This window comes from Streptomyces lothianensis (assembly GCF_047779955.1).
Classification (GTDB): Bacteria; Actinomycetota; Actinomycetes; order Streptomycetales; family Streptomycetaceae; genus Streptomyces.
In genome coordinates, this window is record NZ_JBLMKT010000068.1 from 1 (window position 1) to 56,356 (window position 56,356).

Annotated in this window: 52 protein-coding genes and 4 pseudogenes (1 of these 56 cut by a window edge); 32 read left to right on the forward strand and 24 right to left on the reverse strand. The window is 71.3% G+C overall.

What is annotated here, in order from left to right; translation table 11 throughout:
• Positions 1–97 precede the first annotated feature (97 nt).
• Positions 98–523, forward strand: a complete 426-nt coding sequence (locus ACLF6P_RS23555) for a DUF4259 domain-containing protein (protein ID WP_415952682.1) — start codon at positions 98–100, stop codon at positions 521–523.
• Positions 524–559: 36 nt separating this feature from the next.
• Entirely contained in the window at positions 560–964 is a 405-nt protein-coding gene (locus ACLF6P_RS23560) for a hypothetical protein (protein ID WP_415952683.1), read from the forward strand.
• 438 nt (positions 965–1,402) lie between these two features.
• Here the strand turns inward: ACLF6P_RS23560 and ACLF6P_RS23565 are convergent, their stop codons facing one another.
• Entirely contained in the window at positions 1,403–2,284 is an 882-nt protein-coding gene (locus ACLF6P_RS23565; RefSeq protein WP_415952684.1) for a hypothetical protein, read from the reverse strand.
• Between the two features lie 238 nt (positions 2,285–2,522).
• On the opposite strand from ACLF6P_RS23565, the gene ACLF6P_RS23570 reads away from it, so the two are divergent.
• The 4 genes and pseudogenes from ACLF6P_RS23570 to ACLF6P_RS23585 all read left to right on the forward strand — a co-directional run bounded on the left by ACLF6P_RS23570 (position 2,523) and on the right by ACLF6P_RS23585 (position 5,060).
• The gene (locus ACLF6P_RS23570) at positions 2,523–3,371 is read left to right on the forward strand and encodes a LysR family transcriptional regulator (RefSeq protein WP_415952686.1); all 849 of its coding nucleotides are present in this window, start codon (positions 2,523–2,525) and stop codon (positions 3,369–3,371) included.
• A 24-nt stretch (positions 3,372–3,395) separates the two neighbouring features.
• Positions 3,396–3,810, forward strand: a pseudogene (locus tag ACLF6P_RS23575) (MarR family winged helix-turn-helix transcriptional regulator); the annotation flags it as partial.
• Entirely contained in the window at positions 3,807–3,944 is a 138-nt protein-coding gene (locus ACLF6P_RS23580) for a hypothetical protein (RefSeq protein WP_415952688.1), read from the forward strand. The pseudogene ACLF6P_RS23575 and the gene ACLF6P_RS23580, both read left to right, overlap by 4 nt.
• 75 nt (positions 3,945–4,019) lie before the next feature.
• The gene (locus tag ACLF6P_RS23585; protein WP_415952689.1) at positions 4,020–5,060 is read left to right on the forward strand and encodes a mechanosensitive ion channel family protein; all 1,041 of its coding nucleotides are present in this window, start codon (positions 4,020–4,022) and stop codon (positions 5,058–5,060) included.
• A gap of 193 nt (positions 5,061–5,253) precedes the next feature.
• On the opposite strand, the gene ACLF6P_RS23590 is transcribed toward ACLF6P_RS23585, so the two are convergent.
• Positions 5,254–5,445, reverse strand: a complete 192-nt coding sequence (locus ACLF6P_RS23590) for a hypothetical protein (RefSeq protein ID WP_415952691.1) — start codon at positions 5,443–5,445, stop codon at positions 5,254–5,256.
• Positions 5,446–5,509: 64 nt separating this feature from the next.
• Between ACLF6P_RS23590 and ACLF6P_RS23595 the strand changes: the two genes are divergently transcribed.
• Together ACLF6P_RS23595 and ACLF6P_RS23600 are read left to right on the forward strand one after the other, a co-directional pair.
• Positions 5,510–6,343, forward strand: a complete 834-nt coding sequence (locus tag ACLF6P_RS23595; protein WP_415952693.1) for a hypothetical protein — start codon at positions 5,510–5,512, stop codon at positions 6,341–6,343.
• Between the two features lie 125 nt (positions 6,344–6,468).
• The gene (locus tag ACLF6P_RS23600) at positions 6,469–7,023 is read left to right on the forward strand and encodes a hypothetical protein (RefSeq protein ID WP_415952695.1); all 555 of its coding nucleotides are present in this window, start codon (positions 6,469–6,471) and stop codon (positions 7,021–7,023) included.
• 24 nt (positions 7,024–7,047) lie between these two features.
• On the opposite strand, the gene ACLF6P_RS23605 is transcribed toward ACLF6P_RS23600, so the two are convergent.
• Entirely contained in the window at positions 7,048–7,848 is an 801-nt protein-coding gene (locus tag ACLF6P_RS23605) for a TetR/AcrR family transcriptional regulator (protein ID WP_415952696.1), read from the reverse strand.
• Positions 7,849–7,895: 47 nt separating this feature from the next.
• On the opposite strand from ACLF6P_RS23605, the gene ACLF6P_RS23610 reads away from it, so the two are divergent.
• From ACLF6P_RS23610 to ACLF6P_RS23625, 4 genes and pseudogenes are all read left to right on the forward strand, one after another.
• On the forward strand, positions 7,896–8,804 hold the full coding sequence (locus tag ACLF6P_RS23610; protein ID WP_415952698.1) for an SCP2 sterol-binding domain-containing protein: 909 nt from the start codon (positions 7,896–7,898) through the stop codon (positions 8,802–8,804).
• A gap of 45 nt (positions 8,805–8,849) precedes the next feature.
• Positions 8,850–9,384, forward strand: a pseudogene (locus tag ACLF6P_RS23615) (PIG-L family deacetylase); the annotation flags it as partial.
• Positions 9,385–9,572: 188 nt separating this feature from the next.
• Positions 9,573–9,806 (forward strand): annotated as a pseudogene (locus tag ACLF6P_RS23620) (PIG-L family deacetylase); the annotation flags it as partial.
• 48 nt (positions 9,807–9,854) lie between these two features.
• The gene (locus ACLF6P_RS23625; protein WP_415952700.1) at positions 9,855–10,553 is read left to right on the forward strand and encodes a TetR/AcrR family transcriptional regulator; all 699 of its coding nucleotides are present in this window, start codon (positions 9,855–9,857) and stop codon (positions 10,551–10,553) included.
• A gap of 137 nt (positions 10,554–10,690) precedes the next feature.
• On the opposite strand, the gene ACLF6P_RS23630 is transcribed toward ACLF6P_RS23625, so the two are convergent.
• From ACLF6P_RS23630 to ACLF6P_RS23670, 9 genes and pseudogenes are all read right to left on the reverse strand, one after another.
• Positions 10,691–12,316: an FAD-dependent oxidoreductase gene (locus ACLF6P_RS23630; protein ID WP_415952702.1), complete on the reverse strand. Its 1,626-nt coding sequence runs from the start codon at positions 12,314–12,316 to the stop codon at positions 10,691–10,693.
• Positions 12,317–12,398: 82 nt separating this feature from the next.
• The gene (locus tag ACLF6P_RS23635; RefSeq protein ID WP_415952704.1) at positions 12,399–13,367 is read right to left on the reverse strand and encodes an AurF N-oxygenase family protein; all 969 of its coding nucleotides are present in this window, start codon (positions 13,365–13,367) and stop codon (positions 12,399–12,401) included.
• Positions 13,368–13,500: 133 nt separating this feature from the next.
• The gene (locus ACLF6P_RS23640; RefSeq protein WP_415952706.1) at positions 13,501–15,009 is read right to left on the reverse strand and encodes a flavin-containing monooxygenase; all 1,509 of its coding nucleotides are present in this window, start codon (positions 15,007–15,009) and stop codon (positions 13,501–13,503) included.
• A gap of 155 nt (positions 15,010–15,164) precedes the next feature.
• Entirely contained in the window at positions 15,165–15,647 is a 483-nt protein-coding gene (locus tag ACLF6P_RS23645) for a GNAT family N-acetyltransferase (protein WP_415952708.1), read from the reverse strand.
• A gap of 117 nt (positions 15,648–15,764) precedes the next feature.
• Positions 15,765–16,934, reverse strand: a complete 1,170-nt coding sequence (locus tag ACLF6P_RS23650; protein ID WP_415952710.1) for an RNA-guided endonuclease InsQ/TnpB family protein — start codon at positions 16,932–16,934, stop codon at positions 15,765–15,767.
• A 310-nt stretch (positions 16,935–17,244) separates the two neighbouring features.
• Positions 17,245–17,619, reverse strand: coding sequence for a YybH family protein (locus ACLF6P_RS23655; RefSeq protein ID WP_415952712.1), 375 nt, complete (start codon positions 17,617–17,619; stop codon positions 17,245–17,247).
• Between the two features lie 46 nt (positions 17,620–17,665).
• Positions 17,666–17,896 (reverse strand): annotated as a pseudogene (locus ACLF6P_RS23660) (IS256 family transposase); the annotation flags it as partial.
• Between the two features lie 40 nt (positions 17,897–17,936).
• Positions 17,937–18,359 (reverse strand): hypothetical protein, encoded by a 423-nt coding sequence (locus ACLF6P_RS23665; protein ID WP_415952714.1) that lies wholly within the window; start codon positions 18,357–18,359, stop codon positions 17,937–17,939.
• Positions 18,360–18,367: 8 nt separating this feature from the next.
• Complete coding sequence (locus tag ACLF6P_RS23670; RefSeq protein WP_415952716.1) at positions 18,368–18,694, reverse strand: class I SAM-dependent methyltransferase; 327 nt, start codon at positions 18,692–18,694, stop codon at positions 18,368–18,370.
• A gap of 358 nt (positions 18,695–19,052) precedes the next feature.
• Between ACLF6P_RS23670 and ACLF6P_RS23675 the strand changes: the two genes are divergently transcribed.
• Positions 19,053–19,844, forward strand: coding sequence for an exodeoxyribonuclease III (locus ACLF6P_RS23675; RefSeq protein ID WP_415952718.1), 792 nt, complete (start codon positions 19,053–19,055; stop codon positions 19,842–19,844).
• A gap of 66 nt (positions 19,845–19,910) precedes the next feature.
• Here ACLF6P_RS23675 and ACLF6P_RS23680 read toward each other — a convergent pair whose 3' ends face one another.
• Positions 19,911–20,534 (reverse strand): MerR family transcriptional regulator, encoded by a 624-nt coding sequence (locus tag ACLF6P_RS23680; protein WP_415952792.1) that lies wholly within the window; start codon positions 20,532–20,534, stop codon positions 19,911–19,913.
• Positions 20,535–20,731: 197 nt separating this feature from the next.
• On the opposite strand from ACLF6P_RS23680, the gene ACLF6P_RS23685 reads away from it, so the two are divergent.
• Genes ACLF6P_RS23685 through ACLF6P_RS23695 form a run of 3 tightly spaced genes read left to right on the forward strand, consistent with a single transcriptional unit; the run spans position 20,732 to position 24,248 of the window.
• A complete protein-coding gene (locus ACLF6P_RS23685) occupies positions 20,732–22,417 on the forward strand; it encodes a flavin-containing monooxygenase (RefSeq protein ID WP_415952720.1) in 1,686 nt (561 codons plus the stop codon).
• The gene (locus ACLF6P_RS23690; RefSeq protein WP_415952721.1) at positions 22,414–23,367 is read left to right on the forward strand and encodes an alpha/beta fold hydrolase; all 954 of its coding nucleotides are present in this window, start codon (positions 22,414–22,416) and stop codon (positions 23,365–23,367) included. Before ACLF6P_RS23685 ends, ACLF6P_RS23690 begins: the two co-directional genes overlap by 4 nt.
• Positions 23,364–24,248, forward strand: a complete 885-nt coding sequence (locus ACLF6P_RS23695; RefSeq protein ID WP_415952723.1) for an SDR family oxidoreductase — start codon at positions 23,364–23,366, stop codon at positions 24,246–24,248. The genes ACLF6P_RS23690 and ACLF6P_RS23695 overlap by 4 nt, the downstream gene beginning before the upstream one ends.
• Before the next feature lie 172 nt (positions 24,249–24,420).
• Here ACLF6P_RS23695 and ACLF6P_RS23700 read toward each other — a convergent pair whose 3' ends face one another.
• From ACLF6P_RS23700 to ACLF6P_RS23710, 3 genes are all read right to left on the reverse strand, one after another.
• Positions 24,421–24,756, reverse strand: a complete 336-nt coding sequence (locus ACLF6P_RS23700) for a hypothetical protein (RefSeq protein ID WP_415952725.1) — start codon at positions 24,754–24,756, stop codon at positions 24,421–24,423.
• A gap of 141 nt (positions 24,757–24,897) precedes the next feature.
• The gene (locus ACLF6P_RS23705) at positions 24,898–28,296 is read right to left on the reverse strand and encodes a S41 family peptidase (RefSeq protein ID WP_415952793.1); all 3,399 of its coding nucleotides are present in this window, start codon (positions 28,294–28,296) and stop codon (positions 24,898–24,900) included.
• 144 nt (positions 28,297–28,440) lie between these two features.
• The gene (locus ACLF6P_RS23710; RefSeq protein ID WP_415952727.1) at positions 28,441–28,803 is read right to left on the reverse strand and encodes an SsgA family sporulation/cell division regulator; all 363 of its coding nucleotides are present in this window, start codon (positions 28,801–28,803) and stop codon (positions 28,441–28,443) included.
• 258 nt (positions 28,804–29,061) lie between these two features.
• Between ACLF6P_RS23710 and ACLF6P_RS23715 the strand changes: the two genes are divergently transcribed.
• The 3 genes from ACLF6P_RS23715 to ACLF6P_RS23725 are packed head-to-tail and all read left to right on the forward strand — an operon-like array spanning position 29,062 to position 31,722.
• Complete coding sequence (locus ACLF6P_RS23715) at positions 29,062–30,132, forward strand: energy-coupling factor ABC transporter permease (protein ID WP_415952729.1); 1,071 nt, start codon at positions 29,062–29,064, stop codon at positions 30,130–30,132.
• Between the two features lies 1 nt (position 30,133).
• On the forward strand, positions 30,134–30,895 hold the full coding sequence (gene cbiQ, locus ACLF6P_RS23720; RefSeq protein WP_415952731.1) for a cobalt ECF transporter T component CbiQ: 762 nt from the start codon (positions 30,134–30,136) through the stop codon (positions 30,893–30,895).
• A gap of 35 nt (positions 30,896–30,930) precedes the next feature.
• Positions 30,931–31,722: an energy-coupling factor ABC transporter ATP-binding protein gene (locus ACLF6P_RS23725; RefSeq protein ID WP_415952794.1), complete on the forward strand. Its 792-nt coding sequence runs from the start codon at positions 30,931–30,933 to the stop codon at positions 31,720–31,722.
• Between the two features lie 259 nt (positions 31,723–31,981).
• On the opposite strand, the gene ACLF6P_RS23730 is transcribed toward ACLF6P_RS23725, so the two are convergent.
• On the reverse strand, positions 31,982–32,542 hold the full coding sequence (locus ACLF6P_RS23730) for a hypothetical protein (RefSeq protein WP_415952732.1): 561 nt from the start codon (positions 32,540–32,542) through the stop codon (positions 31,982–31,984).
• A 278-nt stretch (positions 32,543–32,820) separates the two neighbouring features.
• On the opposite strand from ACLF6P_RS23730, the gene ACLF6P_RS23735 reads away from it, so the two are divergent.
• Together ACLF6P_RS23735 and ACLF6P_RS23740 are read left to right on the forward strand one after the other, a co-directional pair.
• Entirely contained in the window at positions 32,821–33,021 is a 201-nt protein-coding gene (locus ACLF6P_RS23735; RefSeq protein WP_415952733.1) for a hypothetical protein, read from the forward strand.
• Positions 33,022–33,264: 243 nt separating this feature from the next.
• The gene (locus tag ACLF6P_RS23740) at positions 33,265–34,458 is read left to right on the forward strand and encodes a serine hydrolase domain-containing protein (protein ID WP_415952734.1); all 1,194 of its coding nucleotides are present in this window, start codon (positions 33,265–33,267) and stop codon (positions 34,456–34,458) included.
• A 67-nt stretch (positions 34,459–34,525) separates the two neighbouring features.
• Here ACLF6P_RS23740 and ACLF6P_RS23745 read toward each other — a convergent pair whose 3' ends face one another.
• The 5 genes from ACLF6P_RS23745 to ACLF6P_RS23765 all read right to left on the reverse strand — a co-directional run bounded on the left by ACLF6P_RS23745 (position 34,526) and on the right by ACLF6P_RS23765 (position 41,117).
• Positions 34,526–35,401 (reverse strand): EamA family transporter, encoded by an 876-nt coding sequence (locus tag ACLF6P_RS23745; protein ID WP_415952736.1) that lies wholly within the window; start codon positions 35,399–35,401, stop codon positions 34,526–34,528.
• Complete coding sequence (locus ACLF6P_RS23750; RefSeq protein WP_415952737.1) at positions 35,398–35,523, reverse strand: hypothetical protein; 126 nt, start codon at positions 35,521–35,523, stop codon at positions 35,398–35,400. The genes ACLF6P_RS23745 and ACLF6P_RS23750 overlap by 4 nt, the downstream gene beginning before the upstream one ends.
• A 237-nt stretch (positions 35,524–35,760) precedes the next feature.
• The gene (locus ACLF6P_RS23755) at positions 35,761–37,482 is read right to left on the reverse strand and encodes a penicillin-binding transpeptidase domain-containing protein (protein ID WP_415952738.1); all 1,722 of its coding nucleotides are present in this window, start codon (positions 37,480–37,482) and stop codon (positions 35,761–35,763) included.
• Between the two features lie 201 nt (positions 37,483–37,683).
• Entirely contained in the window at positions 37,684–39,300 is a 1,617-nt protein-coding gene (locus tag ACLF6P_RS23760) for a penicillin-binding transpeptidase domain-containing protein (protein WP_415952740.1), read from the reverse strand.
• Positions 39,301–39,452: 152 nt separating this feature from the next.
• Positions 39,453–41,117: a dolichyl-phosphate-mannose--protein mannosyltransferase gene (locus ACLF6P_RS23765; RefSeq protein ID WP_415952795.1), complete on the reverse strand. Its 1,665-nt coding sequence runs from the start codon at positions 41,115–41,117 to the stop codon at positions 39,453–39,455.
• Positions 41,118–41,327: 210 nt separating this feature from the next.
• Here ACLF6P_RS23765 and rsmI point away from each other — a divergent pair, with 210 nt between their 5' ends.
• The 11 genes from rsmI (at position 41,328) to ACLF6P_RS23820 (ending at position 55,934) form a co-directional block, all read left to right on the forward strand.
• Complete coding sequence (gene rsmI, locus ACLF6P_RS23770; RefSeq protein ID WP_415952741.1) at positions 41,328–42,212, forward strand: 16S rRNA (cytidine(1402)-2'-O)-methyltransferase; 885 nt, start codon at positions 41,328–41,330, stop codon at positions 42,210–42,212.
• Positions 42,213–42,516: 304 nt separating this feature from the next.
• Positions 42,517–42,978, forward strand: coding sequence for a hypothetical protein (locus tag ACLF6P_RS23775; RefSeq protein ID WP_415952797.1), 462 nt, complete (start codon positions 42,517–42,519; stop codon positions 42,976–42,978).
• Between the two features lie 117 nt (positions 42,979–43,095).
• Entirely contained in the window at positions 43,096–43,965 is an 870-nt protein-coding gene (locus ACLF6P_RS23780) for a TatD family hydrolase (RefSeq protein WP_415952743.1), read from the forward strand.
• 137 nt (positions 43,966–44,102) lie between these two features.
• The gene (locus ACLF6P_RS23785) at positions 44,103–45,512 is read left to right on the forward strand and encodes a ubiquitin-like domain-containing protein (protein WP_415952745.1); all 1,410 of its coding nucleotides are present in this window, start codon (positions 44,103–44,105) and stop codon (positions 45,510–45,512) included.
• 74 nt (positions 45,513–45,586) lie between these two features.
• Positions 45,587–46,477 carry a 16S rRNA (adenine(1518)-N(6)/adenine(1519)-N(6))-dimethyltransferase RsmA gene (rsmA, locus tag ACLF6P_RS23790; RefSeq protein WP_415952747.1) on the forward strand — a complete coding sequence of 297 codons (891 nt, stop codon included), beginning with the start codon at positions 45,587–45,589 and terminating at the stop codon, positions 46,475–46,477.
• The gene (locus ACLF6P_RS23795; RefSeq protein ID WP_415952749.1) at positions 46,474–47,367 is read left to right on the forward strand and encodes a 4-(cytidine 5'-diphospho)-2-C-methyl-D-erythritol kinase; all 894 of its coding nucleotides are present in this window, start codon (positions 46,474–46,476) and stop codon (positions 47,365–47,367) included. Before rsmA ends, ACLF6P_RS23795 begins: the two co-directional genes overlap by 4 nt.
• 98 nt (positions 47,368–47,465) lie before the next feature.
• The gene (locus tag ACLF6P_RS23800; protein ID WP_415952751.1) at positions 47,466–48,950 is read left to right on the forward strand and encodes an acyltransferase family protein; all 1,485 of its coding nucleotides are present in this window, start codon (positions 47,466–47,468) and stop codon (positions 48,948–48,950) included.
• A gap of 106 nt (positions 48,951–49,056) precedes the next feature.
• Entirely contained in the window at positions 49,057–50,874 is a 1,818-nt protein-coding gene (locus tag ACLF6P_RS23805; RefSeq protein WP_415952752.1) for an ABC-F family ATP-binding cassette domain-containing protein, read from the forward strand.
• 340 nt (positions 50,875–51,214) lie between these two features.
• Positions 51,215–53,029 (forward strand): outer membrane protein assembly factor BamB family protein, encoded by a 1,815-nt coding sequence (locus tag ACLF6P_RS23810; protein WP_415952754.1) that lies wholly within the window; start codon positions 51,215–51,217, stop codon positions 53,027–53,029.
• Positions 53,030–53,126: 97 nt separating this feature from the next.
• Entirely contained in the window at positions 53,127–54,974 is a 1,848-nt protein-coding gene (locus tag ACLF6P_RS23815) for an outer membrane protein assembly factor BamB family protein (protein WP_415952756.1), read from the forward strand.
• A gap of 264 nt (positions 54,975–55,238) precedes the next feature.
• Positions 55,239–55,934 (forward strand): helix-turn-helix transcriptional regulator, encoded by a 696-nt coding sequence (locus ACLF6P_RS23820; protein ID WP_415952757.1) that lies wholly within the window; start codon positions 55,239–55,241, stop codon positions 55,932–55,934.
• On the opposite strand, the gene ACLF6P_RS23825 is transcribed toward ACLF6P_RS23820, so the two are convergent.
• Positions 55,903–56,283: a DUF397 domain-containing protein gene (locus ACLF6P_RS23825; RefSeq protein WP_415952758.1), complete on the reverse strand. Its 381-nt coding sequence runs from the start codon at positions 56,281–56,283 to the stop codon at positions 55,903–55,905. The two genes, ACLF6P_RS23820 and ACLF6P_RS23825, sit on opposite strands and share 32 nt — an antisense overlap.
• Before the next feature lie 7 nt (positions 56,284–56,290).
• Positions 56,291–56,356, reverse strand: partial view of a helix-turn-helix domain-containing protein gene (locus ACLF6P_RS23830; RefSeq protein ID WP_415952760.1) — the end only. 786 nt of this gene lie beyond the right edge of the window; 66 of the gene's 852 nt are visible here — the last part of the coding sequence; its start codon lies beyond the right edge, outside the window; its stop codon occupies positions 56,291–56,293.

The window sequence follows — 56,356 nt, forward strand, 5'->3', positions numbered from 1 at the left end:
TACGCAGCCCCCGAAGATCCCGGAGAGCTACGGGCAAAGCTAAATGTCAGTGCCCTCTGTCAGGATGCTCCGGTCAACATCGTGATCGGGGGAAAGCATGGGTACTTGGGACGTCGGCCCCTTCGACAACGACACCGCAGCGGACTTCTGCGGCGAACTCGATGAGGCAGCCGCAGGCGAGCGCACGGACCTGATTCGAAGCGTCCTCAGCCGTGTGATCGATACCGCGGGCTATCTGGAAGCACCCGAGTCCGAGCAAGCCGTGGCTGGGGCTGCCCTCGTTGCCGCGCAATGCCCTGGGGGAGAGCCGGCCGATCCGGCCTATGGGCCGGAAGAGCGCCTTCCTGATCTCACCGGTCTACGGGACCTTGCCCTGCACGCCCTCGACCGGGTCATGACCGAGCCGTCCGAGCTGATGGACCTATGGGCGCAATCGGACGGCGGACCCTGGCGTGCGACCGTTCGCCGCCTGCAGAGCGTGCTCCTGCCCAAGCCGCCGGAAGACCAGCGCAGCCTGCACTGACCCGCCGCAACCGCCACTCGAACCCGGAAGGCCGCCATGAGCTGGGACGTGATCCTCCTACGCCTGCCCGACGACATCACCTCGGCGCAGGAGATCCCCGCCGACTACACCCCGGACCCACTCGGCCGGCGAGACGACGTACTCGCGGCCGTCACCCAGGCCGTTCCCGATGCCGATCTCTCGGACCCCGAGTGGGGTGAACTTACCGGCCCCACGTGGTCCATCGAGCTCAACATCGGCTCACAGGACCCGGTCGACTCCGTCATGCTCCACATCCGGGGCTCCGGCGACGGCGTACTGACGCCCATCCTCCGTCTTGCCGAGGCTCTGCGGTGCAAGGCGCTCGACTGCGCCGAAGGGGACCTGATCACGCCTGGTCAGACGACGGGCTGGCACGCCTTCCAGCAGTTCCGCGATCGAGTGATGGGACCAGCTCAGTGATAACTCCCGGTCACAGCGCCAGCATCCGCCCCATGCACCGCGAGACCCGATGGGGCCTTCCGCCCGGTCGGATGGTCACGTCCGATGAAGGCGACGGAGACATCCAGCCCCTGTGGCTCAGCGACGGGCCGGCCACGGCCGAGCTGTGGACACGGATGTACGCCGAACATCCACGCTCCGGCCTGTGGCCGCTGCTGCTCGACTCGCTGGATTCGAGCGACAGCGAATTCCGCCCATGGGAATCCGGGGAGGTCTTCCCCGAGCAGATGTCCTCCCCGGCAAGCCACGCCCCTGCCAGTCTCCTCGCCCGGTGGTGGGGTACCTACGGTGGGCTTGGCCGCGGCGTGTGCGGCGGTGGCTCACCCTTCCGAGATCCTGTCGGTGCCGTAGCCCCGGCCACTGACACCGAGGTCCGAGGGCGGGGAACGATCACAAAGATCAGCCGGCGAATGAGCGCCAGGGCAGAGGCAGCCCGCCGAGGGGCGTCAGCGCGCTGCGATGGATGGCGCTGATCCAGACGGAGACCTCGTCATCGCCGAGTTCGTGGATGTGGGCGACCAGGCCGGGCGCCACCAAGAAGCTCATGGGGCTGACAGGTGAGAGAAACGGCTTCAGCGGCACCGGGCGGAGCATGCTCCTCAACTCCGTGACGAGGCCACGCGGCATGTGGTCGATGGTGGCCCAGTAGGGGGCGCTCATCGCGGCCTCGTGAAGGGAGAACTGGAGCAGGAATCCGCTCAGCGACTCGTGCTCGGCGCGGGGCTGCGAGCGACCGCCCACAGTGACCCAAACGGCCGGATCACTCTCGGCGGAGTCGGCCGGCCGGAGGACCGACCAGTGGAAGCCTCCCTGGTTCTCGACGCCGATGACTGTGTGCTCTCCGCCGGATCCGGCGGACTGCTCCGGTTGAGGCAGAATCCTGTTCTGGCACCCCAGGATCGCGGGGCGTTCGCGGGCCAGTCGGTAGAACTCGGCCAGCGCGTGCGGCACTGGCACGGGTACCTCGCTTGCGGGCCGAGGCGCCTCAGCAGCGGGGTACCAGTCCGTGACGAAGAGCTCCAGAGCCTTCACTCGGTCCGCGTTCACGTACTGCAGCCAATCCAGGCCCGGAAGAGCGGGCGGCTCGCTCCGCGGACGCACCCTCTCCAGCACCTCACTGCTCAGCGGAGGCTCGATCCACAGCTCACACTGGACGAGCTCATCCTCGGTCCACTCGCACCCCCCGGGCTGCACGACACCCACATAGACACAGTCGCCGTCGAGGCGGACGAACAGGTGGATGGGCAGCCCGTGCTCCGGCTCCGCCGGGGTGAACGGCATCGGGCCTGTCAGACGCGAAACGATCGCGGCAGGGGCCGGCCCGTGGAGTCGGAACTCCCTCTCATCCCATACGCCGCTGACCGCCGGCTCATCGTGGGCACCGCTCACGATCACGGTTGCCGCGGCCCCGAGGGCGACCTTCGCACCACCGGCCGTGTACAGCTGGACATTCGCACCTGCCAGAGCGAGCGCTGCACCTTCATCGACCCTGTCCAAGCGTGTCAAAGGCATCCGGGGAGTGTATCCGGGAAACGATCTCCACCGTCTTGGTAAGCGATCTTGGTATGCGAGCCGGGCCGCGACCCGGCTCCATATGAGCCAGCCTCCGCTGAGCCGGGCGATCAAGCGGCTGGGGGCCGAGTTCGGCGCCCTGCTGTTCGCTCGCTCGCCGACTGGTGTCACGCTCACCCCGGCGGGCGCGGTGCTGCTCGACGAAGCGCGGGCCCTGCTCGGCCAGGCCGACCGGCTCCGTGTGCGGGTGGCCGCGGCGACCGGTGTCGCGACCGTGCGCGTCGGCATTCTCGGCGACGGAACGGATCCGGGAGTGACCAGGCTGGCCGCCGCCTACCGCCGAAGCCACCCCGGCGTCGACATCCGTATCCGTGACACCGACCTGACCGACCCGACCTGCGGGCTGCGCGCCGGACTCGTCGATGTCGCCCTCACCCGGGCACCGTTCGACGAGACCGCACTGACGGTACGGGAACTGCGCAGTGATCCGGTGGGCGTGGTCCTGCGCGCCGACGATCCGCTGGCCGGCCGAGGCCGACTGCGGTCGGCAGACCTGGGCGACCGGCGGTGGTTCCAGTTTCCGCGGGGAACCGATCCGGTCTGGCAGTCGTACTGGAACGGCGGTGAACCGCGCGAGGGCCCGGTGGTGCGCGTCGTCCAGGAATGCCTGCAGGCCGTGCTGTGGAACGGCACGGTCGGCATGGCCCCACTCGGGCACGAACTGCCCGCGGAACTGGTCGCGGTGCCGCTGACCGACCTGCCGCCGAGCCGGGTGGTGGTGGCGTGGAACGAAGGCGACACCAACCCGCTGGTCCGGTCGTTCGCCGACATCGCGACAGCGGCGTACCGCGGCTGAGACGCCGGTGAGCCGACCTGAGGGCTGGCGAAGCTCTTCACCGACGACCGCAACCGTGCGCTTCGCGAAGCCGGGATCGACGCGGCCACCCTCGATCTGCTCTCCGTCATCCGCCGCTCCGGCTCGCCCTGCACCCTGAGCACCCGCGAACTCGCCCGGCGGACCTGGTGACCGCGGGCGCGATCTCCCAGCGCGTCGCCCGGGCGGAACGGGACGGGCTCGTACGGCGGAGACCCGGGACCGCCGGGCGGCGCACCGTGCTGGTGGAACTGACAGCTGAGGGTCACGTCGACTCGTCGAACGATCCGTCGACACCGTCCTCGGCCGTGAGGCCGCGCTCGTGAGCTGCCTGTCGGAGCGCGAACGGTCCGAGCTGACCGCGCTCCTGGGCAAACTGCTGACCGACGTCCGAGGGCGCACCCACCGCGAAGCGAAGTGATCGCCGGGGGTACCGACACCGACACCGGCACCGGCACCGACACCGACACCGGCACCGGCACCGACACCGGTACCGGCACCGGTACCGGTACCGGCACCGGGCGCCCGTCCGCTTTCGTCGAGCGGCGGCTTTGACCGCCGGAGCCGGGGCGAACTACGTTCTGCGGACCCGACCAACCCGGCCCGATGCCGGCGGAGTGGAGTCCTCCCGTGATAGCGCCCGCACCCGCGTTCGCACCCGCACCCAGCAGTACCCGCCTGATGGCGCTGGAGGCGCCGGGCTGGCTCCGGGACAACGCCGAATCGATCATCAGCAGCACCGTCAGCGTGGTCCTCATCATCGCGGGCGCCGTCGTCGTCCGCGCCCTCGCCAGGCGAGCGATCGCCCGCGTCGTCCAGGGTGTGCTCCAGGGCACGGCCGCCGAGGGCGGCGGCTCGCGCCGCAACGGCCGCGGGCCCGCGGTGCTGCAGCGGGACAACGGCCGGGCGAGTGAGCGCCGCGAGCAGCGTGCCGCGACCATCAGGACGGTCCTGAGCAGCATCGTGTCCGTGGTCATCTCCGTGGTGGCCCTCGCGATGGTGCTGGGGGAGATCGGTATCGCCCTGGGACCGCTGCTGGCCAGTGCCGGAGTGGTGGGTCTGGCCATCGGTTTCGGCGCGCAGAGCCTGGTCGCCGACTACCTGTCCGGACTGCTGATCATGATCGAGGACCAGTACGGCGTCGGGGACTTCGTGGACCTCGGCGAGGCGGTCGGCGAGGTCGAGCACGTCGGGCTGCGGATCACCCAGGTCCGCGACCTGCACGGCGGCCTGTGGCACATCCGCAACGGCGAGATCCGGCGGGTGAAGAACGACAGCCAGGACTGGGCGCGCGCCGTCCTGGACGTCGGCGTGGCCTACGACTCCAACCTGGACACGGTGTACGAGGTGCTGGAGCGCACCGGCCGCGAGCTGGTCAAGGACGAGCAGCAGGGGCCGCTGCTGCTCGAGGAACCCTCCATCTGGGGCGTGCAGTCGCTGGACGCCGATGCCGTGGTGGTGCGGATGGCCGTGAAGACTCAGCCGCTGAAGCAGTGGGGCATCACGCGCGAGCTGCGCCGCCGGACCAAGGAGAACCTGGACGCGGCCGGCGTCGAGATCCCGTTCCAGCAGCGCACCGTATGGCTGCGGCACGAAGACGAAGGCGGTCGCCGGAGCGACGCCGACATGCCGCGCAGTGAGGACGTCACCACCGCGCCGCCCCGGCCCTGACCTGCATGGCCGTGTCCACGTACGCCGCATGCGGACACGGCCGCCCGCGGCCCGAGGGCGCGTCAGCCCGGACATCGAGCGCGTCCTCGGCCCGGCCCCCGCGCTCCTTCGCACACTTGGCGGCCCGCGACGCCGACGCCTTCCGCTGAGCGCCGCGCCGCCCCGGTGTCCAGGAGCTCCGCGGTCGTACGGCTCACGGCCGGTCGTGCGCCGTCTTGCTGATGACGTCCCCGGGCACCATCAGCCGCCGGTTCCGGTCCACGTCCGCGGGCCTGCCGTCGGTGTTGTCGAAGGCGCCGAGGAACGCGGCGGTCATGGCGTCGGTCTCCATGGCGTCGGCCTCCGTGGCGTCGATCGCGGCTTCGGTGACGGCGGGACCGTACACCGGGCGGGTTGTCGGCCGTGTTGTCGGCCGTGTCGGCGGCGGGAGCTGTGCTTCAGTGAGGGCCATGTCCGATGTGGTGGCCGCTGGTTCGATCGATCGCAAGGGAGGCCCCGGGCACACCGTGCTGCTGGCCATGGCGCTGGCCGTCCCGGTGGTGAAGGTCGCCTACACCGTGGGCGGCGGGTCCGTTCTGTACCAGGTGCTCGTCGCTCTGGAGCCGGCGAACTGGCCGGACATCCTGATCGGCATGGTGCTCACCGATCCGCCGCTCGGGTCGGTCCTCGCCGTCGTGGTCTCCCGTCTGGTGTTCATCCTGTTCGCGGCACGCGGCGCCGTGCCGTCCGGCAGCGGCCCGGCGGGGCGTGCGCGGCGCGCGGCGCTGACCCTCGTCAATCCTCTGTCCTTCGGTGTGATCACCGCGTGTCTCTACGGGCCGTGGTGGGGGCTCGGCACGGGGCTCGCCGCATGGGCGCTGCGGCAGGGTGTCGTCGTCGAGTACCGCACCGGTCGGCGTGGCCACGGCCACGGCCACAGCCACGGCCGCCGGGGCGGGGACGGCGAAGGCAAGGGGGACGGTCGTGCCGGGCACGATTCCGGTTACCGTCCTGCGCCCTGGCTGCGACGGGCGGCCGCCGCCGAGCAGTGGGTCGCTCTCGGTCTCACGGTGGCGGTGCTGCCCGCGCTGTTCCTGGGCTCCGCGCTGAACGGGCGTTCCTGGGCCCCGGTCCTGAGCTGCCAGGTGCAGAACGGCACCGAGACCTCGGACGAGCGCCTGATCGAACTGGCCCGCAAGGGCAACGGCGTCGTGGGCTGGAACCTCGACACCGGCGAGGTGTCCAACGGGGCCGGGTGCACGCTCGTGGGCACCGCCCGGGTACGCGAGGCGTGGTGGCGGTGAGCCCCCTCCACGCGGGCAGTGGGGCAGCGGCGGCCGGCGTTGTGCCCGGAACCACCGAGGCAGTGGTCAACGTCCGTGCATGTGGCTCCACATGACCAAGTGGACATGACCATCCAGGGGGAATCTTGAACGCGCGCACCGCATCCGCGGCCCTTGCCGCCGGCGTCCTCGCCTTCGTGCTGGTCGGATGCTCGGGAACCGAGGAACTGTCCTACGGCGACACGGCGGAGAAGGACAACCTGGAGGTCACGGTGGTGCGCGTTGACGCCGGGACCCCCGGTGATCTGTCCGTGCTCGAGGACGCCGACAAGTACCGGGACCGGACGCCGTACTACGTCCGCTTCCGGGTGACCAAGTCCGAATCCGGCGACGTGGAAGGCCCCTCCTTCGACGTCATGGCGGACGGGGACCGGCTGACCCGGCTGAACATCATGAGCGCCTTGCCCAAGCCGGTCGTGGGCGAGGACGGACAGCTGCGCTACGAGGAGGCGCCGAAGTTCGACAAGTGCCTCGACGAACACGACTCCGCCGCATTCGAGAAGGCCCCGGCGGGCGAGAGCTACGAGGCGTGTTCGATCTACCTCGCCGAGCCGGGCTCCGGTGCACCCGACAAGGTCGAGTGGGTCAAGGGCGGCCTGCTGCGAAGCAGCGAGGACCAGGCCTTCGCGGTCTGGAAGTGAGCTGCGGACCGGGCCTACGGGGCCCTACGAGCCGTGCCGGGGGTGGCGCGCGACGGGCTGTTCCGGCTGCCCGGAGGCTGTCCTGAAGCCGGCCGCCGAGGTTTCGGCGTGCGCGGGTGTGTCGCCGAGGCCGATGACGAGGCCGCTCAGCAGGGGGATCAGGATGGGTTCGACCGCGCTGTCGGGTTCGCCGAAGTAGCCGGACATCTCCAGGAGGACGTAGCCGTGCAGCGCGCTCCACAGCTGGGCCGCGGTGTGGGTGGGGTCCTCGTCGCGGAACCGGCCCGCCTCGATCGCCCGGCGGGTGGCTTCGACGAGGTGGGCGAAGGCCTCCTGGCCGATGAAGGGTTCGGTGGTGGGGGCAGAGGCGCCGGTGTCGGCGGAGGCGCCCGTACGGTCGGAGGCGTCGGTGCGGGCGGAGGTGCCCGTACGGTCGGAGGCGTCGGTGCGGGCGGACGGGCTGGTGAGGTCGGTGCCGGGGAGCCGGTAGCCGCCGGTGGCGGTGAGTCCGAACATCAAGCGGTACAGGTGGGGAGCGGCCAGGGCCCGTGAGCGGTAGGCCAGGGCGAGGGCGGCGAGGTCGGCGACGGGGTCCTCGCCGGGCTCCACCGAGGCCAGGGCATCGGTCAGCAGCCGGAAGCCTTCGACCGCGATCTCGTCCACGAGTTCACGCATCCCGCCGAAGTGCGTGTACACGGCCATGGTCGAGGTGCAGGCGGCCGCGGTGACCTTCCGCGCCTGCAGGGCTTCCGGACCGTGTGTGTCGAGCAGGCGGATCGCCTCGTCCAAGAGGCGTTGTTTCGTGGGGGAGTTGCGTTCGGTCATGCTTGACAGCTTGCCATAACATTGTTATCAACATCCATAACCGTGTTATGGAGGGTGTTGTGGTCAAGCCGTACCCCGAACAGGAACAGCACGCAGAGCCGACAGCCGTACTGACCGACGGGCTCGCCCGCGCGATACGCGGCACCGCCACCGACATCGCCGCCATGCTGCGGCCCGTGGCCGACACCGACGGGATCGTTCCCGGTCTGAAGTGGACACTCGGCGAGACCGCCGCGCACCTGGCGCAGTCCAACTGGTTCTTCGCGGAAGTCGCCGCGGGGCAGCCGCATACGCACGGTGACGGAACCCCCGCGAGCATCGCCGAGGCCAACGAGCAGGCCCTCGCCCTGTGGCCCGAACGGCGGGCGGAACCCCTCGCCGAGATGATCGTGGAGCAGTCGGAGGCGTTCATCGGCGCGGCATCCGTCCGCTCCCCGGAGGAACGCAGGCGTACGCCCATGGGGGAGATGGACCTGCCCACCATGGGCTCGTACTTCCTCACCCACATGCTCGGGCACTGCTTCGACATCGCCGGTGCCGTGGACGCGCCGCACGGGGTCGACCGGGAACGCGTGGAGGCGGCGCTGCCGTTCGTCCGCCACGCCCTTCCCCTGATCTTCGTCAGCGACGCGGCGGACGGGCTCACCGCACGCTATTCCGTACACCTGCGGGGCGGCGCCGCGCTCGGGGTGAGCATCGACGGCGGCCGGATCGATGTGCGGCCGGGGCCGCTGGAGCGGCCCGACTGGGTGCTCGACGCCGAGCCGGCGACGTTTCTGCGCATCGTCCTGGGGCGGGAGGACCCCGCGGCCGCGGTGGAGCGAGGGGAATTCGAGGTGCGGGCGCCGGAGTTGAGCGAGGGAAGGGATCCGAACCAGGGTCCTCACCCGGACCCGGACCCGAACCCGGATCCGGCGCCCGCGGTGAGGTTCGGTGCGTTGTTCCGCGCGCCCTGATCCGTCCCACGGGTTCACCGTCCGTACACGAGGAGTGTGTGATTCATGCAGGACCGGCCCCTGACGCTCATGGCGGTGCACGCCCACCCCGACGACGAGGCGACCGGGACGGGAGGCGTCCTCGCGCGGTACGCCGCCGAGGGCGTACGCACGGTGCTCGTGACCTGTACGGACGGCGGCTGCGGTGACGGGCCGGGAGGCGTGAAGCCGGGCGACCCCGGGCACGACCCGGCGGCCGTCGCCGCGATGCGGATGGATGAACTCCGGGCGAGCTGCGAGATTCTGAAGATCGGTCAGCTGGAGACGCTCGACTATGCCGACTCCGGAATGATGGGCTGGCCGTCCAACGACGCCCCCGGATCCTTCTGGCGTACGCCGGTGGCCGAGGCCGCCGCCCGGCTCGCGGAACTGATCCGGCACCACCGGCCCGATGTCGTCGTCACCTACGACGAGAACGGCTTCTACGGCCATCCCGACCACATCCAGGCCAACCGCGTCACGATGGCGGCGCTGGAGATGACCGGGCTGACACCGAAGGTGTACTGGACGACGGCGCCCCGCTCGATGATGGGGCGGCTCGCGGAGGCCGTGCGTGCGGCGTCGGGCGAACAGGGGGACGGGGCACAGGCCGCGGGGTCCGTCGAGGGCGCCGGGCCCGCGGAGCAGCCCGCCGCGGGTGCCGGGTCTGCCGAACCCGTCGCGGGTGCCGGGTCCGCCGAGCCCGCCGCGGGTGCCGGGTCCGCCGAGCCCGACGTCGGCGATGTGCTCGCCGGGATCGGGCTCCCCGACGAGGAGATCACCACCTGGGTGGACACCACCGCCTTCGGCGCGCAGAAGTTCGAAGCGCTGGCCGCGCACGCCAGCCAGGGCGAGAACATCTTCTTCCTGGGGATGGGCCAGGAGAAGTTCACCGAGTGGATGGGCGTCGAGACCTTCCTGCGGGTCCGGGACACCACCGGTGCCCCCGTCCCCGAGGACGACCTCTTCGCCGGACTGCGCTGAGCGTTCCGGCCGCGGATCTCCAGCGTGCGCAGCCGATATCCTGGGCTGATGGCGGACAGAAGGGGTGGTGGGCCGCCGGTCGACGGGCGTTCCACCCGCTGGGACGAGCACAAGGCGCAGCGGCAGGTCGAACTGGTGGACGCGGCGGTCGCGCTCATCGAGGAGGAGGGCGCGGGCTTTCGCGTGCAGCGGCTGGCCGAGCGCGTGGGCCTGCCGCGTTCCGTGCTCTACCGGCACTTCAAGGACCGCGCCGGTCTTGAGGAGATGATCCGGCGGCGCGTCGCGGAGTCGTTCCTGCGGCGCATGCAGCCCACGCTCAGCTTCGAGGGTACGGTCGAGGAGTCCGTACGCCGTGTGGTGGGGGCGCATCTGGACTGGGTGGCGCAGCATCCGCGGCTGTACGCGTACATGGGCGTCGGTGAGCACGCGATGGGCGACGGATCGCTGGTCGCGGACACCAAGACGGCGATCGCGATGATGCTGGGCGAGCGCTTCGAGGACATTCTCGCGGCCGCCGGGGTGCCGAAGGCGCCGATCCGTTCGGTCGCGGTCGGCATCGTCGGCTTCGTGGACACCGCCGTCAACCAGTGGGTGCACGATCCGGCGCCCGAGGTCTCCGAGGAGGAACTGCGCGAGGTGCTGTGCCGCTCGGTCTGGGCGGTGCTCGACGCGACGCTGCGGGATCTGGGAGTGGTGGTCTCGCCGCAGCAGTTGGTGTCGGATCTGGAGCGGGCACAGGGGCGTTGACCGTGCGCTGGACAGTCCCCGCCCGCCCTGGGGGCCGAGCCCTTTTCAAGGCTACCGGCCCCCACTGACAACGCCCCTCAAGCCAGTGCCCGTGCCAGTGCCAGTGCCAGTGCCCGTGCCAGGGCCAGCGCCAGCCGTCAGCCCCGTACCGCCGCCGCGACCTGCCCGGCGTCCACCGCCGCCGCGGCCCCGTGCAGCGCCGCGCCGTCCGTGAGCTTCACCCGGGGACGGTCCTGCGCCGCGCCCGCCGCCCGCTCCGCCGCGTCGATCGCGCGCCAGGCGTCCAGGCCGAGCCCGCGGACGGGCGCCTCGGTGCCGGGCTCGGGTCCGGTGAGGCGACCGGCCGTGAAGTCGTCCAGGAGGGACTCGACGGTCTCCTGGGCGCAGGTCTTGTTCGTGCCGATGAAGCCGCTCGGCCCGCGCTTGACCCAGCCCGCGACGTACACGCCGGGCTGCACGCGTCCGCGTTCGTGCGGGACGGTGGCGGTGTCCTCGTCGAAGGGCAGCCCGGGAACGGGCCGCGCCCGGTAGCCGACGGAGCTCAGCACGAGCCCGGACTCCAGCGTCTGCGGCGCGCCTTCCGGGCGGGCGCGTACGGTGCCGTCCTCGTCGGTGTGCAGGACGGTGGGCGTGACCTCCAGGGCCCGAACGGCGTCCTCGCCGACCAGCCGCAGTGGGCTGGTCAGGAAGCGCAGCACGATACGGCGGCGGCCCTCGCCCGGGGCGCGGGCGGCCAGCTCGGCGAGCAGCCGGGTCTTGTCGGTGGCGTCGTCCGCGAGGTCCGCGGGCCAGCCCTCGACCGTCACGTCCACGTCCTGGAGGGCGGCGAGCGCGAGCAGTTCGGGCATCGTGAACGCCGCCTGTGCGGGGCCGCGGCGGCCGAGCAGCACGACCTCGCGGACCCTGCTCGCCCGCAGCGCGGCGAGCGCGCGGTCGGAGATGTCGGTACGGGCCAGGGCCTCGGGATCGGCGGTGAGGATACGGGCCACGTCGAGCGCCACGTTGCCGTTGCCGACGACCACCGCACGTTCGGTGTCGAGGGCGTACGCGTCCTGCGCGTGGTCGGGATGGCCGTTGTACCAGGCGACGAAGTCGGTCGCGCAGACGCTGCCGGGCAGGTCCTCGCCCTCGATGCCGAGGCGCCGCCCGGTCGCGGCGCCCACGGCGTACAGGACCGCGTGGTGCTCGCGCAGCAGCGTTTCGTGGGTGACGTCGGTGCCGACCTGGACCCCGAGGCGGTAGCCGAAGCCGGGCTGCGATTCGATGGCCCGGAACAGTTCGGTTACCTGTTTCGTGTCCTGGTGGTCGGGCGCCACCCCGGCCCGTACGAGTCCGTACGGTGTCGGCAGCCGGTCGTACACCGTGACCCGTACGCCCGGGTGGCGCAGGAGTTCGTCCGCGGCGAAGAGGCCGGCCGGTCCGGCGCCGACCACGGCCACCGACAGCTCGCCCGCCGGCAGCGTGCGCTGCTTGGGCACGACGTACATCGGCGTACGGTCGGCGTGCGGATTCTCCTCGTAGTAGCGGGCGTTGAGCTCCAGGAACGGCAGCTCCGCCTCGCCCAGCGCCGTATGCGGCTTGAGCGCGTCCACCGGGCAGGCCGTCGTGCAGGCGCCGCAGTCCACGCACGTGCGCGGGTCGACGTACAGCATCTCGGCGGTGCCGAAACCCGGCTCGCCCGGTGCGGGGTGGATGCAGTTGACCGGGCAGGCGAGGACGCAGGAGGCGTCGGCGCAGCAGGAGCGGGTGACGACGTACGGCACGGTGGGCGTTCTCCGTTCGCGAAGGGTGGGGCGTGGGGTGCCCGGCATGATCCGCCGGACAGCCCTGGGGCCGGAAGGCGCCCTAGTCGGTCTGCGGGACCGGTTCGCCGCGGAAGCGGGCCGGGCGGCCGTCGATGCGCAGCGCCCGCCACAGCGGACGCGAGGCCTTGTTCATCAGACCGATGTCCTCGGCGAGCATCCGCACGTCGGAGAACAGGTTGTGGAGCATCCTGCGGCCGTCCTCCGACTTCCAGAAGACGTCCTTGAGCACCCAGGCGGGGATGCCGACCTGCGCGGCGGACTTCTTGTCGGGGATCATGATCACGTCGCAGAGGACCCGCATGATCACCGGGAAGAGGAGCGACAGTGTGCCGCGGCGCACCTTGCCGAAGCGCGGCACGCGCAGCCGCAGGAACTCGTGGGCGAAGGAGATGTGCCGGGCTTCCTCGGCGATATGGATCTGCATGATCCGCTGCGGCAGCGGATGCACCGGCTCACCGCTGCGCAGGGCGCTCTTCTGCAGGTGGTCGATGGGTTCCTCGCCGGCCAGGATGCCGGTGAAGAACGCCTCCGGGTACAGCGACCCGGCCAGCGGAAGCACCCGGCTGAGCTGCCGGAACCAGCGCTTGCCGCCCGCGGTGTCCACGCCCGTGCGGTTCACCAGCTCCTGGAACATCTGGGTGTGGTGGGTCTCCTCGGTGATCTCATGCGTGAGATACCGGAACTCCTCGTCCCGGTTGCCGAGTTGGTAGACGTAGTCGAGGGCCCCGCGCATCAGCAGGTTCTCGAACTGCATCCCCACCTTGGCGATCACCGCCCAGCGCCAGATCCCGATCCGGATCTGCACGTCGAGGGGCTGCTCCTGGTACCAGGGGTGCGCGCCCAGGGCATCCGCCGAAGTGAGCACCCAGCGCGGGTCCTTCAGGTCGACGGCGAACTCCGGGTCGTCCCACTTGATGTCGGTGAAGGCGTTGAAGTTGACGTTCACGGAGCCCTCGGACAGGGTCCGCAGACGCTCGTCGTAGACCTTTCTGGTCAGGTTCGCGGTCATCTTCGTCCTCGGTTCTCGGAGGGTGTGTACGCGGGCGGAACGGGTGATCGCGGGGGATTGCGCGGGGGATTGTCAGTGGTGGCCGGTAGCCTTGAAAAGGGCTCGGCCCCCCGGGAGGGAGGGGTCTGTCCACCTACGGGACGTACGCCCCCGCCTTCCGGACCCCCGCCTTCCGGACCCCCGCCTTCTCGAACCGCAGCGGCGCATCGTCGATCGCCGCCTCCTGGAGCATCGCGCGGTCGCGGTAGTAGTTGTTCCACAGCCGCCACGGATCCCGGGCGCCCTGGCGCGGCATGGCCTGGTTCGCGCGGGCGATGTAGCCGGAGGTCAGCGCCTCGCCCATGACGGAGAACTCGGAGCGGTCGCTGTCGGAGGCCACCGGGGTGGCGATGTCGTGCCCGCCTCGCCGCATGTGCCCGAGCAGCCGGGCGGTGTACGCCGCCGCGAGATCGGCCTTCAGGGTCCAGGAGGCGTTGGTGTAGCCGATGACCAGCGACATGTTCGGTACGCCCTCCAGCATCACGGCCTTGTAGAGGACACGGCTGGTGATGTCGACCGGTTCGCCGTCGACGCTGACGCTCATCCCGCCCATCAGCCGCACGCTCAGACCGGTCGCGGTGATCACCAGATCGGCCTTCAGCTCCTCGCCGGACTTCAGGCGGATGCCGTCGGCGGTGAAGGTCTCGATGTGGTCGGTGGCGACGGAGGCCTTGCCGCTCTTGAGCACCTTGAACAGATCACCGCCGGGCACGATGCAAAGGCGCTGGTCCCAGGGCTTGTACCGCGGTGTGAAGTGCCGCATGTCGATGTTCCTGCCCGCCCGCGCCCGTACGAGACCGAGCAGCACCTTGCGGGCCAGGCGCGGATACTTGCGGCAGAAGGCGTAACTGCCGCGCTGCAGCGCGATGTTGCGGCTGCGGGCGATCCGGTGGGTGAGCCGGGCGGGCGCACGCAGCTTCTGCAGCACGGCCGTCAGCGGGTCGACCTCGGGCAGCGCCAGGATGTACGTGGGGGAGCGCTGCAGCATGGTGATGTGCGCGGCCCGCTCCGCCATCGCCGGCAGCAGCGTGATCGCGGTGGCGCCGGAACCGATGACGACGACGCGCTTGCCGCTGTGGTCGAGATCCTCCGGCCAGTGCTGCGGATGCACCACCTGGCCCTGGAAGTCCGCCTCGCCCGGGAACTCGGGGCGGTACGGGGTGTCGTAGTCGTAGTAGCCGGTCGCGCCGATGAGGTGGCCCGCGCTGTACGACTCGTGCTCGCCCGTGACCTCGTCGACGACCTCGACGCTCCAGCGGCCGGTGGCGTACGAGAAGTCGGCGCTGACCGCGCGGCGGCCGAAGCGGGTGCGCTCCAGGATGCCGTCTTCCGCGGCGGCCGCCTCCACGTAGTCACGGATCTCGTCGCCGCCCGCGAGGATGCGCGAGCCGCGCCAGGGACGGAAACCGAAACCGAACGTGGACATGTCGGAGTCCGAGCGGATGCCCGGATACCGGAAGAGGTCCCAGGTCCCGCCGACCCGGGCGCGGCGCTCGAGCACGACGAGTTCGGTGGCCGGGTTCTCACGGAGGACGTGCCAGGCGGCGCTGATGCCGGATATTCCGGCGCCGATGACCAGGACGTCGACGTGCTGCTGCTCCATCGCGGAGGGTCCTCACGCTCGCTTGTGGATACCGGCAATTTACCTGCGACACACTGTTTCAGATACCGTTGGTAACGTGATCTGGATCACGTTTGCGAGGGTGGCTCGGGTGCGCGAGTGGCCCGGCCGCGACGGCGATTCGGCTGCGGGCTGGGCTACACCAGCGGCTTGGCATAGCAGCGGCTGGCCGGGTGGAAGCGGTAGTGCCCGAACTTCGCGCACGGCTCATAGCCGCTGGAGACATACAGCGCGATCGCCTCGGGCTGCTCCGTCCCCGTCTCCAGCACCATCCGCGTCCGCCCGCGCCCGCGCGCGTCCTCCTCCAGGAGCGCGAGGATCCGCCGCGCCAGCCCCAGACCGCGCGCCTCGCGCACCACGTACATCCGCTTCAGCTCGGCGTCCCCGTCCGAGTAGCCCTCGTCGTTCGCGTCCTGGGTGCGCCAGCCGCCCGTCGCGAGGGGGCGGCCCTCGTCGTCGTAGGCCATGAGATACAGCCCCTGCGGCGGTACGAACATCCCGGCGTCCAGCGGGGTGACATCGCCCTCGTCCTCCCCGTAGCGCTCCACGTACTCGAGCTGCACCTGGTCGTTGAGCTTGATCGCGTCCGGGTGGTCGTAGCGCGCGGGCCGAATGTTCATCTGTGTCACCGTTTGTCTGTTCGCTCTGTCGGGTTGTATGGGGCATCCAGTCTGCCGGTATCGTGCCGACGTGCTGACTTTGAATCCTCCGCCTGCTGGTGCAGGGGGATTTCTGGCTCAGGCTGCCTCCGGGAGCAGCGCTCCCGGGGGTCTTGTGCCGTCGGTACCAGCCGGGTTGAGACCAGCCCGGACGAGCATCACGCGGGCGGAGTTCTTGTCTCTGGGAGAGACGGTTCTGCACGCGGTGCAGGTGTAGGTGCGTTGGGACAGCGGGAGGGCGTGCTTGGTTCTCGCTCCGCACCGTGCGCAGTCCATGGTGGTGTGGGCCGGGTGCACCAGGTGCACGATCCGGCCGTGCTTGCGGGCCATTTCCAGCAGGGCCCGTTTGGTGCTGCCGATGGCCGCATCGGCGGCCTTGCGGGCCATCGTCGACTTCGCCAGAAACTTCGGCTTGAAGTCCTCCACGGCGATCGCGTCGTGATCGGTCACGGCCTTCTTGGCCCATTTGCGGGCGGTGTCCTGACGCTGCCGCGCGATCTTCGCGTAGGTCTTGGCCCGGCGCTTCCTCGCCTGCCGGTAGCCCTTTGATCCGGCCTTGCCCTTCTTGGGTTTGCGGCGGGCCATCATCCGGTCGTGCCGGCGCAGTTTGTGCTGGGCCTTCCTGCCGTGCTGCGGGTGGGGGAGGTCGTGGGCGTCGGAGGTGGTGGTCGCGATCTCCCGCACGCCCCAGTCGACGCCGAGCGCCTGGCCGGTCTCCGGCAGCGGGTTCACGTCGGCGGGAACCACGAAGCTCGCATACCAGTGCCCCAAAGTGTCCTGGTACACGCGCACGCTGGACGGGGCGGCGGGCAGCTCCCGCGACCACACCACGCCCAACACGATGCCGCCTGCGAGGCGCAGACGGCCGTCCCTCACCTGGAATCCGCGTCGGGTGTAGTTCAGGCTCGGCAGCGCCTCGCGTTTGGTCTTCCAGCCCGGCATACCGGCCCGCAGGCGCTGCGGAAGCCGCTCCTGGATGTCCTTCAGGGCCTTCGCCCTGGACTTGCCGAAGTCGCGGATGATCTGCTGCTGCGGCACCGAACTGCCCGCCCGCAACCACGGTGTGACAGCCCGCGCCTGGGTCAGCATCCGGTCCAGCCGCGCCGGACCGCACATCTCCAGGTCAGTGCCATCGGGCCGGGCCTGATTGCGGGCGTGCACCTGCTTCGACTTGGCGACACGCTCGTTCCACACCCACCGGCACCGGTCCCACTCGCTGCGCAGCGCGGCGAGCGCGGTCGATGACACCCGCAGCCTAAGCGTCCAACGGGAATGTCCTGTCCCATCCGTCACCACCTCCGTCTCCGCCACAAACCTCACCCCCCTCACTCGTCCCAGGTCGCGCTACAGCCGCCCCCGAATCCCTTGACGCGACCATAAGTACGAATTCAAGACGCGCATCCCCCATCGCACGGTCACCGCTCCAACCAGCGATCCCTGGCACGCGTGTTCGCATCCGCCTGGGCTCCGCCGGGCAGTTCTGCGGGTGCTTCGCAAGCGTCTACCGGCAGCGGCGGCGAGCAGTTGTCAATACTTGTGGATCGGTGCTGACGCGTGGTCATGTGCTGAGGTGCTCGTGAAGCATCTGCCAGGATCCGGCGCTGTTGACGAGAACGTTGGTGCCGCGGCCGCTTCCTGACCGAGGCTGGCCGTCGATGGTTCCGGTCCAGGTGAACCGGTAGCGGCAAACCGCGTGGTCATCGCCGTGGGCGATCCACTCCAGGTCCTTGATCTGGTAGATCTCGTCGCGGATGGTGGCGAAGGTCTCGGCGATGGCGGAGAGGACGGCGTCGCGGCCGGTGTGTGATCCGTCGGAGAACCAGTAGACGGCCTCGGGGGCGATCAGCGGGACGAGCCGGGTGACGTCGTGGCTGTTGGTGACCTGCTCGTAGGTGCGGATGAAATCCGTGAGCGAGGCGGCAGGTTCGGGCATGGGCGGGTTCTTCCTTTTTCCGCGGCGTGACAAGGGCGGCGGGCGGTCATGCCGCCAGGGTGTGTTCTTGCTCGACCAGGATGCCGTTCTCGAACGTGGCACCGGAGCGGATCAGGGCGACGAGGTGGGGTCGCGGTCACCGCTCGCCATCACTCCTGGGCGGACTCGACGAGCTTGAAGACCATGGCCAGCGCGGCGGGCTGCCGGCGCCGCGGGTGACCTTGGTCCGAAGTTTCACCGAGCTGAAGGTCGACTCGATCGGTCGGCATAGCCGCAGTCCTCATCGGCGATGGCCGCTTGAGGCAACGAAGTGACTGTCATGAGCGGGAGAACACGGCTACGTCGTAGCGTTCGAGGACTGGAAGGGGCTCGTCCAGTGCTTCGCTCCGGGCTGCGGTCTCCAGGCGGACAACGCCCCGATGGAACTCACCGTAAGTGAGATGAGTGAACTTCGACTGTGGCCGGCTGACCAGCCGGGCGTGGTACTCCGCCAGGCTCGCTGCGACCGGCTGGGCAAAGGTCTCGTCCAAGGTGAACCCGGCAGACATGAAGTCGGCGACCATCTCCCCTTCGCCCGGAAGGCGTCGCTCATCGATCGCCCGGAGCTGCGGCCAGTAGTCGTACACCAGCGCATCCAGCCGTTCGCGGAACGTGGTGCGAACGACCACTCTCCCGCCGACGCGCAGCACGCGGACCAGCTCCCGGGCCGCTCGTACGCGGTCAGGGACGTGATGGATCACGCGGGACATCAAGGCCAGGTCGAAGGCACCCCCGGAGGCGGCACCGCCTCCGCCTCCCCCGGCAGATACCGCACCGCGGGATGCGGATGATGCCGTCGGGCCTCGGCGAGCATCACCTCGGACGCGTCGAGGGCCACCACCTCACTTCCCTCGATCCAGCGAGCCATCGCCGCCGAGAAGACGCCCGTTCCCGAGCCGATCTCAACGATGGACGGCGACGGCCGCTGCGCATAGCCAGCGATCAACTCGACCCAGGCCCGCAGCGACGCCTCGGGCATCTCGTTGCCACGCTCGTAGGCGCAAGCCAGTCGCTCATCGTCATAGACACGCTTCACGGGACCGATCCTCATGCAGGGATCACACCCAGACAAGAACGCCTCTGCATCGCAGCGACACCAAAGGGAACGACGTCTTAGGGGAACCGCTTGCGCTAGTCGGTGGCCTCATCGACACGGCGGTCGTTCACCCGGGGCGCGTTTCGTGTGATCGGTCAAGGTCGGCGACCTTCAGGTCTGATCCCACAAGTGCCACGGCGCCCCCGTGTGCAGCCCTGATCGGCCGCACACGGGGCGCTGTCGTAGTGCGAACGAGGTGAGATCGACTCGTTACGGAAGCCCGATCCGTGGGTGCCGGATTCAGTGGCGCCCCTCCATCCAGTAGCGTTTCTGGCCTGCCTCTGACCAGGAGATTGATTTGCTGACTGTGACCTCCGTGAACGTGAATGGGATCCGCGCCGCCGCCAGGAAGGGCTTCACCGAGTGGCTCGCGCAGACCGACGCCGATGTCGTCTGCCTGCAGGAGGTGCGGGCGGAGGCCGAGCAGATCCCCGCGGAGGTCCGCGACCCGGAAGGCTGGCACGTACACCTCACGCCGTCCGTCGCCAAGGGCCGTGCAGGCGTCGCCGTCTACTCGCGGCGCGCGCCCGAACGCGTACGGACCGGCTTCGGCTCGCAGGAGTTCGACGCGAGCGGCCGCTACCTGGAGATCGACCTGCCGGGGCTCACGGTCGCCAGCCTGTACCTGCCCTCGGGGCAGGTCGGCACCGAGCGGCAGGACGAGAAGTACCGCTTCATGGCGGAGTTCCGCACGTATCTGACGGCCCTGCGCGAGCGCGCCGCCCGCGACGGACGCGAGGTCCTGGTCTGCGGCGACTGGAACATCGCGCACCAGGAGACCGACCTCAAGAACTGGCGCTCCAACAAGAAGAACGCGGGCTTCCTGCCGGAGGAGCGGGAGTGGCTCGGCACCGTCTACGAGGAGTACGTGGACGTGGTCCGCGCGCTGCACCCGGAGGCGGAGGGCCCGTACTCGTGGTGGACGTACCGGGGCCGGGCCTTCGACAACGACACGGGCTGGCGCATCGACCTCGCCGTCGCGAGTCCGGGGCTGGCGGAGAAGGCGGTCAAGGCGTACGTGGAGCGGGCCGCGAGCCACGACGAGCGGTGGTCGGACCACGCGCCGGTGACGGTCGTCTTCGATCGGTGACCCGCCGCCGGTGCGGCCCTCGGGTCCGCCCCGGCTCTCGTTGCGGTGGTGGCCCCGGTCGCGGTCTCAGGCCTGCTCCTCCGCCGCCAGCCGCCGGTCCAGCGCCAGTGACAGCTCCGCCTCCACCACGGCCTTCGCCAGGGGGCGGAGCTTTTCGACGCCCGCGTCCGGGGCGTGGGTGCGGACCGTGGTGAGGAAGAGTTCGGCCAGCGCGTCCGCGTGCTGCCGTACGCGCGCGCCCGCCTGCAGGACCTCCGCGAGCGGGACGCCCGCGCGGACCAGGGCCGTGGAGGCGTCGAGGAGGCGGCGGCTGATGTGCACGATCTCCTCGCCGTCGGCGGCGAGGTAGCCCATGTCGAGGGCTGCGGCGAGGTTCTCGGGGGTGACCTCGCCCGCGAAGGCGTCGGCCAGTTCCTCCGGGCTGAGGCGGACCGGGGTCTCCTCGGTGGGGTCGATGCCGAGCACCTCGCTGACGTCGCGGCCCGATTCCAGGGCCTCGTTCAGCTCGGCGATCACGGAGAGCGTGTGGCCGCGTTCCAGCATCGCGCTGATGGTGTGCAGCCGGGCCAGGTGGTGTTCGTCGTACCAGGCGATGCGGCCCTCGCGGCGCGGCGGCGGGATGAGGCCGCGTTCGCGGTAGAAGCGCAGGGTGCGCACCGGGATGCCGGCCGCTTCGGCGAGCTCCGTCATGCGGTACTCGCGGACGCCCTTCGGGGCTCCTGACTGCTTTGCTTCCTTAGCCTTCTCCGCCACGTCGAGCACCTTATGTTGTACCGCCGGTAACTTGTCTCGCCGAACCCCTACCCATGAGTACGGAGCTGCTCTACTCTCCCCACTGTGCCAGTGGTTACTGGCATGGTCGTCGCGTACTTCGGGAGGCGGGCTGCATGGGCGAGCAGGAGCAGGAGCACGAGCACGAGCATGTGCGGGTGGCGGTGATCGGCTCCGGCTTCGGCGGGCTCGGCGCGGCCGTTCGGCTCCGCCGCGAGGGCATCACGGACTTCGTGGTCCTCGAACGCGCCGGCGCCGTCGGCGGCACCTGGCGCGACAACAGCTATCCGGGCTGTGCCTGCGATGTGCCGAGCCACCTCTACTCCTTCTCCTTCGCACCCCACCCCGAATGGCCGCGCACCTTCTCCGGCCAGGAGCACATCCGGTCGTATCTGGAGCATGTCGCCGACACCTTCGGGCTGCGGCCGCACCTGCGCCTCGACTCCGAGGTCAAGCACATGCGCTGGGACACCGAGCGGCTGCACTGGGTGGTGGAGACGGCCGGGGGGACGCTCACCGCCGACGTGGTCGTCTCCGCGACCGGTCCGCTCTCCGACCCGAAGATCCCGGACATCCCCGGCCTCGACGGCTTCGAGGGCAAGGTCTTCCACTCCGCGCAGTGGGACCACGGCTACGACCTGCGCGGCAAGCGTGTCGCGATGATCGGCACCGGGGCCTCCGCGATCCAGATCGTGCCGGAGATCCAGAAGACGGCCGGCCACGTCACGCTCTTCCAGCGCACCCCGCCGTGGGTCCTGCCGCGCGCCGACCGTGCGATCACCGCCGCCGAGCGCTGGCTGCACCGGCAGCTGCCGTTCACCGCGCAGCTGCGGCGCGGGCTGCTGTGGGGGATACGGGAGCTGCAGGTCCAGGCGTTCACCAAGCGCCCGAACGAGCTCGGCCTGGTCGAGAAGCTGGCCAAGGCCAATATGCACCGTTCGGTCAAGGACCCGGAGCTGCGCCGCAAGCTGACCCCGACCTACCGCATCGGCTGCAAGCGGATCCTGCTCTCCAACGCGTACTACCCGGCGCTCGCCAAGGCCAACGTCGACGTCGTCGCCAGCGGGCTCGCGGAAATACGCGGCAACACGCTCGTGGCCGCCGACGGCACCGAGACCGAGGTCGACGCGATCGTCTTCGGCACCGGCTTCCACGTGACCGACCTGCCGATCGCGGACCGGGTGACCGGCGCCGAGGGGCAGACGCTCGCCGAGTCCTGGCGGGACGGGATGAAGTCGCTGCGCGGCGCGACCGCCGCCGGCTTCCCCAACTGGATGACGATCATCGGCCCCAACACCGGGCTCGGGAACTCCTCGATGATCCTCATGATCGAGTCCCAGCTGAACTACCTGGCCGACTACCTGCGTCAGCTCGACACCCTCGGCGGCCGGGCCGCACTCGCCGCACGGCCCTCCGCCGTCAACGCCTGGAACCGGCGCGTACAGGAGCGGATGAAGCGCACGGTGTGGAACACCGGAGGCTGCACCAGCTGGTACCTGGACGCCAACGGCGTCAACACCACCGTCTGGCCGGGCACCACCACCGAGTTCCGCTCCGCCACCCGGCGCGTCGACCTCGCGGAGTACGAGGTGATCCGGCCGCCGAAGGCCGCGGAACCCGTGACGGGCGCCAAGGGAGCGAAGGGCGCGAAGGCCGCGAAGGGCGCGAAGGGTGAGAAGGGCGCGCAGAGGGCCGTGGACACGAAGACCACGCACGCGCAGAGCACGGAGAAGAGCACGGAGAAAAGCACGAAGAACGCCGGCAACAAGAACACGAACCGGACCGAAAAGGTGGACGCATGAGCCGCTTGACGCACGTGACCTCCGGCCCCTATGCCCCGCCGGTCGCCGCCCGCGAACTGACCGCCGTCTCCGCCGACGGCGCGCGCCTGCACGTCGAGGTGCACGGCCCTGTCGACGATCCCGCCGCGCCCGCCGTGGTGCTGGTGCACGGCTGGGTCTGCTCGACGGCCTTCTGGGCCGCGCAGATCCGGGAGCTGGCCCGCGAGCACCGTGTCATCGCCTACGACCAGCGCGGCCACGGCCGCTCCCCGGCCTCCTTCAGGCCCGGCGGCTACGACGTCGCCACCCTCGTCGAGGACCTCGAAGCGGTGCTCGCCGCCACGCTCGCACCGGGCGAGAAGGCCGTGCTCGTCGGCCACTCCATGGGCGGGATGACCCTCATGGCGGCGGCCGGGAGCCCGAAGGCCGAGGAGCACACGGCGGCCGTGCTGCTCTGCAGCACCGGCATGGTGCGGCTGCCGGAGCGGGCCACGGTGGCCCCGGCCCGCGCGGGGCGGCTGCGCACCCGGCTGCACCGCGCGCTGCTGCACTCCAAGGCGCCGCTCGGCCCGGTCACGCCGATCGCCCGCGCGGTCCTGAAGTACGCGACGATGGGCCCCGGTTCCTCGCGCGAGAAGGTCGAGGCCTGCGCCCGTATCGTGCACGCCTGCCCGCGCGCCGTGCGCCAGGCCTGGGGCCGGGTGCTCGCCACGCTCGACGTCGAGGCGAACCTGGCGCGCCTCACCGCTCCCACGACCGTGCTCGTGGGGGCCGCCGACAAGTTCACCCCGCCCGTCGGCGCCCGCGCCATCGTGGCCGCGCTGCCCGACTGCGCCGAGTTCACCGAGCTGGCGGGGCTCGGCCACATGACCCCGGTGGAAGCCCCGGATCTCGTCAACACCCGCATACGTCAACTCGCCGCCGCCCATGCCGTGGCGTCGGCCCGCACCGAAGTGAAGGAGGGGGCATGAGCAAGGTCGCCCTCGAAGGACAGGTCGCCGTGGTCACCGGGGCGGCGCGCGGCGTCGGGGAACTGCTCGCGCGCAAGCTCTCCGCGCGCGGCGCGAAGGTGGCCCTGGTCGGCCTGGAGCCCGAGCTGCTCAAGGAGGTCTCCTCCAAGCTGCACACCGACTCCGACCACTGGCACGCCGACATCACCGACCACGTGGCGATGGCGCGGGTCGCGCAGGAGGTCAAGGAACGCTTCGGCAAGGTGGACATCGTGGTCGCCAACGCCGGGGTGGCAGCGGGCGGTCCGTTCACCGACTCGGATCCCGTTGCCTGGCGGCGGGTGATCGAGGTCAATCTGATCGGCTCGGCCGTGACCGGGCGCGCCTTCCTGCCCGTCCTGATGGAGAGCCGGGGCTACTTCCTGCAGATCGCCTCGCTCGCGGCGATGACGCCCGCGCCGATGATGAGCGCGTACTGCGCCTCCAAGTCCGGCGTCGAGGCCTTCGCACACAGCCTGCGTGCCGAAGTCGGCTACCAGGGCGTACGGGTCGGGGTCGGCTATCTGTCCTGGACCGACACGGACATGGTGCGCGGCGCGGACGAGGACGACGTGATGCGGGAGCTGCGCGCGCGGCTGCCGTGGCCGTCCAACAAGACGTATCCGCTGGGTCCGGCCGTCGACCGGATCGTCGCCGGGATCGAGCGGCGCTCGGCGCATGTCTACGGGCAGTGGTGGCTGCGCGGGATGCAGTCCGTGCGCGGTTATCTGCCCTCGGCCATCGGCACGGTGGGCGGCCGCGAGATGAAGCGCTTCGAGGGCCGCTTCGGCTCCGGCAACCGGGGGCTCGTGGGGGCGGGCGGGGCCGCGGACGAGGCGGGGCGCAGCTCGCACAACTCGTAGGCCTGTACGGCTCGTAGGCCCGTTCGGCTCGTGGGCCCGTACGGTAGGCCCGCACGGCTCGTAGCACATGGCAGAGGGCGCACCCGGGACCTCCGGGTGCGCCCTCTTCGCGCAGAGTGCGATGCGCAGTGCGCGATGCGTGGATCAGACGCGGCGGATCAGTCGCGCCGGGTCAGGACTCGTAGTCCTTCGAGTCGTCGAAGGACTGCTGGCGGTAGGGGTTCTTCGGGGAGTCCTGCTCCTGCTGCGTGCCGCGTTGCTGCTGTGCGCCGCGTTCCTGGGCCTGCTGGGCACCGCGTTCGGCCTGCGGTCGCGCCTGTCCGGCGCGCTCCCGGGCCTCCTGTGCGCCGCGCTGGGCCTGCTGCTGCGTCTTCCGGCCCTGCTGCGAGGCCTGTTCCCTGGCCTGCTCGGCGGCCTGGGAGGTCTTCTCGCTGGCGTCGTCCATCGCGCCCTTCGCGCGGTTCTGGACCTCTGAGGCCTTGTCCTTGAACTGGTCGGCGATGCCCATGAATGTTCACTCCTGAGGTGGGTGAGGGGATTGGGCCTCGACCAGCGTGGCATGACCGGGTATAGCGCGCATTTCGATCTCCGTCACCGTCCGTCAGCCCCGTCGCCCCAAGGGCCGTGCGGGCTCGGCACATCACGTACATCACTGCCGCGGCGGCAACTTGGGCCGCCGCCGGTCAGGTACGGCGGAGTAGTCGGGCGGGACGGCGGCCGGTTCCTGTTCCAGGAGCTCCAGGGCGAGCCGTACCGCGTCGTCGAGCTGTGCGTGGCGGCCTTCCGCCCAGTCCAGCGGGGTGCGCAGCGCCTCGAAGTCCGGTTCCACGCCGTGGTTCTCGACGGACCAGCCGTATGTGTCGAACCAGGCCGCGTTCATCGGCACCGTGATCACCGTGCCGTCGCCGAGCCGGTGGCGCCCGGTCATGCCGACCACCCCGCCCCAGGTGCGCTGCCCGACCACGGGACCGAGCCCGAGCAGCTTGAACGCCGCCGTGATCATGTCGCCGTCCGAGGAGGTGGCCTCGTCGGCGAGCGCCACGATCGGCCCGCGCGGCGCGTTCGAGGCGTACGAGACGGGCTGGGCGTCGCGGGTCAGATCCCAGCCGAGGATCGAGCGGGTGAGCTTCTCGACGACGAGTTCGCTGATGTGCCCGCCCGCGTTGCCGCGCACGTCGACGAGCAGCGCCGGGCGCGACACCTCCATCCGGACGTCCCGGTTGAACTGCGCCCAGCCGGAGCCGCCCATGTCGGGGATGTGCAGATAGCCGCACTTGCCGTGGCTCAGGTCCCGTACCACCCCGCGCCGTTTGGCCACCCAGTCCTGGTAGCGCAGCGGCCGTTCGTCGACCAGCGGGACGACCGCGACGCGCCGCGCGCGGCCCTTGCCCCCGGCCGGTGTGAAGGTCAGCTCGACGGTGGTGCCGCCGGTGCCCGCGAGGAGCGGGTACGGACCGGCGACCGGGTCCACGGGGTGGCCGTTGACATGGGTGAGGACGGCGCCTTCACGCAGGCCGAGCCCGGCGAGCGGGGAGCGGGCCCGGGAGTCGGAGTTGTCGCCGGGCAGCACCCGTTTGATGAGCCACCGCCCGTCGCGGCAGACGAAGTTGGCGCCGAGCAGGCCCTGGGCGCGCTGGTAGTGCGGTGGCCCCTCGTTGCGGCGGGCGGGTGTCACGTACGCGTGCGAGGTGCCGAGTTCGCCGAGGGCCTCGCGCAGCAGGTCGGCGAACTCGTCGGGGGACGCGACCCGTTCGACGAGCGGCCGGTACTGGTCGAGGACGCCCGGCCAGTCGACGCCGCACATGCCGGGCTCCCAGAACAGGTGCCGGGTGATGCGGCCGGCCTCGTCGTAGGCCTGCCGCCATTCCTGCGGCGGGTCGACCTCGTGCACGATGCGGCGCAGGTCGATCCAGACCGTCGAATCGCCGTCGCCGGACTCGGTGGAGGGCACGGCCCGCAGTTCGCCCTCGTCGACCACGACGAGTCGGCTGAGGTCGCCGCTGAGCGCGAACCAGTCGAGGTCGTCGACGAGTTCGGTCTTCTTCGCCTTGGAGATGTCGAAGTACTCGAGGGTCGGCCGCCCCGAGGTGTCCGCCGGGTTCGCGAAGGTCTCGCCGAGCGCGCCGGAGATCGGCCAGCGCAGCCACACCAGACCGCCGCCGCCGACGGCCGCGAGCGAGGAGTACTTGGAGGCGGCGACCGGGAACGGCGTCACCCGGTCGGCGAGCCCTTCGGTCTCCACGAGGACCGTGCCCTCGCCGCCCTCGCTGTTCTCGCCCTCGACGGGATCGAGGCCGCCCGCCGCGGGCCGCCCGTCGGGCGAGAGCGCGAACGGGGACGGGGTCGCCGAGGACAGCGGTACGAGATAGGGGCGGCAGCCGAGCGGGAACGACAGGTCGCCGGTGTGCACGTCGTACACCGGGTCGAAGCCGCGCCAGGAGAGGAAGGCGAGGTAGCGGCCGTCGCTGGTGAATACGGGGTTCTCGTCCTCGAAGCGGCCGTCGGTGACATCGATGACGGAGCGGGCGCCGGGGCCGGTGATCCGGGCCATTTTGATCTGCCGCAGGGAGCGCCCGATCCCGGGATGCGACCAGGTCAGCCAGGCGCCGTCCGGCGAGAAGGCCAGGTCGCGCACCGGCCCGTTGACGGAACGGATCAGCTCGGTGACCTCGCCGCCGGGGCCGTTGCGGCCGGATCCGTCACCGCCCGCCCCGTCGCCGCCCGCCCCGTCGCCGCCCGCCCTGTCGCCGCCGGACTCCTCGCCCCCAGCCTCCTCGGACGCGCCGCCCGCCTCCTCGGACATGCCGCCCGCCTCCTCGGACACGTCGATGAGCAGCAGCCGCCCGTCGTTCGAGGCGACCGCGATGCGTTCGCCCTCCGGGTCGGAGACCAGTTCCTGCACCCGGCCCAGCTCCCCGGAGGCGAGCCGGCGCGGGGCGCGTTCGCCGCTGGCGCGCGGCAGATACGAGATCTCCACCGCGTCCTCGCCGTCGGCGTCCGTCACGTACGCCACCTGCCCGCCGGTCCCCAGCATCTCCGGCAGCCGCACCCGCACGCCCGGGGTGTCGACGATGGTGCGGGCCGGGCCGTCGCGGTGGGTCAGCCAGTACAGGCTGCCGCGGACGCAGACCGCGCTCGCGCGGCCCGTGGTGTCCACGGAGATGCCGTCGACATGGTTCGCGGCGGGCACCTGGTAGGAGCGCCGCCCCACCCGCGGCCCGCCGAGCCGCATGGGCAGACGCCGGGGCTCTGACTCGGGGGACAGGTCGTCGACGAGCCAGATGTCACCGGCGCACTGGTAGACGATCCGCTCGCCGTCGCTGGAGGCGTGCCGGGCGTAGAAGGCGTCGTGGTCGGTGTGGCGCCGGAGGTCGGTGCCGTCGGGTGCGCAGGAGTACAGGTTGCCGATGCCCTCGTGGTCGGAGAGGAAGGCGATCCGGCCGCGTACGAACATCGGCGAGGCGATATGCCCGCCGAGGTCTTCGAGCAGCCGCTTGCCGTGCAGCCACAGCCGGCCCATGGCCCCGCCCCGGTACCGCTTCCAGGCGGCGGGCTCGTGCGGCGGTTTGCCGGTGAGCAGCAGGGTACGGCGCTCACCGTCGACGTCGGCGACCGCGATGTCGCTGACCGGACCCCAGGGCATCTTGCCGCCGGGGGAGCCGTCGGTCGGCACGGTGTAGGCCCAGGAGAAGTACGAGAAGGGCTGGCCGTGGCTGGCGACGGCGAGGATGTCCCCGTCCGGGGACCAGCCGCAGACGCGGGTGTCGGTGTTCCCCCAGTACGTGAGCCGCTGCGCGGGCCCGCCCTCGACGGGGACGACATGGATCTCCGGATCGAGACTGCGCCAGGTCGTGTACGCGATCCGGGTGCCGTCCGGGGAGAAGCGCGGGTGGCTGACGCGGGTGCGGTCGACGGTGAGCCGCCAGGCCCGCTGGGGGGCCGCGCCCTCGGGCGTGATCGGACTGAGCCAGAGATCGTCCTCGGCGGCGAAGCAGACGAGGTCGCCGTGCAGGTGCGGGAAGCGGAGGTACGCGGCTGTCGTGGTCATCGCAGAGTCGCTCACCCACTCATGCTTTTCCGCTGAACGGGGTGCGGCAACTCGGATTGGCGGCCCATCTTGCGGCGGGCGGCCGATCTCGCCGCGGGCGGCCGGCTTGCGGCGGGCGGCCGGCTCGGGTCCCGGGTCCGGCTTTCAGCGCGCCGCCGGCTCGGGTGCCGCCGCCGTGCGGCGCAGGAAGCGGCTCAGGCAGGCGTTGTCCAGCTGGAGGACCGCGACGCTGTGCCCCGTATGGAACTCGACGACGGTCGCGACCCGCCCGCAGGGCCAGACCCGGGCGCCGCCGCCGGAGGCGGGAGCCGCCATGCCCTGTTCGAGCACCTCGCGGGGAAGCGACCAGCCGGGGGCGTCGTGGCCGACGATCATGATGTGCACGGGCCCCTCGGGCGCCTGGCGCAGCGCGACCCGGACGGCCCGGTGGGTGTCGTCACCGTCGGTGTCGGTGACGAGGTGGGCGCGGGTGCAGACCTGACCCGCCCGTTGGTGCTCCTGGTCCATCGGAGAGCTCCTCACAACGTAGAAGCGTTCACGTAGCAACCAAATCTGTATGCCCCTGTATGTCTGATTTAAGCCCCGTTTACTCGCCTCCGCCTGTGAGCTCGGCCACCTCCTGGCCACAGGTCGCTCTTGCAAGCCCTTCGCAAGAAGCCCCTATCATCGAACGGTTCACCACCCGGCACCGCACGAGCACCGCACAGCACGCCACGAGCCCCCACCAGCACGCCACGAGTCCCCGCAGAGCGGAGAGCCCCTGCCATGCATGTCCCCGACGGATTCATCAACGCACCCGTCTCGGCCGCCGCCGGAGTCGTAGCCGCCGGTGCCGTCGCCGTCTGCCTGCGCGGCGCGCGCCGCGAGCTCGACGATCGCACCGCGCCGCTCGCGGGCCTGGTCGCCGCGTTCATCTTCGCCGTGCAGATGCTGAACTTCCCGGTCGCCGCCGGCACCAGCGGGCACCTCCTGGGCGGTGCGCTCGCCGCCATCCTCGTCGGACCGTACGCCGGTGTGCTGTGCATAGCCGTGGTGCTGCTCCTCCAGGGCGTGCTCTTCGCCGACGGCGGGCTCACCGCGCTCGGCGTCAACATCACGGTCATGGGCGTCGTCACCGCCGTCGTCGCGTACGCGCTCTTCCGCGGCCTGCTCAAGCTGCTGCCGAAGAACCGCCGCTCCGTCACCATCGCCTCCTTCGTCGCCGCGCTGGTCTCCGTACCGGCCTCGGCGGCCGCCTTCGTCCTCGTGTACGCGGTCGGCGGGGTCACCGAGGTGCCGCTGGGCACTGTCTTCACGGCGATGGTCGGCGTGCACACCCTCATCGGCATCGGCGAGGCCGCCATCACCGCGGCCACCGTCGGCGCGGTGATCGCCGTACGCCCCGACCTCGTGCACGGCGCCCGCGGCCTGAGCACCCCGCTCAAGCTGCGCGTCGGCGGCGAGCTCGTCGACGCCGAGCCCACGGTCGTCCAGGGCCCCGTCCGCTCCCCGCGCAAGGTGTGGATCACCGGACTCGTCGCCTCCCTCGCGCTCGCCGGTTTCGTCTCCTTCTACGCCTCCGCCGACCCCGACGGCCTGGAGAAGGTCGCCGCCGACAAGGGCTTCGACAAGGGCGCCGAGACCCGCGAGCACGCCACGGCCGACTCCCCGCTCGCCGACTACGGCGTCAAGGACGTCGACAACGAGCGGCTCTCCGGCGGCCTCGCGGGCGTGATCGGCGTCGGCGCCACCGTCCTCGTCGGCACCGGCGTCTTCCTCGTCGTACGCAAGCGGCGCTCCGGGACTCCTGCCGCCGCAGACGCCGCTACCGACTCGCGTACCCCGGAAGCCGTCTGACATGGGTGCGGGCCACGCGCACAAGCTCTACCGGCACGGGCACTCACCCGTGCACGCCCTGCCGCCGCACTGCAAGCTCGCCGCCGTCCTCTGCTTCGTCGTGGTGGTCGTCTCCACCCCGCGCGAGGCGGTCTGGGCCTTCGGGCTCTACGCGGTGCTGCTCGCCGTGGTCGCCGGCGTGGCCCGCATCCCCGCCGGATTCCTCCTCAAGCGCCTCCTCTTCGAGGTGCCGTTCGTGGCCTTCGCGGTCCTGCTGCCGTTCGTCGCCCAGGGCGAGCGGACCGAGGTGCTCGGCATGTCGCTGAGCGTCAGCGGCCTCTGGGGCGCGTGGAACATCCTCGCCAAGGGCACCCTCGGCGTCGCCGCCTCCGTACTCCTCGCCTCCACCACCGAACTGCGCGAACTCCTCCTCGGCCTCCAGCGCCTCAAACTCCCGCCGCTGCTCGTCCAGATCGCCTCCTTCATGATCCGCTACGGGGACGTCATCACCGACGAGCTGCGCCGGATGCGCATCGCCCGCGAATCCCGCGGCTTCGAGGCCCGCGGCATCCGCCAGTGGGGCGTCCTCGCCAAGACCGCGGGAGCGCTCTTCATCCGCTCCTACGAACGCGGCGAGCGGGTCCACCTCGCCATGGTCAGCCGGGGGTACACGGGCACGATGCCGGTGATCGACGAGGTGACCGCCTCGCGTGTGCAGTGGTCGTACGCGTTCACGCTTCCCGTATGTGCTCTGCTCGTCTGCCTGTTGGGGTGGTTCCTGTGACAGCTTCCGTATCGCCCTCGACGCCGGCCTCCGAGATGGCCTCCGCGCCCGCCTCCGGGTCGCCCTCCGCGGCGGCCTCCGCGCCGACGTCCCTCGACGTACGAGGCCTGGCGTACGCCTACCCCGACGGCCACCAGGCCCTGTTCGGCGTCGACTTCAGCATCGCGCGCGGCGAGCGGGTCGCACTGCTCGGACCGAACGGCGCGGGCAAGACGACCCTCGTCCTGCACCTCAACGGGATCCTCGGCGGGGGAGTGGGCGCGGTGCACGTCGCGGGTGTGCCCGTCGTCAAGAAGCACTTCGCCGAGGTGCGCCGCCGGGTCGGCATCGTCTTCCAGGACCCCGACGACCAGCTGTTCATGCCGACCGTCCGCGAGGATGTCGCCTTCGGGCCGGCCGCGGCGGGGCTGCGCGGCGCGGAACTGGAGGCCTGCGTGCACAAGGCCCTGTCCCTGGTGGGCATGGAGGCCTTCGCCGACCGGCCCCCGCACCACCTCTCCTTCGGGCAGCGCCGCCGCGTGGCCGTCGCCACGGTGCTCGCGATGGAACCCGAGATCCTGGTCCTCGACGAGCCCTCCTCGAACCTCGACCCGGCCTCGCGCCGCGAGCTCGCCGACATCCTGCGCTCGCTCGACGTGACGGTCCTCATGGTCACCCACGACCTGCCGTACGCCCTCGAACTCTGCCCCCGCTCCCTCATCCTCAGCGAGGGCGCGATCGCGGCGGACGGCCCGACCGCCGACCTCCTCGTGGACGAGGAGCTGATGCACGCCAACCGCCTGGAGCTCCCCTTCGGCTTCGACCCGCGGTCGGTACGGACGGGCTGAGGCCCGATCCGCGGCTCGATCCGCGGCTCGATCCGCGCCCTCAGGGCGTGGCGCCGAGCGCGGCCCGCAGGCGGGCGGCGTGGGTGCGCATGTCGCGACCCGGCGTCTCCGGCCCTCCCGCCTGCGGATTGCTGCGACAGCCTCGGCACAGGCCTCCGGGGAGGGCTTCCGGGCGCCCCGGGATGCCGCCTTCGGCGCGCTCCATGATGGCGCGGGGCTCACGGCGGGCGACGCCGAAGCCTTGCGGTCACTGCACCAGCTAGATCCGGCGGAACTTGCGTTCGCCGTCGTCCACGTAGTTGACCTTGACGCCTCGGCGGGTCCGGCGGACCGCCTCGGCCAGTCTCGCCGGGTCCGCCATGGTGTACCACACGGTGTTTCCGACGGCCCTCTCGTGGATGCGGTACCAGCTTCTGTCCTTGTCCTTCTCCATCCGCTTCCGGAACCGCGGATCGCTCGGGTCGGCCCGCTCCCTGCCCGGCTTCAGCCGCGCCCCGACGTGATTCCAGTGGAAGCTGGACCCGCGGGAGACCGTGACCTGCCCCATGACGTCGATGCTCTCCACGTCCTCCCAGCGGAACCTCAGCTTCGGCAGCCCGGTGAACTGCGAGTGAAGCGTGAGGCCGTCCTCCGTCAGCCGGGCCACGGGTAACAGGGCGAGCGCCCGCGGCCCTGCGAGAACGAGGATGAAGCCGAGGAGAGTCAGCCACATGTAGGACGCCCGTGAGTGCCAGGTGGCGATGGCGGCGACGGTGGACACCGAGGCGAAGACGGTGAAGCCGACGATGTAGGAGGGGCTGGGGCGGTTGCGGATCCACATTTCGAGGTGGTTTCTCCATCGGGCGGACGTGCGGTCTCTCATCCTCACCGGAGCGGCTCGTGAAGCAAAGGGAGGATCGGCTCCATGTCCGACGGGCCGCGTGCCCTCTGCTCGGCCCGTGGGGCGACTCGTGGCGCCCGGCGTCCGGCCTCTTGTCCCGCGCCGCCCCGGATAGGTGGTCTGGACCAGTTTTCGCTACTCTGTGTAACTCGGCCGCGAAGGCTGAGGCGAGACCCCCGTCGGTGACCACGGCGGGGCCAGGCAACACAGGAGTACAAGTGAAGAACTCTGCGATCGCGATCGACCCGGCGGCGAGTGACACGGCGGGTGCGGACGGCGCGCAGGACGGGGGCCTGCGGGCCGCACTCGGCGAGCGCCGCCGCCGCGGTGACGCGGGCGGGGCCGTCGCCACGGTGACGTTCATCGTCCTGCTGGGCGTCGCCGTCGCCCTGCTCGGCTACCTGGTGACGGCCGGCTGACAAGGCGCAGGACAGACGGAGGGGCCGCGGGCGGCGTAAGCCCGCGGCCCCCTGGCGTGTGCAGGCCCACGGCCCTCCGGCATACGGATGCCGGTGGCCCGGTGGCCCGGTGGCCCGGTGGCCCGGTGGCCCGGTGGCCCCGGTGGCCCCACCCCGCCCCGGAATCGGCTCGGGTCCGTGCACGTTGCACCATGGTGGTCGGCCGGGTTCGACAGGTTCGGCCGTACGGAATGGAGCAGTGACGTGAACGGGGTCCAGGGCACGGACGGTGCCGAGGTGCGGGGCACGGTCGAACCCGGCTGGGAGGCTGTGCGGGAGGCTTTCGTACGCAACTTCGCCGAGCGGGGTGAACGCGGGGCCTCCGTCGCCGTGTACCTGGGCGGGCGGCCGGTGGTCGATCTGTGGGGCGGGTCCCGCGACGCGGACTCCGACGTGCCGTGGGCGTCCGACAGCCTGCACCTGGTCCGCTCGGCGACCAAGGGGGTCGCCGCCGCCGTCCCTCTGATCCTGCAGCAGCGCGGCCTGCTCGACTTCGACGCGCCCGTGGGAACGTACTGGCCCGAGTACAAGGCGGCCGGCAAGGAGCACACCCGGGTACGGCACCTGCTCGCGCACCGGGCCGGGGTGCCCGTACTCGACGTACCGGTCGAGTTCGCCGACCTCTTCGACCCCGAAGCCGGGCCGCGCGCCGTCGCCGCGCAGGCGCCCGCCTGGGAGCCGGGCACCGACCACGGCTACCACCCCTACACGTACGGCTGGCTGATCGGCGAACTGGTGCGGCGGGTCACCGGGCGCACGCTCGGGACGTGGCTCGCGGAGGAGATCACCGGGCCGCGCGGGATCGACCTGTGGGTGGGGCTGCCCGCCGCGCACGAGCACCGGGCGGGGAGAGTCCTGCGCGTGGATCCGCCTGCCGTGCCCGGCGGGCTGCGGCTGCGGCCCAAGCAGGCGGTGTCGGAGGCGTACGCGGACCCCTCGTCCCTGACCCGCCGGGCCTTCGCGGCCCTCGCCCCCACCGACGAGAACACGCCCGCGTACCGGGCCGCGGAACTGCCCGCCACGAACGGGATGGCCAACGCGCGCTCCCTGGCCCGCTTCTACGCCTCCCTGATCGGCGAGGTGGACGGACACCGGGCGCTGTTCACCCCGGCGACCGTGGCACAGGCCCGCACCCAGGAATCCGCGGGCCCCGACCGCACCCTGATCGTCAACACCCGCTTCGGCCCCGGCTACATGCTCCACAGCGGAGCATCCCCGCTCCTCGGCCCCTCCTCCTTCGGCCACCCCGGCCGAGGCGGCCCCCTGGCCTTCGCCGACCCCGAGACGGGCGTGGCCTTCGGCTACACGACAAACGGCCTCCAGAAGGGCGTCACGGCGGACCCACGGGCCCAGGCGCTGGTACGGGCGGTACGGGCGGCGCTGGCGGCGCTGGGCTGACCTGCACCGGGGCTCCGCATCGGGGCTCTGAATCCGGGCTCCGCATCCGGGCTCCGCCCGGATCGCCTCAGACGCCGGCGGGGCCGGCGGTCAGCATCAGCCCGATGCCCAGCGCCATCACCCCCGCCGCAACCATCCGCGGCGCCCCGAAGCGCTCCTTGAACAGGACCGCTCCGATCGCCGCGCCCACGATGATCGAGGACTCCCGCAGCGCCGCGACGGGCGCGAGCGGTGCGCGGGTCTGGGCCCACAGGACCAGCCCGTACGCCACGATCGACAGCCCCGCCCCCACCAGACCCCGCACCGCGAACGGCCGCAGCAGCGGCACAAGTTCCGCCCGGTGCCGGTACCACGCGTACAGCGGGATCGCGATCCCTTCGAGAACCATCAGCCAGGCGATGTACCCGAGCGGCGTCCCCGAGGCCCGTACCCCCACACCGTCCACCACAGTGTACGAGGCGATCGAGACCCCGGTCGCCAGCGCGGCGAGCAGCGCGGGCCACTGAGGGCCTTTCCGGGGCCGCCGCCCCGCCCCGCGGATCCCCCACAGCGCGAGCCCGACAAGACCCGCACAGGCCACCGCGACGCCCGCCAGCTGCAGCCCCCCGATCCGCTCGTCGAGGAGGACCGCGGCCACGACGGTGACGATCAGCGGCGCCGTACCCCGCGCGATCGGATACATCTGCCCGAAGTCGCCGAGCGAGAACGACCGCATCAGCATCGCCTGGTAGACGACATGCAGCACTGCCGAGGCGAGCAGCCAGGGCCAGGCCCCGGCCGCCGGCAGCGGCGAGAACACGGCGAGCAGCCCGCCGAGCAGGGCCCCGCCACCGGATATGAGAGTGAACGCGAGGAGCTGGTCCTTGATGTGATGGGCCAGCGCGTTCCAGGACGCGTGGGTGACGGCCGCCAGGACGACGGCCGCGGCGACGAGAGGGGTCACTTCTCGCGCACGTCCACCAGCGCGCCGCCCGCGGCCGCCCGGATCACGGCGTGGTCTGCGCGGCCGAGGTCGGTGAGGGCTTCGGCGAAGCGGGGGTGCGCGGCGGATTCGGGACTACTCATGCGCCGCACGCTAGCGGTCCGTGTACGGGGCACGCGAGCGGGTTGTGCTTCCCCGCGCCAGGGGTGCCGCTGTGTTCACCCTTCCCCGAGCTCTCAACTACGCCCCCAAGCTCGTCGAGCAGGGGGTATTCCCTGAGCAGGGGAGACCCCACTTGCCCTGCGGCACGGCTGCCCACAGCTGGGTGAGGGGTGGGGAAGGCGCGGCGGGCGCTGCCCGCAGCTGCTTCGCGAGGCGCTTCAGCTCACAGACTTCAGCACCGCCGCCACCAGCGGCCCCGAAGAAGACCCCCCGCGGCCCCCCTCCAGCATCACCGCGGCCCCCGCCGCATCCCCCCGCCAAGCCGTGAACCACCCGTTCGGCTTCTCCTGGCCCATGACCTCCGCCGAGCCCGTCTTGCCCCCGATGTCCCCGCCGAGCGGAGCCATCGGCCCGGCCGCCGAACCGGACGTGGCCGTGTACGCGAGAAGTTCCCGCAGCTGTGCGTGGACCTCGGGGGACAGCTTCCGCGAGGCCGTGGCCGTCCTGCGGCCGTCGAACGACGGCGGCACGAGGTACGGCTGCCGGAACACCCCGGTCTTCGCGGTGGCGACGATCGACGCGACGTTCAGCGGGTTCATCCGCACCCCGCCCTGCCCGATCAGCGAGGCGGCCATCGGCGCGTCCTTCTGCACCGGCACCCGTCCGTCGAAACTCGGCACCCCGATCGACCAGTCGTCGCGCCCGAGCCCGAAGACCTCCTGCGCCTGCTTGGTCAGGTCGTCGTTCGCGAGCTCGCCCACCTGCGAGATGAAGGCCGTGTTGCAGGAGGCGGCGAAGCTGGTCCTGAAGGTTCCGCCCTTGATCTCGAACTCCTCCAGGTTCTGGAACTTCCAGCCGCCCGCCTCGAAGTACTTCGGGCACGGATGCGGCTTGTCAATCCCGGCGAGCCCCTTCTCGATCAGCATCGAGGCCGTCACGATCTTCATCGTGGAGCCGGGGGCGAGCGAGCCCTGCAGCGCCACGTTCGGACCGGTCTTCTTGGAGTTCGCGACGGCCAGGATCTCTCCGGTGGACGGCTTGAGGACCACGATCGAGGCCCGGCTGCGCTTGGCGACCTCCCGCTCGGCGGCGGCCTGCACGGTGGGGCTGATCGTGGTCTTCACCGTGCCCGGGGTGCCTTCGGCGAGCGTGAGCAGCGTCTTGTCGGGCAGCGCCTTGCCGCCCCCCTTGCCATCGTCTTCCCGGCCGTCCTCGCCGTTCTCGCCGCCCTTGCCCGCTTCGGCGCGTACGATCCGCAGCTCGATCCCGGAGCTGCCGCCCGCCTTCTTGCCGTACCTCTCGCGCAGCCCGTCGAGCACACCGGCGAGCGAGGGGTACTTCTCGGCGGTGAGCTCCCCGCCGTTGCGGTCGACCGCCTTGATCGGCGGCGTCCCGGCCTCCCCGGCCCGCAGCGTGTCACCCGCCTTGAGCCCGGGATGCACGACGGACGGTTCCCAGTCGACCACCGGCCGGCCCGTCTCGCCGCGCACCACCGTCAGCTCGGACTTGTAGGTGTACGGCTCGGACTTCCCCTCGTACGACACCGTGGCCGCCACATCGAAGGGCACCTTGGCGCCACCGCCCTTGCCCGGTGTGAACTTCACATCGGTCAGATGCGCGTCCTTCTTGTACGCGGTGAGCGCCTCCCGCGCGGCCGGCGCGTCGTCGGTCAGCGCGGCCGCGCCCGCCGCATCGCCCTTCGCCCACGCGGCGAAGAACCGCTCGGTGGTCTGCTCGATGTCGGCCCGCGTCAGCGGCTTCGCCCGCAGTTCCTGGGGCGAGAGCGGCTGGTCGGAGCCGTCGTCCGAGCCGCCGCCGACGAAGGTGTACGTGGCGAGGCCGACGCCGGCGACCACGGCACCGGTCGTGAGCGCGATCAGCGCGAGCTTGGTGTCCTTGCCCATGGCGTTCCGCCCGCCCGAGCGCCCTCGATTGCCCACCGCATCCTCCGCCTCACCCCGCGTGCCCGATCCGTGGGCACCTTATAGCGCTTCGGCGCGCCGGGCCCGTCGTGCTTGACGGGCGGACCGTGCTGTGCACCAGGACCGTGCTGTGCACCAGGACCGTGCTGTGCACCAGGACCGTGCTGTGCAGCCGGACCGCCCTGCGCAGCAGGGGACCGCACTGTGCGGCAGGACCGCTCAGCCCGCCGCGAGCACCTTCGCCACGATCGGCCCGGCCGAGTCACCGCCGTGCCCGCCCTCGATGACCACGGCGGCCGCCGCGATGTCGTTGCGGAACCCCGTGAACCAGGCGTTCGGCTGCGTCTGGCCCCCGACCTCGGCCGATCCCGTCTTGCCGCCGACATCACCGCCGAGCCCGCTCAGGGCCTTCGCCGCCGTGCCGTAGCGGGCGGTGTTGTTCATCATCTGCTTCACCTGGTTCGCGGTGCTGTTCCGGATCCCGGGCGCCTTGGCCAGCTCCAGGCCGTACGAGGCGGGCACGATGACCGGCTGGCGGAAGGTTCCGCCGCCCTTCACGGTGGCCGTGATCGACGCCACGTTCAGCGGGCTCATCTGGACCACACCCTGCCCGATGGCGTTCGCCGCCCGGTCGGAATCCCCGCGGGCCGGTACGGAGCCGTCGTAGGACGGGATCCCCGTGTTCCACACGGGCCCGATGCCGAACTTGGCGGCTTCCTCGGTGAGCGAGTTGTCGTTCAGGTCATCGTGCGCGATCAGCTTGATGAAGGCGGTGTTGCACGAGCGCGCGAAGTCGTTGGCGAACGTGGCGTTCAGGTCCGGCTTCAGGCCGGGCAGATTGTGGAAGGTCTGGCTGCGGTACACGATGTCGTTCTCGCACGGCGCCTTGCTGCCCGGCCCGGCAACCCCGTTGTCGATGAACGTCGCCGCCGTCACGATCTTCATCGTCGACCCGGGCGCGAGTTGCCCCATGAAGGCGACGTTGTTCCCGGGCTCCTGGTTCGCCACCGCGAGCACCTCGCCGCTGCTCGGCTTGATCGCCACCACCGAGGACTTGGCCTGCGTCTGCACGGCCTTCTCGGCGGCCGCCTGCACCCGCTTGCTCAGCGTGGTCTTGATCTGCCCCGGCTCGCCCTTCTGCAGGGTCACCAGTGTGGTGTTGTACGCCGTCGCGTCGGCCCGTTCGATCCACAGCTCGATGCCCGGCCTGCCGCCCGCCTGGGCCGAGTGGCGCCGCCGCAGCTCCTCCAGGATCGGTCCGAGCGAGGGGTACTTCTCCGCGCTCAGCACCTCGCCGTCCCGGTCGACGGCCTCGATCTGCGGGGCGTCCGCCTCGCCGACCGCGAAGGTGTCGTCCTTCTTCAGCTGCGGGTGGACCACGGTGGGCTGCCAGTCGACGAGCGCCCGGCCGGTGGTCTCCCCGCGTACGACGGTGAGCTCGCTCTTGTACGACAGGGGCTCGGACCTGCCCTCGTACGACACCTTCGCCTTGACCGTGAACGGCACGCTGGTGCCGCTGGCCTTGCCCTCCTCGATCTGCACGCCGGTGATGTCGGCGGCGAGGAACGAGTTCAGCACCTCGCCCGCCTCGACGGGCGCGTTGGTGAACTTGGCCGCCGCGGCGGCGTCCCCCTTCTTCCAGTGCTCGAAGAACGAGCCGGCCGCCTTCGCGACCTCCCCGTCGGTGACCGGCCCCGTGGTCGGCGTGGCATCCGCCCCCGCGGACGACGACCCCCCGGTCACCCCGTTGTACAGATTGACCGCCCCGTACGCGGCGCCGCCCACCATCACGGTGAAGACCCCGCCGATCAGAGCCGTTTTGACTCCATCGCGCATCGCTGCGCTCCCCTCCCCCAGACGCCCTGAACGCTGTTGAACGCGTTCAGGAAAGTTACCGAGGACAGCCTAGGGGTCGGCTGTGACAGGCAGGGGCCGAATCGATCTCGATTGTCTATACCTGTGGGTCCGGCCCCATGCATCCGCTGTGTCTAGACCCACGTATCCAGCCACATCCGCGACCGCCACGAATCCACCGGAATCGGCTGCGCCGTGTACAGCGGCCAGAAGTAGATGAAGTTCCAGGCGATCAGCAGCACGAGCACACCCGCGCCCACCACCCCGAGGACCCGCCGCCGCTCCTCCGATCCCGGCGGCCCGATGATCGCACCGATCATCATCGCGAGCGCCAGGCACAGATACGGCACGAAGACGACCGCGTAGAAGACGAAGATCGTGCGTTCCTGGTAGTTGAGCCAGGGCAGGAAACCCGCGAGGAAGGCGCCGGCGATCGCGCCCGCCCGCCAGTCGCGGCGGAAGAACCACCGCCACAGCAGGTACAGGACCGCGAAGCAGGCCGCCCACCACAGCAGCGGGGTACCGAGCGCGAGGACCTCGCTCGCGCATTTCTCGTGCGTGTCCGCCGGGCAGCCGCCGGTGCCGGGCGCCGGGGACTCGTAGTAGTACGAGACGGGGCGGCCGAGGACCAGCCAGCTCCACGGGTTCGACTGGTAGTCGTGGTGCGAGGTCAGGCTGACGTGGAAGTCCCAGACCTGGTTCGAGTAGTGCCACAGGCTGCGCCACCAGTCCGGCAGCAGCCCGCCGAACCCGCTGGAGGGGTGCTCGGCGCCCCATTCGCGCAGATAGCCGCGGTCGCCGGGCGCGGTGTGCAGGATCCAGCCGGTCCAGGTGGCGAGGTAGGTGACGACCGTGACCGGCACCGTCGAGACGAACGCGGGCAGCACATCCCGCTTCAGGACCGTGAGGTACGGCCCCCGGGCGCCCGCGGTGCGGCGCGCGCCCACGTCCCACAGGACCGTCATCAGACCGAACACGGCCAGGAAGATCCCGCCGTTCCACTTCGTGGCGAAGGCAAGGCCCAGGCAGATTCCGGCGAGGATCCGCCAGGGCCGCCAGCCCAGGCGGAGCGTCTCCGCGATCCGCGCGTCGGGCCGTACGACCCCTTCCGCGTCCACCGGAAGCGCCGCCGCCAGCCGCTTGCGCGCCTTGTCGCGGTCGATCACCAGCGCGCCGAAGGCCGCGAGCACGAAGAACATCAGCGGCAGATCGAGCAGCGCGGTGCGGCTCATCACGAAGTGCAGGCCGTCCATCGCGAGCAGCAGCCCGGCCAGACAGCCCAGGAACGTCGAACGGAACATCCGCCGGCCGATCCGGCACACCATGAGCACCGAGAGCGTGCCGAGCAGCGCCACCATGAAGCGCCAGCCGAACGGCGTCAGACCGAAGAGCCACTCACCGGCCGCGATGACCCATTTGCCCATCGGCGGGTGCACGACGTACGCCGGGTCGTGGCCGACGGGGACCTTCGAGCCGAGCTCGATGACCGTGTCGTTGTAGTCCTTGGGCCAGTTGACCTCGTAGCCCCGCTGGAGCAGGGCCCACGCGTCCTTCGCGTAGTACGTCTCGTCGAATATCACCGCATGCGGCCTGCCCAGCTGCCAGAAGCGCAGGACGCCCGCGAACAGTGCGACGAGCAGCGGCCCGAGCCAGCCGGAGGCCCGGACGGCGAGGGAGGTGCGGCGCAGCCCGAGCAGCGACCACAGGCGCGGGTCGGGTTCGCGGTAGGGCGGGTCCAGGCGCTGTCCCACGTCCTCGGCCGTCGGCGCGGCGTACCCGAATCTGCGCAGGCGCAGCAGCCAGGACCGCGGCTCCTGCTGCGGAGGCTGCCGGTCGCGGAGGTCTTCGGCTTCGCCTTCGCCTGCGCCTTCGCCTGCGCCGGCCGGACGGGTCGCGGAGTCCCTCGTGGGGTGGGACGGGGCACTGGTCACCGCGCCATCGTAGGGAACCGGCCTGTCCACGTCCCGGGTCCGCCCCGCCGTCGTGGCGGATGGTGTGAGGATAGGCCTGTGACAGGAACGCAAGGAACCCTCGTTCTCGCCGGCACCCCCATCGGTGACACCGCCGATGCGCCGCCCCGGCTCGCCGCCGAGCTGGAGAGCGCCGACATCGTCGCCGCCGAGGACACCCGCAGGCTGCGCCGCCTCACCCAGGCGCTCGGCGTGCAGACCACCGGCCGGGTCCTCTCGTACTTCGAGGGCAACGAGTCCGCCCGCACGCCCGAACTCGTCGAAGCCCTCACCGACGGCGCCCGGGTGCTCCTGGTGACCGACGCGGGCATGCCCTCCGTGTCCGACCCGGGCTACCGGCTCGTGGCGGCCGCCGTCGAGAAGGACATCAAGGTCACCGCGGTGCCGGGGCCGTCCGCGGTGCTCACCGCGCTCGCCCTCTCCGGCCTGCCCGTCGACCGCTTCTGCTTCGAGGGCTTCCTGCCCCGCAAGGCGGGCGAGCGGATGTCACGGCTGCGCGAGGTGGCCGGGGAGCGGCGCACCCTCGTCTACTTCGAGGCCCCGCACCGGCTCGACGACACCCTCGCCGCGATGGCCGAGGCCTTCGGCGCCGAGCGCCGCGCCGCCGTCTGCCGCGAGCTGACCAAGACCTACGAGGAGGTCAAGCGCGGCGCCCTCGGAGAGCTGGCCGCCTGGGCCGCCGAAGGGGTACGCGGAGAGATCACCGTGGTCGTCGAGGGCGCCCCCGAGACGGTCGCCGAGCTGGACGCCGAGGAGCTGGTGCGCCGGGTGCGGGTGCGCGAGGAGGCGGGGGAGCGGCGCAAGGAGGCCATCGCGGCGGTCGCCGCGCAGGCGGGCCTTCCCAAACGCGAGGTATTCGATGCCGTCGTCGCGGCAAAGAATGCGGCTGCCCACTCGCCAAAGGACGGCAAAGGGCTATCGTGAAAGGCAAAGGCCAAGCCGGGGCACCGGCCTCTTTTACATGGGGCACCCAAAAGCGCTCCAATTCTCCACAGGTCTGATGCCTTCCGGCCGTGCGGGGGTGTCCACTGGATGAAGGAACTTTGATCGGTTCCCTCGCATGTGGACCGCCCCGGACGTACTTGTCCGACGGGCAAGAGGAGCTGGCATGAGTGAGACCACCGGCCGCGCCGCCGAAATCGACGCCGCAGCAGAAGCCCCTGTGGACACGACAAGTCTGCCCAACCATCCGATATCCACGGTTCGTGAGTCGTACGCGTTCGCCTGTATGCGCTGCGGGCACGGCTGGGAGCAGTCGTACGACATCGAACATTTCGTCGACGGCCAGGGCAATGAATTCGTGCTCTACAAGGTGGACGGGCGGCGGGTGCCCTCCCCGCTGAGCCGGCCCACCTGCCTCAACTGCGGCGGGCATGTCGTCCGCTTCATGCGGGCCGGGCGGGTCTCCACGATCCTCGACCTGATCGACCACCCGGAGCGGCTGGGGTGGTCCGAGAAACGGCAGCAGGCCGAGGCCGAGAGCCTGGCGGAGGAGTCCGAGGCGGAGCAGTCCGCGGAGGCGGGGGCGGAGGAATCCGCGGGCGCGACGGCGGAATCCGAGGGTGCGACGGCGGAGTCCGAGGGCGCGGCGGTCAGGGGGTCCTCGGGCGCGGGTGCGGCGCCGGAGGAGTCGGGGCACCACTGGCACCTGTCCGACCTGCTGCATCCCTTCAAGGGCAAGCGCTCCTGATTCAGGGGCAAGCGCTCCTGATCCAAGGGCAGGTGCTCCTGACCTGCCGCGGGGCAGCCGCTCCCGCGCGGGCAGGCGCGTTCCCCGGGTGCGGGAGCCGGTTCGTAGGATCGGGGCATGAGCCCCAAGGACGCACCCCCGCCCCTGCCCGAGCCGCTGCGCATCCCGGTCGCCGACTCGCACACGCACCTCGACATGCAGGACGGCACGGTCGAGGAGGGCCTCGCGAAGGCCGCTTCCGTGGGAGTGACGACCGTGGTGCAGGTCGGCTGCGATGTGAACGGCTCGCGCTGGGCCGCGGATACGGCGGCGGCGTATGCGAGCGTGCACGCCACGGTCGCGCTGCACCCCAACGAAGCGCCCCGGATCGTGCACGGTGACCCCGATGGCTGGTCGCGGCAGGGCGTCCGCGAGCCGCTCGGTGACGCGGGGCTCGACGAGGCGCTCGCCGAGATCGACCGGCTCGCCGCGCTGGGGCACGTCAAGGGGGTCGGCGAGACCGGGCTCGACTACTTCCGCACCGGGCCCGAGGGCAAGGAAGCCCAGGAGCGGTCCTTCCGCGCGCATATCGAGATCGCCAAACGGCACGGCAAGGCGCTCGTCATCCACGACCGTGAGGCGCACGCCGACGTGCTGCGCATCCTTAAGGAGGAGGGCGCCCCCGAGCGGACCGTCTTCCACTGCTACTCCGGCGATGCGGAGATGGCCCAGGTCTGCGCACAGAACGGCTACTTCATGTCGTTCGCCGGAAACATCACCTTCAAGAACGCGCAGCACCTGCGGGACGCGCTCGCGGTCGCGCCGCTCGACCTCGTCCTCGTCGAGACCGACGCGCCGTTCCTGACGCCCGCGCCCTACCGCGGACGGCCTAACGCCCCGTATCTCATTCCGGTCACCCTGCGCGCCATGGCCGAGGTGGCCGACGTGAGCGAAGACACGCTGGCAGAGGCGGTCTCCGCGAACACGGCACGCGCCTTCGGCTACTGAGCGAGGCCGCTGCCACCCGTGGGTCCGGCGCAACGCTGCGTGGCCGCGTCACTTGGGAGAGTAACGGCCGCTCCGCTAGGTTCGCTCCGCCTGAGAGCCCGCCTCCTGGCGGGACCCCTTGGAGCCTGGAGCGAGTTGTGAGCCAACGGACCGCGTATGAGCCCTCCGGGGAGAGCGAACAGTACGGGGACGCGCCCTACGGCGGCACGGACACCTACCGGCCCTCGTACGAGGAGCGGGTGGCGCTCGCGCAGGAGCCGACGTGGACGATGCTCCCGTCACCGGCCGCGGTCCAGCCACCGGCCCCGGCCGCTTCACCGGGCGTGGTCCCACCGCCGGACATGGCTCCGTCACCGGCCGCTGCCCCGCCCGACGGCTCGGTGCCGCCCGGCGGGCGCGCCCGGACGCGGCAGGAAGCCCGGCGCGCAGCCCGGCGCAGGAAGAGCGCCGAGCGGCCCGAGGCCCTGCGCCGCCTCGTGCCGCAGGCGCTCGTCGTCGCCTTCCTCGCGGGCGGCACCTCCGCCTTCGTCGCGCACGACAAGGCCGTGAAGCTGACCGTCGACGGCAAGGAGCGCACCCTGCACACCTTCGCCGACGACGTCGCCGAGCTCGTCGCCGACGAGGACCTCGACCTCGGCGCACACGACTCCGTCGTACCCGCCCCCGGCACCCCGCTTACTGACGGCGACGAGATCGAGATCCGCCACGCCCGGCCGATCCAGCTCACCCTCGACGGCCGCCCCCGCAAGGTCTGGACGACCGAGGAGACCGTCGAGGCCGCGCTGCGCAGACTCGGCGTACGGGCCGAGGGCGCGTACCTGTCCGCCTCCCGCTCCCAGCGGATCGGCCGCGCGGGGCTGCGCCTGGACGTGCGCACCGAGCGCACCGTCACGGTCCTGGCCGACGGCCGTGAGCGCACCATCCGTACGAATGCCGCGACCGTACGCGAGGCGGTGGAGCAGGCCGGGGTCTCGCTGCGCGGCCAGGACACCACCTCCGTGCCGCCCGCCGCCTTCCCGCGCGACGGGCAGACCGTCACCGTCATGCGGATCACCCACGGCAAGGAGGTCCGCGAGGAGCCCATCGCCTTCGACGTCCGCCGCACCGAGGACGCCACGCTGTACGCGGGCACGGAGGTCGTGGAGCAGGCCGGACGGCACGGGGCGCGCCGTGTCACGTACGCCGTGCGGACCGTGAACGGTGTCGAGCAGAAGCCGAGGCGGCTCTCGGACGAGGTGGTACGGGAGCCGGAGCCGCAGATCGTCCGGGTCGGCACCAAGCCGCGCCCCACCTCCGTCAGCGGTGCCGACGGCCTCAACTGGCCGGCCCTCGCGGCCTGCGAATCGGGCGGCCGCCCCCATGTCACGGACCCCTCCGGCACGTACGGCGGCCTCTACCAGTTCGACACCCGCACCTGGCAGTCCCTCGGCGGCACCGGCCGCCCCCAGGACGCCTCGGCGGCGGAACAGACCTACCGCGCCAAGAAGCTCTACATCCAGCGCGGCACAAGCCCCTGGCCCCACTGCGGCCCCCGCCTCCACGGCTGAGCGCAGCGCCCCCGCATCCGGGCTTCGCCCGGATCGCCTCAAACGCCGGCGGGGGTGAAAGCTAACCTACTCACGTGAGCAACCCTGAGTCCGACGAGACCGGCCCCCTCCTCGGGCCCGCCGACATCCGTGAGCTGGCCGCCGCCCTCGGGGTGCGCCCCACCAAGCAGCGCGGCCAGAACTTCGTCATCGACGCCAACACCGTCCGCCGTATCGTCCGCACCGCCGGCGTACGCCCCGACGACGTCGTCGTCGAGATCGGCCCCGGACTCGGCTCCCTCACGCTCGCCCTCCTCGAGGCGGCCGACCGGCTCACGGCCATCGAGATCGACGACACGCTCGCCGCCGCGCTGCCCTCCACCATCGCCGCCCGGATGCCGCAGCGCGCCGAGCGCTTCGCGCTGGTGCACTCGGACGCGATGCTCGTCGAGGAGCGGCAGCTCCCGGGCCCGCCGCCGACCGCCCTGGTCGCGAACCTCCCGTACAACGTCGCCGTCCCCGTGCTCCTGCACATGCTGGCGACGTTCCCGAGCATCGAACGCACCCTCGTCATGGTGCAGTCCGAGGTCGCCGACCGCCTCGCCGCCCGCCCGGGCAACAAGGTGTACGGCGTGCCGTCCGTGAAGGCCAACTGGTACGCGGAGGTCAAGCGCGCGGGCGCGATCGGCCGCAATGTCTTCTGGCCCGCGCCGAACGTCGACAGCGGCCTCGTCTCCCTCGTGCGCCGCAGCGAGCCGGTGCAGACGAGTGCGAGCCGCGAGGAGGTCTTCGCGGTCGTGGACGCCGCGTTCGCCCAGCGCCGCAAGACGCTGCGCGCCGCCCTCGCGGGCTGGGCCGGTTCCGCCGCGGCCGCCGAGACGGCCCTGGTCGCGGCCGGGATCTCGCCGAAGGCGCGCGGCGAGGCGCTGACCGTCGAGGAGTTCGCCCGGATCGCGGAGCACAAGGGTGCGGAGGCCGCCGCGTGAGCATCACCGTACGCGTGCCCGCGAAGGTCAACGTGCAGCTCGGGGTCGGCCCCGCCCGGCCCGACGGCTTCCACGACCTGGCGAACGTCTTCCTGGCCGTCGGCCTGTACGACGAGGTCACGGCCACCCCGGCCGCCGAACTGAAGATCACCTGCGCGGGCCCGGACGCCCACCAGGTCCCGCTCGACCACTCCAACCTGGCGGCCCGCGCGGCCCTCGCCCTCGCCGAACGGCACGGCATCTCCCCGGACGTGCATCTGCACATCGACAAGGACATCCCCGTCGCCGGCGGCATGGCGGGCGGCTCGGCGGACGGCGCGGGCGCACTGCTGGCCTGCGCCGAACTGTGGGGGACCGGCTCCTCCCGCTCCGAACTCCTCGACCTCTGCGCGGACCTCGGCAGCGACGTGCCGTTCTCGCTGCTCGGCGGCGCCGCGCTCGGCACCGGCCGCGGCGAACTGCTCGAACCGCTGCCGGTGGGCGGCGTCTTCCACTGGGTCTTCGCGCTCGCCGACGGCGGCCTTTCCACGCCCGCGGTGTACGCCGAGTTCGACCGCCTCGCCGCGGGCCGGAAGGTGCCTTCACCGGTCGCGTCCCCGGCCCTCCTCGCGGCCCTGCGCGAAGGCGATGCGACGGCCCTCGCCGCGCACCTCGCCAACGACCTGCAGCCCGCGGCGCTCTCCCTCTTCCCCGCCCTGTCGAGCACCCTGTCGACGGGTACGGAGGCGGGCGCCCTCGCCGCCCTGGTCTCGGGCTCGGGCCCGACGACGGCCTTCCTCGCCGACTCCGCACAGTCCGCCGAGTCGGTCGCCGCGGCCCTGCGCGCCTCGGGAACCTGCCGAGCGGTACGGGTCACCTCCGGCCCGGCACCGGGCGCGACGCTGGTGTGAACCGCCCGGCGCGCGGGCGCCGCCGGCACGCCGTACTCACCCCGATCTGAGTACGAGCACCCTCACCCCGCCCCACCGCCCGGCGCGACGGTGGTGCCATGGCATCCACCGCGCGCGAACTGGCAGCGAAGACCCCGGTGACCCGGGACCGGTACATGGACCTGCTGCGGGTCGCCTCCCTCGCCACCGTCGTCCTCGGACACTGGCTGATGGCCGCCGTCAGCACCGGCGACACCGGCCGCGTCGAGATCGGCAACCTGCTCGCCGTCGTCCCCGGACTGCAGGTACTCACCTGGGTGCTGCAGATCATGCCGGTGTTCTTCTTCGTCGGCGGCTTCTCGCACGCCCTGTCCTACCGCTCCCTGCAGCGCAGGAGCGGCGGCTCCCCGGTCTACGCGGCCTTCCTGCGCGCACGGCTGCAGCGGCTGCTGCGCCCCACCATGGTCTTCATCCTGGTGTGGGGCGCGGGCGCGCTGCTCGTCCAGCTCGCGGGCGCGGGCGGCGGTCTGCTCGACATGACGCTGCGGCTCGTCGCCCAGCCGCTGTGGTTCATAGGGATCTACCTGGCGATGGTGGCCTTCACGCCGCCGCTGCTGAGGCTGCACGAGCGCTACGGATGGGGCGCGTTCGGCGCGCTGCTCGCCGCGGCAGCCGCCGTGGACGTGCTGCGCTTCGCCGCCGGGGTGCCCTTCGTGGAGTTCCTGAACTTCGCCTTCGTCTGGCTCGCCGTCCACCAGCTGGGCTTCCTGCGCGCCGACGGCCGGCTGCGGCTGCGACTGCCTGCGCTGCTCGCGCTCGGCGGCCTCGCGGGCGCCGCGCTCCTGGTCGCCTTCGGCCCGTATCCCCTGAGCATGGTGGGCCTGCCCGGCGAGAAGATCTCCAACATGGCGCCGCCCACCCTGGCCCTGCTCTGCCACGGCCTGTGGCTGGTCGGCGCGGTGGAACTCGCGCGGCGCCCGGTGACGCGGTGGCTGGAGCGGCCGAAGGTCTGGCGGACGGTGGTCGCGGCGAACGGCGTCTCGATGACGGCGTTCCTGTGGCATCTGACGGCGATGCTCGGGGTGTACGGGGGGCTCCTCGCCCTGGACGTGGCGCTGCCGGAACCGGCCGCCGCGGCGTGGTGGACCCAGCTCCCGCTCCGGCTCGCGGCGGCGACGGTCCTCACGGCCGTCCTGGTCGCGGCCTTCCGCGGCTTCGAGAACCCGCCCGCGGCCCGCGCGGCCGCCGCGAACCCGCACACCGCCAACCGCACCCGGGCCTCGGGCAGCACCCCGGCCGCGACCCATACCCCGGACGCGACCCATACCCCGGCCGCGACCCATACCCCGGCCGCGGCCCGTATCCCGGTCTCGGCCCCTTCCCCGAACTCGGCCCGCACCACCCCGGCCTCGGGCCCGCTCGCCGTACTCGGCGTGACCCTCAGCCTCTTCGGCGTCCTCGGTGTCTCGATGGTCGGCTTCGGCGGCCTCCTCGAAGGCCGCTCGGCCCTCCTGATCGCCGTCCGGGTCACCGCCCCGGCCGCGGTCGCGATGGCCCTTGCGGGCTGGTTCCTGGTGGAACGGGCGGGCCGGGACCGCGCCTGAGCCCGGCCGCCGGGCGGCCGGGGATCACCGCCACGGCCCGCCACGGCGGCCGACTACGCTGGTAGGCCGACCCCAAGGTCGACCCACCCCCGCGTACAGGAGCGAAATGGCCGTCAACCTCGTCAATGTCGAGTCCGTGAGCAAGGTGTACGGCACCCGTGCCCTGCTCGACGGAGTCTCGCTCGGCGTCTCGGAGGGTGACCGGATCGGGGTCGTGGGGCGCAACGGCGACGGCAAGACCACCCTGATCCGGATGCTCGCCCGCCTTGAGGAGGCCGACACCGGCCGCGTCACCCACAGCGGCGGGCTGCGGCTCGGCGTCCTCACCCAGCACGACTCCCTCGACCCGGCGGCGACCGTACGGCACGAGGTGATCGGCGACATGGCCGATCACGAGTGGGCGGGCAGCGCCCGGATCCGCGATGTGCTGCAGGGCCTCTTCGGCGGCCTCGACCTGCCCGGCTTCCCGCAGGGCCTGGACACCGTGATCGGCCCGCTGTCCGGCGGCGAGAGGCGCAGGATCGCGCTCGCCAAGCTCCTGATCGCCGAGCAGGACCTGATCGTCCTCGACGAGCCGACCAACCACCTCGACGTCGAGGGCATCGCCTGGCTCGCGAAGCATCTGCGCGAGCGCCGGTCCGCGCTGGTGTGCGTGACCCACGACCGCTGGTTCCTCGACCAGGTCTGCACCCGCATGTGGGACGTGCAGCGCGGCGATGTCTACGAGTACGAGGGCGGCTACAGCGACTACGTCTTCGCGCGCGCCGAACGGGAGCGGATCGCCGCGACCGAGGAGGCGAAGCGGCAGAACCTGATGCGCAAGGAGCTCGCCTGGCTGCGCCGCGGCGCCCCGGCCCGTACCTCCAAGCCGCGCTACCGCATCGAGGCGGCCAACGAGCTGATCGCCGACGTACCGCCGCCGCGCGACACGAGCGAGCTGATGAAGTTCGCGAGCGCCCGGCTCGGCAAGACGGTCTTCGACGTCGAGGACGTCTCCGTACAGGCCGGCGACAAGCTGCTGCTCAAGCATCTGACCTGGCAGCTCGGCCCGGGCGACCGCATCGGCCTCGTGGGCGTCAACGGCGCGGGCAAGACCTCGCTCCTGCGCGCGCTCGCCGAGGCGGCCCGCAGCGAGGGCGAGCAGCAGCCCGCCGCCGGGCGGATCGTCGTCGGCAAGACGGTGAAGCTCGCGTATCTCTCGCAGGAGGTCGGCGAGCTCGACCCGCAGACGCGGGTGCTGCAGGCCGTGCAGCAGGTACGCGACCGGGTCGACCTCGGCAAGGGCCGCGAGATGACCGCCGGGCAGCTGTGCGAGCGCTTCGGCTTCGGGAAGGAGAAGCAGTGGACCCCGGTGGGCGACCTCTCCGGCGGTGAGCGGCGCAGGCTGCAGATCCTGCGGCTCCTCATGGACGAGCCCAACGTCCTCTTCCTCGACGAGCCGACGAACGACCTCGACATCGAGACCCTCACCCAGCTCGAGGACCTCCTCGACGGCTGGCCGGGCTCGATGATCGTGATCTCCCACGACCGGTTCTTCATCGAGCGCACCACCGACAAGGTGTACGCGCTGCTCGGCGACGCCACCCTGCGGATGCTGCCGCGCGGGCTCGACGAGTACCTGGAGCGCAGGGAGCAGGTGCTCGCGAAGGCCGCCGCCGCCACCGCGGCGGCGGCGCCCGCCGCACCCGCCGAGCCCGCGCCCGGGAAGTCGGCCGCCGAGCAGCGTGCGGCCAAGAAGGAACTGCAGAAGATCGAGCGACAGTTGGACAAGATCTCCGAGAACGAGACAAAGCTGCACGCTCAGATCGCCGAGAACGCCACCGACTTCGGCAAGGTCGCCGAGCTCGACACCCGGCTGCGGGAACTTGCCGGGGAGCGCGAGGAGTTGGAGATGCGGTGGCTGGAGCTGGCCGAGGACGCGTAGGAGGCGTACGGGAAGGCGCGTGGATCATCCGGATTGCCCACGCCCTCCTGGGCCGTGGCGAGCGCACCCTCCGGAGCCGTGGCGACCGCGCCCTCCGGGGTCGTAACGGGCTTATCACGGGCCGGTCCGCCCTTCGGAACAGGGCTGCGACCGGCCCGCTGCGCATGCTTGCCGGGTGATAGAAAGAACTCCCGCCGAAGTGAAGCAGAGTTGCGGGAACCATGCCCGATTCGCTCCTTTCCGGGGGGATTTCAGCCAGGTCGGTCCGGCCTTGAAGCCAACGGAATTGCGGGGGAGGCCGGTCGGGCAGCGGGTCCCGCGTGATGAGGTAGTCCGAACGATGAGTCAGCCGCCCCAGCCGCCAGGACCACCGTCGACGCCCCCGGGGGGATTCGGGGGACCGGAGCAGCCGCAGCAGCCCGGCACCCCGCCGCCGCCCCCCGCCCAGCCGCCGGGCCCGCCCCAGGCGCCCGCCCCGCAGCCCGGCTACGGCTACCCGCAGGATCAGGGCACCCAGCAGCCCGGCCCTCAGCAGCCCGGCCCCTACACGCAGCCCGCAGGCCCGTACAACCAGCCCGGCCCCTACACCCAGCCGCCGGGCCCGTACCAGCAGCAGCCCGGCTACGGATACCCGCAGCAGGCCCAGTACCCCGGCGCGCCCGCACCCGGCGGCCCGGGCGGCCCCGGCGGTCAGGGCGGCGGCTTCGGACGGTTCTTCAAGGGGAGGACCGGCGCGATCGTGGCGGCGGCCGTGGCCGGGCTCCTCGTCATCGGCGGCGGCGTCTACCTCGCGGTCGGCGGCGATGACGGGAAGAAGGAGGAAGAGGCCGCCAAGCCCACCGCGACCGGGAAGAAGGACCCCGACCCCTCCCCGTCCCCGTCCGTGGACGACGGCGACGGCAAGGGCACCGGCAAGCAGGACGGTTCCATCAACGAGGGCATCAAGGCGGGCGAGGTCCCGGCCTGGCTCGTGATGAACCAGACCGACCTGCCGGGCAACGGCTCCAAGATGTTCGACCTCTGGGTCCAGGGCGATGTCGTCGTCCAGGCCACGTACCGCGAGGTCGTCGCGTACTCGGTGAAGGACGGCTCCGAGGCGTGGAAGATCGACGTCCCCTTCGACATCTGCGACACCCCGAAGCACACCACCCCCGACGGCAAGGTCGTCATCGCGCACAAGTCGGGCGAGAGCGACCGGGCCAAGTGCTCGCAGCTGATGATGATCGACCTCGCCACCGGCAAGAAGGGCTGGACCAAGCAGGTCGGTGAGGGCGGCGCCTTCGACGGCACGATCACCCTCGACCTGGTGATCTCCGGTGACACCCTGCTCGCCGGACGCTCCCTGTCCGGCGTCGCCTACCGCGTCAGCGACGGCAAGCAGATCTGGGAGGCCAAGAAGGAGGACGAGGGCAACTGCTTCCCGTCCTCGTTCGCCGGCGGCGAGCGGCTGCTCGGCGCCGACTCCTGCGCGGCGAGCAAGCCCAACGAGCACGAGCAGCTCAAGGAGTACGACCCGAAGACCGGCAAGGTGAAGTGGCGCTACGCCTTCAAGAAGGGCTGGAGCGTCAAGCGCGTCTTCTCCGAGTCGCCGATCGTCGTCTCGCTGGTGAACCGCGAGGAGAAGTCCTGGGCCATCGCCGCCTTCACCGACTCCGGCAAGCTCCGCTCGCAGATCGACGGCGGCAAGGACAGCTTCCGCCAGCAGTGCGCCGGCCTCGGCATCGGCCGGGAGAACTCGCAGAGCTGCGACGGCATGGTCGCCGGCGGTGACACCTTCTACATGGCGACCGAGGCGAAGAAGTCCGGCGACTACAACCGCGTCAACGAACTCGTCGCCTTCGACCTCGACACCGGCAAGGCCAAGTGGCGCTCCAAGGTGGCCGACCGCCAGCTCCTGCCCCTGAGGACGGAGGGCACGGACGTCATCGCGTACGTCGACCCCACCTTCGACCAGGGCGGCCAGATCGTGAAGTTCGGCCCCAAGGGCGGAGCACCGGTCGTGCTGCAGAAGCACTCCAGCGGCGCGATGCGCGTGGAACGCTCCATGTTCAGCGGGCCGATGGCCTACGCCGACGGCCGGTTCTTCATGACCCCTTCGCGCCTGCTCGGCAAGGACGACGAAGAGCAGGCCCGCATGCTGTCCTTCGGTAAGTGACGCCGCCGGTGCCGCCGCATCACGGAACCCGGCCGTCCGAACCGACGGCCGGGTTCCGTACAGTCCCCGACTTCCGTATCGCTTGAGGTTGAAACCCATGTCACAGCCGCCCCAGCCGCCCAACGAAGGCTTCGGTGCACCCCAGGATCCGCCCCCGGGTGGTTTCGGCGCCCCGCAGGAGCCCGGTTACGGCTACCCGCAGACCCCCGCAGCGGGCCAGCCCGCCACCCCGCAGCCCCCGGCGGGCGCACCCGCGACGCCGCCGCCCCCGGCCGGACCTCCGTCGAGTCCGCCCCCGGGCCGGCCCGGCTACGGCTACCCGCAGCAGCAGCCCCCCGGCCAGGTCTACCCGACGCCCGCCCCCGGCCAGCAGGTCGGCTACGGGCAGCAGCCCGGCCAGCAGCCGTACGGTGCCCCGCAGCAGCCCTACGGCGGTTACCAGCAGCCGGGCACGGTCCCGATGGGCGGCATGCCCGGCGGTGGTGGCAGCGGAGGCCGCAAGAAGATCAGCGCCCAGGCGATGATCATCATCGCCGCCGTGGTGGCCATCGCCCTGATCATCGGCGGCGGCATCTTCATCGCCGCCCAGGACGACGGCGAGGGCGGCAAGAAGGACGAGTCCAAGCAAGGCCAGACCGACGGCGGCACGAAGGGCGGCGACGGCGAGGACGGCCCCCAGGGCGGCGCCGGCGTCGGCAAGGAGAAGAAGCCGGCCGGCCAGAGCCAGGCCCTCTTCAACGTGCCCTCGCCCGAGGTGAAGGGCGACAGTTCCGTCACCGTCAAGGGCTCCTGGCTGACCGAGAAGACCTACGCCAAGTCCGGCATGTACGAGGTCAGCGGCTACCAGCCCGACACCGGCAAGAAGCTGTGGACGATCCCGCTCGACGGCGAGATCTGCGCGGCCTCCGAGCACATCAGCCCCGACGGCATCACCGCCGTGCTCGCCAAGAGCGGCAAGCCCAGCGCGAAGGACAAGTACCCGAGCTGCACCGAGATCGTCGCGATCGACGTCGACAACGGCAGGAAGCTCTGGCAGGAGAACGCCAAGCCCGTCGACGAGGAACTGCGCTTCAGCCAGGTCACCGTCGGCGGCAACCTGGTCGCCGCGGGCGGCACCAGCGGCGGCGCCGCCTGGGACATCAAGACCGGCGGCCTCAAGTGGGAGCCGCGCGCCGGCGACAAGTGCAAGGACCAGGGCTACGGCGGCGGCAAGATCCTCGTCGCCATCACCCGCTGCGGCACCGACTTCCGCGAGGCGCCCCGCAAGGTGCAGCCGCTCGACGACAACGGCAAGCCGATCTCCTCGTACACCCTGCCCAGCGGCATCCAGTGGGCGCACATCCCGTCCACCGACCCGCTCGTCGTCGCCGTCGACTCGACCGACCAGCACAAGGGCCCGACGGACTACTTCGCGATCGACGCCAAGACCGGCAAGCTGCGCAGCAAGGTCGCCGTGGACCCCTCGGAGATCATGAGCCGCTGCGATGCCACCAACGTCGAGCCCTGCCGCCAGATGGCGGTCGGCAACGACCGGCTCTACCTCGCGACCCGCGAGCACGAGGGCGGCAGCAAGTCCTCCCGCACCAACGAGATCATCGCCTACGACCTGACGACCGGTAAGCCGACCGGCCAGAAGGCCGACGCGGGCGACCGCTACTCGATCTTCCCGCTGCGCATGGACGGCGAGAACATCATCGCCTACAAGCACCCGCCCTACGACAAGGGCGGCCAGGTCGTCAGCATCGACGGCAAGAGCTTCAAGCAGACGGTGTTCCTGGAGAACCCCGCCGACGAATCCGTACGCGATGCGGAGACCAGCTTCTCCACCTTGCACGCCGAGTACCTCTACGGAAACGGGCGTCTGTTCATCGCGGACGTCTACGCCAGCAGGTCCCGCTCGACGACCCGCAAGGACTACCTGATCGTCGCACTGGGCGTGAAGTAGCCCCGCCGGGCGCGCGGGTCTGCCCCGCGCGCCCGGCCACCGGAACGGCCCTGTCCCCGCAAGGGACAGGGCCGTTCCGCATCCACGCCTGCAAGGCATCGCTGTTACACCTACGAGGCATCCGATTCGCCCCGGTGGAGTGCTTCTGTGCAGTAGGGGGCGCGCATTGTCGAACAACCGTGTAGCTTCCGGGAGACGAGGGGCTGGGGGGCTCCGGTGCACGGATGTACGGGCAGGTCCACATGGGGGAATGGGGGAGGCTCGATGGGTGTGCGGCTGATGGTGGTCGACGATCACCGCCTGCTGGCCGAGGCACTCGCCTCGGCACTCAAACTGCGCGGACACCGGGTGCTCGCCGCCGCCGCACCGGCCGCGGGCGCGGCGGAACTCGTGGTCCAGCGGGCTCCCGAGGTCTGTCTGCTCGGCACCTCGACCCCGGCCGAACCGGGTGTCTTCGACCCGGTCGTGCGGATCAAACGGGAGCGCCCGCAGGTGGCCGTCGTGGTCCTCGGCCCGGTGCCCTCCCCGCGCGGCATAGCGGCCGCGTTCGCCGCCGGCGCCTCCGGCTACGTCCGCCACGACGAGCGCATCGAAGGCGTCGAACGGGCCATCGTCAAGGCCCGCTCCGGCGAGGCCGCCGTGGCGCCCCAGCTCCTCCAGGGCGCCTTCTCGGAACTCCTCAACCCGGCCGCCCAGCCCGACGACGAGGGCCGCCGCCTCCTGCGGATGCTCACCCCGCGCGAGGTCGAGGTCCTCCTCCGCATCGCCGACGGCGAGGACACCCGCCTGATCGCCGCGGGCATGGGCATCGCCCCCTCCACGGCCCGCACTCACGTCCAACGCGTCCTGATGAAACTGGACGTCGGCTCCCGCCTCGAAGCGGCCGCATTGGCGGCCCGCACGGGTTTGCTGGACCACGCGGGCCCGCTCACGCCTCCTGCGGACGCGCCCCCTCCTTGAGGAAATGATCGAACTCGCCCGCCCGGACGCCGCGCACGAACACCTCCCACTTGTGGCGGGTCGTGGTCACGACGGTGCCCGGGGCGGAGGTGGTGTGCAGGCGCACGAGGTTGTCGTCCCCGTGGACCACGGCGATCCGGGGGACCCCGGGGCCGATGTCGTGCGACCGGCCCCTGAGCGCCGCGAAGAACTGAGCCAGCGCCGCTGCGTCGGTGGTGAGTTCGACGCTGGGGTCGTCGCCCTCGCGGAGGCGGATGCGGTCATCTGAGGCAGCCGCCAGTTCGACGCAGTTGTTCCCGTCGCCACTGCCTGAGTAGGACGATTTCTGCCATGCGACGCCGTGGTCCATGCGTGCTTCACAGCTCCTTGGCCAGCCCGTGGATGAAGTCACGCGACTGTTCGGGGTCGAGCGATACGTCGAC

Bases quoted from the DNA above. Each gene is read 5' to 3' on its own strand.
- ACLF6P_RS23555 (WP_415952682.1), top strand. From the start codon at position 98: ATGGGTACTTGGGACGTCGGCCCCTTCGACAACGACACCGCAGCGGAC.
- ACLF6P_RS23560 (WP_415952683.1), top strand. From the start codon at position 560: ATGAGCTGGGACGTGATCCTCCTACGCCTGCCCGACGACATCACCTCG.
- ACLF6P_RS23565 (WP_415952684.1), bottom strand. From the start codon at position 2,284: ATGCCGTTCACCCCGGCGGAGCCGGAGCACGGGCTGCCCATCCACCTG.
- ACLF6P_RS23595 (WP_415952693.1), top strand. From the start codon at position 5,510: ATGTCCGATGTGGTGGCCGCTGGTTCGATCGATCGCAAGGGAGGCCCC.
- ACLF6P_RS23605 (WP_415952696.1), bottom strand. From the start codon at position 7,848: ATGACCGAACGCAACTCCCCCACGAAACAACGCCTCTTGGACGAGGCG.
- ACLF6P_RS23610 (WP_415952698.1), top strand. From the start codon at position 7,896: ATGGAGGGTGTTGTGGTCAAGCCGTACCCCGAACAGGAACAGCACGCA.
- ACLF6P_RS23625 (WP_415952700.1), top strand. From the start codon at position 9,855: ATGGCGGACAGAAGGGGTGGTGGGCCGCCGGTCGACGGGCGTTCCACC.
- ACLF6P_RS23635 (WP_415952704.1), bottom strand. From the start codon at position 13,367: ATGACCGCGAACCTGACCAGAAAGGTCTACGACGAGCGTCTGCGGACC.
- ACLF6P_RS23640 (WP_415952706.1), bottom strand. From the start codon at position 15,009: ATGGAGCAGCAGCACGTCGACGTCCTGGTCATCGGCGCCGGAATATCC.
- ACLF6P_RS23645 (WP_415952708.1), bottom strand. From the start codon at position 15,647: ATGAACATTCGGCCCGCGCGCTACGACCACCCGGACGCGATCAAGCTC.
- ACLF6P_RS23655 (WP_415952712.1), bottom strand. From the start codon at position 17,619: ATGCCCGAACCTGCCGCCTCGCTCACGGATTTCATCCGCACCTACGAG.
- ACLF6P_RS23680 (WP_415952792.1), bottom strand. From the start codon at position 20,534: ATGACGGAGCTCGCCGAAGCGGCCGGCATCCCGGTGCGCACCCTGCGC.
- ACLF6P_RS23685 (WP_415952720.1), top strand. From the start codon at position 20,732: ATGGGCGAGCAGGAGCAGGAGCACGAGCACGAGCATGTGCGGGTGGCG.
- ACLF6P_RS23690 (WP_415952721.1), top strand. From the start codon at position 22,414: ATGAGCCGCTTGACGCACGTGACCTCCGGCCCCTATGCCCCGCCGGTC.
- ACLF6P_RS23695 (WP_415952723.1), top strand. From the start codon at position 23,364: ATGAGCAAGGTCGCCCTCGAAGGACAGGTCGCCGTGGTCACCGGGGCG.
- ACLF6P_RS23700 (WP_415952725.1), bottom strand. From the start codon at position 24,756: ATGGGCATCGCCGACCAGTTCAAGGACAAGGCCTCAGAGGTCCAGAAC.
- ACLF6P_RS23705 (WP_415952793.1), bottom strand. From the start codon at position 28,296: ATGACCACGACAGCCGCGTACCTCCGCTTCCCGCACCTGCACGGCGAC.
- ACLF6P_RS23710 (WP_415952727.1), bottom strand. From the start codon at position 28,803: ATGGACCAGGAGCACCAACGGGCGGGTCAGGTCTGCACCCGCGCCCAC.
- ACLF6P_RS23715 (WP_415952729.1), top strand. From the start codon at position 29,062: ATGCATGTCCCCGACGGATTCATCAACGCACCCGTCTCGGCCGCCGCC.
- cbiQ (WP_415952731.1), top strand. From the start codon at position 30,134: ATGGGTGCGGGCCACGCGCACAAGCTCTACCGGCACGGGCACTCACCC.
- ACLF6P_RS23725 (WP_415952794.1), top strand. From the start codon at position 30,931: ATGGCCTCCGCGCCCGCCTCCGGGTCGCCCTCCGCGGCGGCCTCCGCG.
- ACLF6P_RS23730 (WP_415952732.1), bottom strand. From the start codon at position 32,542: ATGTGGATCCGCAACCGCCCCAGCCCCTCCTACATCGTCGGCTTCACC.
- ACLF6P_RS23750 (WP_415952737.1), bottom strand. From the start codon at position 35,523: ATGAGTAGTCCCGAATCCGCCGCGCACCCCCGCTTCGCCGAAGCCCTC.
- ACLF6P_RS23760 (WP_415952740.1), bottom strand. From the start codon at position 39,300: ATGCGCGATGGAGTCAAAACGGCTCTGATCGGCGGGGTCTTCACCGTG.
- ACLF6P_RS23775 (WP_415952797.1), top strand. From the start codon at position 42,517: ATGCGCTGCGGGCACGGCTGGGAGCAGTCGTACGACATCGAACATTTC.
- ACLF6P_RS23780 (WP_415952743.1), top strand. From the start codon at position 43,096: ATGAGCCCCAAGGACGCACCCCCGCCCCTGCCCGAGCCGCTGCGCATC.
- ACLF6P_RS23800 (WP_415952751.1), top strand. From the start codon at position 47,466: ATGGCATCCACCGCGCGCGAACTGGCAGCGAAGACCCCGGTGACCCGG.
- ACLF6P_RS23805 (WP_415952752.1), top strand. From the start codon at position 49,057: ATGGCCGTCAACCTCGTCAATGTCGAGTCCGTGAGCAAGGTGTACGGC.
- ACLF6P_RS23810 (WP_415952754.1), top strand. From the start codon at position 51,215: ATGAGTCAGCCGCCCCAGCCGCCAGGACCACCGTCGACGCCCCCGGGG.
- ACLF6P_RS23815 (WP_415952756.1), top strand. From the start codon at position 53,127: ATGTCACAGCCGCCCCAGCCGCCCAACGAAGGCTTCGGTGCACCCCAG.
- ACLF6P_RS23820 (WP_415952757.1), top strand. From the start codon at position 55,239: ATGGGTGTGCGGCTGATGGTGGTCGACGATCACCGCCTGCTGGCCGAG.
- ACLF6P_RS23825 (WP_415952758.1), bottom strand. From the start codon at position 56,283: ATGGACCACGGCGTCGCATGGCAGAAATCGTCCTACTCAGGCAGTGGC.